57 protein-coding genes and 1 pseudogene are annotated in these 55,219 nt (G+C 61.8%); 32 read left to right on the forward strand and 26 right to left on the reverse strand.

The window, feature by feature from the left end; translation table 11 throughout:
* The first annotated feature begins 79 nt into the window (after window positions 1-79).
* Genes WFP78_RS08815 through WFP78_RS08830 form a run of 4 tightly spaced genes read left to right on the forward strand, consistent with a single transcriptional unit; the run spans window position 80 to window position 4,590 of the window.
* Entirely contained in the window at window positions 80-2,023 is a 1,944-nt protein-coding gene (locus WFP78_RS08815; RefSeq protein ID WP_336961304.1) for an FUSC family protein, read from the forward strand.
* Window positions 2,020-2,232 (forward strand): DUF1656 domain-containing protein, encoded by a 213-nt coding sequence (locus WFP78_RS08820; RefSeq protein WP_024018728.1) that lies wholly within the window; start codon window positions 2,020-2,022, stop codon window positions 2,230-2,232. Before WFP78_RS08815 ends, WFP78_RS08820 begins: the two co-directional genes overlap by 4 nt.
* A gap of 10 nt (window positions 2,233-2,242) precedes the next feature.
* Entirely contained in the window at window positions 2,243-3,151 is a 909-nt protein-coding gene (locus WFP78_RS08825) for an HlyD family secretion protein (protein WP_336960741.1), read from the forward strand.
* Window positions 3,148-4,590, forward strand: coding sequence for an efflux transporter outer membrane subunit (locus tag WFP78_RS08830; protein ID WP_336960744.1), 1,443 nt, complete (start codon window positions 3,148-3,150; stop codon window positions 4,588-4,590). The genes WFP78_RS08825 and WFP78_RS08830 overlap by 4 nt, the downstream gene beginning before the upstream one ends.
* A 790-nt stretch (window positions 4,591-5,380) precedes the next feature.
* Here the strand turns inward: WFP78_RS08830 and WFP78_RS08835 are convergent.
* The 9 genes from WFP78_RS08835 to WFP78_RS08875 all read right to left on the reverse strand — a co-directional run bounded on the left by WFP78_RS08835 (window position 5,381) and on the right by WFP78_RS08875 (window position 15,273).
* Window positions 5,381-6,868: an efflux transporter outer membrane subunit gene (locus WFP78_RS08835; RefSeq protein ID WP_086486326.1), complete on the reverse strand. Its 1,488-nt coding sequence runs from the start codon at window positions 6,866-6,868 to the stop codon at window positions 5,381-5,383.
* A 7-nt stretch (window positions 6,869-6,875) separates the two neighbouring features.
* Window positions 6,876-8,381 (reverse strand): MDR family MFS transporter, encoded by a 1,506-nt coding sequence (locus WFP78_RS08840; RefSeq protein WP_024020661.1) that lies wholly within the window; start codon window positions 8,379-8,381, stop codon window positions 6,876-6,878.
* Between the two features lie 53 nt (window positions 8,382-8,434).
* Window positions 8,435-9,583 carry an HlyD family secretion protein gene (locus WFP78_RS08845; RefSeq protein WP_336960753.1) on the reverse strand — a complete coding sequence of 383 codons (1,149 nt, stop codon included), beginning with the start codon at window positions 9,581-9,583 and terminating at the stop codon, window positions 8,435-8,437.
* A 568-nt stretch (window positions 9,584-10,151) separates the two neighbouring features.
* The gene (locus WFP78_RS08850) at window positions 10,152-10,625 is read right to left on the reverse strand and encodes a hypothetical protein (RefSeq protein ID WP_405053679.1); all 474 of its coding nucleotides are present in this window, start codon (window positions 10,623-10,625) and stop codon (window positions 10,152-10,154) included.
* Window positions 10,626-10,774: 149 nt separating this feature from the next.
* Window positions 10,775-11,353 (reverse strand): DUF4142 domain-containing protein, encoded by a 579-nt coding sequence (locus WFP78_RS08855; protein WP_235955309.1) that lies wholly within the window; start codon window positions 11,351-11,353, stop codon window positions 10,775-10,777.
* Between the two features lie 401 nt (window positions 11,354-11,754).
* The gene (locus WFP78_RS08860; RefSeq protein ID WP_235955281.1) at window positions 11,755-12,312 is read right to left on the reverse strand and encodes an ABC-type transport auxiliary lipoprotein family protein; all 558 of its coding nucleotides are present in this window, start codon (window positions 12,310-12,312) and stop codon (window positions 11,755-11,757) included.
* Window positions 12,313-12,449: 137 nt separating this feature from the next.
* The gene (locus WFP78_RS08865) at window positions 12,450-13,379 is read right to left on the reverse strand and encodes an MlaD family protein (protein WP_024020666.1); all 930 of its coding nucleotides are present in this window, start codon (window positions 13,377-13,379) and stop codon (window positions 12,450-12,452) included.
* Window positions 13,379-14,155 (reverse strand): ABC transporter ATP-binding protein, encoded by a 777-nt coding sequence (locus tag WFP78_RS08870; protein WP_031309820.1) that lies wholly within the window; start codon window positions 14,153-14,155, stop codon window positions 13,379-13,381. Before WFP78_RS08870 ends, WFP78_RS08865 begins: the two co-directional genes overlap by 1 nt.
* Window positions 14,156-14,163: 8 nt before the next feature.
* Window positions 14,164-15,273: an ABC transporter permease gene (locus WFP78_RS08875; protein ID WP_235955279.1), complete on the reverse strand. Its 1,110-nt coding sequence runs from the start codon at window positions 15,271-15,273 to the stop codon at window positions 14,164-14,166.
* 222 nt (window positions 15,274-15,495) lie between these two features.
* On the opposite strand from WFP78_RS08875, the gene WFP78_RS08880 reads away from it, so the two are divergent.
* The 5 genes from WFP78_RS08880 (at window position 15,496) to WFP78_RS08900 (ending at window position 20,620) form a co-directional block, all read left to right on the forward strand.
* Window positions 15,496-15,990 (forward strand): MarR family winged helix-turn-helix transcriptional regulator, encoded by a 495-nt coding sequence (locus WFP78_RS08880; protein ID WP_024020669.1) that lies wholly within the window; start codon window positions 15,496-15,498, stop codon window positions 15,988-15,990.
* A complete protein-coding gene (locus tag WFP78_RS08885) occupies window positions 15,983-17,596 on the forward strand; it encodes an ABC1 kinase family protein (protein ID WP_086486395.1) in 1,614 nt (537 codons plus the stop codon). The genes WFP78_RS08880 and WFP78_RS08885 overlap by 8 nt, the downstream gene beginning before the upstream one ends.
* A gap of 70 nt (window positions 17,597-17,666) precedes the next feature.
* Entirely contained in the window at window positions 17,667-18,608 is a 942-nt protein-coding gene (locus WFP78_RS08890) for an MlaD family protein (RefSeq protein ID WP_336960764.1), read from the forward strand.
* Between the two features lie 215 nt (window positions 18,609-18,823).
* Window positions 18,824-19,696, forward strand: a complete 873-nt coding sequence (locus WFP78_RS08895; protein WP_024020672.1) for an alpha/beta fold hydrolase — start codon at window positions 18,824-18,826, stop codon at window positions 19,694-19,696.
* Window positions 19,697-19,855: 159 nt separating this feature from the next.
* Window positions 19,856-20,620 (forward strand): class I SAM-dependent methyltransferase, encoded by a 765-nt coding sequence (locus WFP78_RS08900; protein WP_336960765.1) that lies wholly within the window; start codon window positions 19,856-19,858, stop codon window positions 20,618-20,620.
* A 358-nt stretch (window positions 20,621-20,978) separates the two neighbouring features.
* Here the strand turns inward: WFP78_RS08900 and WFP78_RS23390 are convergent, their stop codons facing one another.
* Window positions 20,979-21,122, reverse strand: a complete 144-nt coding sequence (locus tag WFP78_RS23390; RefSeq protein WP_419722941.1) for a DUF4010 domain-containing protein — start codon at window positions 21,120-21,122, stop codon at window positions 20,979-20,981.
* Window positions 21,123-21,238: 116 nt separating this feature from the next.
* Window positions 21,239-21,679 (reverse strand): MgtC/SapB family protein, encoded by a 441-nt coding sequence (locus WFP78_RS08905; protein ID WP_336960766.1) that lies wholly within the window; start codon window positions 21,677-21,679, stop codon window positions 21,239-21,241.
* 278 nt (window positions 21,680-21,957) lie between these two features.
* On the opposite strand from WFP78_RS08905, the gene WFP78_RS08910 reads away from it, so the two are divergent.
* Window positions 21,958-24,546 carry a cation-translocating P-type ATPase gene (locus WFP78_RS08910; protein WP_043153848.1) on the forward strand — a complete coding sequence of 863 codons (2,589 nt, stop codon included), beginning with the start codon at window positions 21,958-21,960 and terminating at the stop codon, window positions 24,544-24,546.
* A gap of 7 nt (window positions 24,547-24,553) precedes the next feature.
* Here the strand turns inward: WFP78_RS08910 and WFP78_RS08915 are convergent, their stop codons facing one another.
* The 7 genes from WFP78_RS08915 to WFP78_RS08940 all read right to left on the reverse strand — a co-directional run bounded on the left by WFP78_RS08915 (window position 24,554) and on the right by WFP78_RS08940 (window position 27,879).
* Window positions 24,554-25,615 (reverse strand): AI-2E family transporter, encoded by a 1,062-nt coding sequence (locus WFP78_RS08915; RefSeq protein WP_336960769.1) that lies wholly within the window; start codon window positions 25,613-25,615, stop codon window positions 24,554-24,556.
* Between the two features lie 10 nt (window positions 25,616-25,625).
* Window positions 25,626-25,793 carry a TraR/DksA family transcriptional regulator gene (locus WFP78_RS23395; RefSeq protein WP_419722942.1) on the reverse strand — a complete coding sequence of 56 codons (168 nt, stop codon included), beginning with the start codon at window positions 25,791-25,793 and terminating at the stop codon, window positions 25,626-25,628.
* 36 nt (window positions 25,794-25,829) lie between these two features.
* The gene (locus WFP78_RS08920; RefSeq protein ID WP_336960771.1) at window positions 25,830-25,961 is read right to left on the reverse strand and encodes a hypothetical protein; all 132 of its coding nucleotides are present in this window, start codon (window positions 25,959-25,961) and stop codon (window positions 25,830-25,832) included.
* Window positions 25,961-26,209: an HP1242/YdcH family protein gene (locus WFP78_RS08925; RefSeq protein WP_336960773.1), complete on the reverse strand. Its 249-nt coding sequence runs from the start codon at window positions 26,207-26,209 to the stop codon at window positions 25,961-25,963. The genes WFP78_RS08920 and WFP78_RS08925 overlap by 1 nt, the downstream gene beginning before the upstream one ends.
* An 87-nt stretch (window positions 26,210-26,296) precedes the next feature.
* A complete protein-coding gene (locus WFP78_RS08930) occupies window positions 26,297-26,488 on the reverse strand; it encodes a hypothetical protein (RefSeq protein WP_336960775.1) in 192 nt (63 codons plus the stop codon).
* Window positions 26,458-27,129 (reverse strand): response regulator transcription factor, encoded by a 672-nt coding sequence (locus WFP78_RS08935; RefSeq protein ID WP_336960777.1) that lies wholly within the window; start codon window positions 27,127-27,129, stop codon window positions 26,458-26,460. The genes WFP78_RS08930 and WFP78_RS08935 overlap by 31 nt, the downstream gene beginning before the upstream one ends.
* 387 nt (window positions 27,130-27,516) lie before the next feature.
* On the reverse strand, window positions 27,517-27,879 hold the full coding sequence (locus tag WFP78_RS08940) for a hypothetical protein (protein ID WP_336960779.1): 363 nt from the start codon (window positions 27,877-27,879) through the stop codon (window positions 27,517-27,519).
* A 509-nt stretch (window positions 27,880-28,388) separates the two neighbouring features.
* On the opposite strand from WFP78_RS08940, the gene WFP78_RS08945 reads away from it, so the two are divergent.
* From WFP78_RS08945 to WFP78_RS08960, 4 genes are all read left to right on the forward strand, one after another.
* Window positions 28,389-28,862, forward strand: coding sequence for a hypothetical protein (locus tag WFP78_RS08945; protein ID WP_336960781.1), 474 nt, complete (start codon window positions 28,389-28,391; stop codon window positions 28,860-28,862).
* A 138-nt stretch (window positions 28,863-29,000) separates the two neighbouring features.
* Window positions 29,001-30,548, forward strand: coding sequence for an IS21 family transposase (gene istA / locus WFP78_RS08950; RefSeq protein WP_336960783.1), 1,548 nt, complete (start codon window positions 29,001-29,003; stop codon window positions 30,546-30,548).
* Window positions 30,549-30,582: 34 nt separating this feature from the next.
* Window positions 30,583-31,326, forward strand: a complete 744-nt coding sequence (gene istB / locus WFP78_RS08955; protein WP_336960785.1) for an IS21-like element helper ATPase IstB — start codon at window positions 30,583-30,585, stop codon at window positions 31,324-31,326.
* 177 nt (window positions 31,327-31,503) lie between these two features.
* Entirely contained in the window at window positions 31,504-31,671 is a 168-nt protein-coding gene (locus tag WFP78_RS08960) for a hypothetical protein (RefSeq protein WP_200866976.1), read from the forward strand.
* Window positions 31,672-31,821: 150 nt separating this feature from the next.
* On the opposite strand, the gene WFP78_RS08965 is transcribed toward WFP78_RS08960, so the two are convergent.
* Window positions 31,822-32,238, reverse strand: a complete 417-nt coding sequence (locus WFP78_RS08965) for a CBS domain-containing protein (RefSeq protein ID WP_336960790.1) — start codon at window positions 32,236-32,238, stop codon at window positions 31,822-31,824.
* A 61-nt stretch (window positions 32,239-32,299) separates the two neighbouring features.
* On the reverse strand, window positions 32,300-33,298 hold the full coding sequence (locus tag WFP78_RS08970; RefSeq protein ID WP_336960792.1) for a 1-phosphofructokinase family hexose kinase: 999 nt from the start codon (window positions 33,296-33,298) through the stop codon (window positions 32,300-32,302).
* Window positions 33,299-33,505: 207 nt separating this feature from the next.
* Between WFP78_RS08970 and WFP78_RS08975 the strand changes: the two genes are divergently transcribed.
* The 4 genes from WFP78_RS08975 to WFP78_RS08990 all read left to right on the forward strand — a co-directional run bounded on the left by WFP78_RS08975 (window position 33,506) and on the right by WFP78_RS08990 (window position 37,255).
* The gene (locus tag WFP78_RS08975; RefSeq protein WP_336960794.1) at window positions 33,506-34,648 is read left to right on the forward strand and encodes a L,D-transpeptidase family protein; all 1,143 of its coding nucleotides are present in this window, start codon (window positions 33,506-33,508) and stop codon (window positions 34,646-34,648) included.
* Window positions 34,649-34,770: 122 nt separating this feature from the next.
* Window positions 34,771-36,228 carry a CYTH and CHAD domain-containing protein gene (locus WFP78_RS08980; protein ID WP_336960796.1) on the forward strand — a complete coding sequence of 486 codons (1,458 nt, stop codon included), beginning with the start codon at window positions 34,771-34,773 and terminating at the stop codon, window positions 36,226-36,228.
* Window positions 36,229-36,358: 130 nt separating this feature from the next.
* On the forward strand, window positions 36,359-36,811 hold the full coding sequence (locus WFP78_RS08985; protein WP_048577527.1) for a potassium channel family protein: 453 nt from the start codon (window positions 36,359-36,361) through the stop codon (window positions 36,809-36,811).
* A 168-nt stretch (window positions 36,812-36,979) separates the two neighbouring features.
* The gene (locus tag WFP78_RS08990) at window positions 36,980-37,255 is read left to right on the forward strand and encodes a hypothetical protein (protein ID WP_336960801.1); all 276 of its coding nucleotides are present in this window, start codon (window positions 36,980-36,982) and stop codon (window positions 37,253-37,255) included.
* 156 nt (window positions 37,256-37,411) lie between these two features.
* Here WFP78_RS08990 and WFP78_RS08995 read toward each other — a convergent pair whose 3' ends face one another.
* A complete protein-coding gene (locus WFP78_RS08995; protein WP_336960804.1) occupies window positions 37,412-38,170 on the reverse strand; it encodes a Crp/Fnr family transcriptional regulator in 759 nt (252 codons plus the stop codon).
* Window positions 38,127-38,585: a response regulator gene (locus WFP78_RS09000; RefSeq protein WP_333972256.1), complete on the reverse strand. Its 459-nt coding sequence runs from the start codon at window positions 38,583-38,585 to the stop codon at window positions 38,127-38,129. The genes WFP78_RS08995 and WFP78_RS09000 overlap by 44 nt, the downstream gene beginning before the upstream one ends.
* A gap of 536 nt (window positions 38,586-39,121) precedes the next feature.
* Here WFP78_RS09000 and WFP78_RS09005 point away from each other — a divergent pair.
* Window positions 39,122-41,890, forward strand: coding sequence for a cation-translocating P-type ATPase (locus WFP78_RS09005; protein ID WP_336960815.1), 2,769 nt, complete (start codon window positions 39,122-39,124; stop codon window positions 41,888-41,890).
* On the opposite strand, the gene WFP78_RS09010 is transcribed toward WFP78_RS09005, so the two are convergent.
* The gene (locus WFP78_RS09010; protein ID WP_336960818.1) at window positions 41,839-42,339 is read right to left on the reverse strand and encodes a hypothetical protein; all 501 of its coding nucleotides are present in this window, start codon (window positions 42,337-42,339) and stop codon (window positions 41,839-41,841) included. The two genes, WFP78_RS09005 and WFP78_RS09010, sit on opposite strands and share 52 nt — an antisense overlap.
* The gene (locus WFP78_RS09015; RefSeq protein ID WP_082166232.1) at window positions 42,317-42,697 is read right to left on the reverse strand and encodes a DUF5132 domain-containing protein; all 381 of its coding nucleotides are present in this window, start codon (window positions 42,695-42,697) and stop codon (window positions 42,317-42,319) included. Before WFP78_RS09015 ends, WFP78_RS09010 begins: the two co-directional genes overlap by 23 nt.
* 489 nt (window positions 42,698-43,186) lie before the next feature.
* On the opposite strand from WFP78_RS09015, the gene WFP78_RS09020 reads away from it, so the two are divergent.
* The 13 genes and pseudogenes from WFP78_RS09020 to WFP78_RS09080 all read left to right on the forward strand — a co-directional run bounded on the left by WFP78_RS09020 (window position 43,187) and on the right by WFP78_RS09080 (window position 54,294).
* Window positions 43,187-43,756, forward strand: coding sequence for a hypothetical protein (locus WFP78_RS09020; RefSeq protein ID WP_336960825.1), 570 nt, complete (start codon window positions 43,187-43,189; stop codon window positions 43,754-43,756).
* Window positions 43,757-43,928: 172 nt separating this feature from the next.
* Entirely contained in the window at window positions 43,929-44,261 is a 333-nt protein-coding gene (locus tag WFP78_RS09025; RefSeq protein ID WP_336960828.1) for an ArsR/SmtB family transcription factor, read from the forward strand.
* An 11-nt stretch (window positions 44,262-44,272) separates the two neighbouring features.
* A complete protein-coding gene (locus tag WFP78_RS09030; protein WP_043152291.1) occupies window positions 44,273-44,800 on the forward strand; it encodes an arsenate reductase ArsC in 528 nt (175 codons plus the stop codon).
* Entirely contained in the window at window positions 44,800-45,231 is a 432-nt protein-coding gene (arsC, locus tag WFP78_RS09035) for an arsenate reductase (glutaredoxin) (protein WP_048577519.1), read from the forward strand. Before WFP78_RS09030 ends, arsC begins: the two co-directional genes overlap by 1 nt.
* Window positions 45,228-46,301: an ACR3 family arsenite efflux transporter gene (gene arsB, locus WFP78_RS09040; protein WP_048577518.1), complete on the forward strand. Its 1,074-nt coding sequence runs from the start codon at window positions 45,228-45,230 to the stop codon at window positions 46,299-46,301. Before arsC ends, arsB begins: the two co-directional genes overlap by 4 nt.
* The gene (arsH, locus tag WFP78_RS09045; RefSeq protein ID WP_043152244.1) at window positions 46,301-47,041 is read left to right on the forward strand and encodes an arsenical resistance protein ArsH; all 741 of its coding nucleotides are present in this window, start codon (window positions 46,301-46,303) and stop codon (window positions 47,039-47,041) included. The genes arsB and arsH overlap by 1 nt, the downstream gene beginning before the upstream one ends.
* Window positions 47,042-47,623: 582 nt before the next feature.
* Window positions 47,624-50,203: pseudogene (gene clpB, locus WFP78_RS09050) on the forward strand (ATP-dependent chaperone ClpB).
* 93 nt (window positions 50,204-50,296) lie between these two features.
* Window positions 50,297-50,863: an HdeD family acid-resistance protein gene (locus WFP78_RS09055; RefSeq protein ID WP_043152247.1), complete on the forward strand. Its 567-nt coding sequence runs from the start codon at window positions 50,297-50,299 to the stop codon at window positions 50,861-50,863.
* 97 nt (window positions 50,864-50,960) lie between these two features.
* The gene (locus WFP78_RS09060; protein WP_336960839.1) at window positions 50,961-51,860 is read left to right on the forward strand and encodes a DnaJ C-terminal domain-containing protein; all 900 of its coding nucleotides are present in this window, start codon (window positions 50,961-50,963) and stop codon (window positions 51,858-51,860) included.
* Window positions 51,857-52,198 (forward strand): chaperone modulator CbpM, encoded by a 342-nt coding sequence (locus WFP78_RS09065; protein WP_336960842.1) that lies wholly within the window; start codon window positions 51,857-51,859, stop codon window positions 52,196-52,198. The genes WFP78_RS09060 and WFP78_RS09065 overlap by 4 nt, the downstream gene beginning before the upstream one ends.
* 151 nt (window positions 52,199-52,349) lie before the next feature.
* Window positions 52,350-52,931: an RNA polymerase sigma factor gene (locus WFP78_RS09070; RefSeq protein ID WP_336960845.1), complete on the forward strand. Its 582-nt coding sequence runs from the start codon at window positions 52,350-52,352 to the stop codon at window positions 52,929-52,931.
* 173 nt (window positions 52,932-53,104) lie between these two features.
* Entirely contained in the window at window positions 53,105-53,440 is a 336-nt protein-coding gene (locus WFP78_RS09075; protein WP_222887993.1) for a GFA family protein, read from the forward strand.
* 521 nt (window positions 53,441-53,961) lie between these two features.
* A complete protein-coding gene (locus WFP78_RS09080; RefSeq protein WP_336960851.1) occupies window positions 53,962-54,294 on the forward strand; it encodes a helix-turn-helix domain-containing protein in 333 nt (110 codons plus the stop codon).
* On the opposite strand, the gene WFP78_RS09085 is transcribed toward WFP78_RS09080, so the two are convergent.
* A complete protein-coding gene (locus tag WFP78_RS09085; RefSeq protein WP_336960853.1) occupies window positions 54,276-54,707 on the reverse strand; it encodes a hypothetical protein in 432 nt (143 codons plus the stop codon). The two genes, WFP78_RS09080 and WFP78_RS09085, sit on opposite strands and share 19 nt — an antisense overlap.
* A gap of 197 nt (window positions 54,708-54,904) precedes the next feature.
* Window positions 54,905-55,180 carry an HU family DNA-binding protein gene (locus WFP78_RS09090; RefSeq protein ID WP_048577511.1) on the reverse strand — a complete coding sequence of 92 codons (276 nt, stop codon included), beginning with the start codon at window positions 55,178-55,180 and terminating at the stop codon, window positions 54,905-54,907.
* Window positions 55,181-55,219 lie beyond the last annotated feature (39 nt).

The following is a 55,219-nucleotide window of genomic DNA, read 5'->3' on the forward strand; positions in this document are numbered from 1 at the left end:
GGAACCGACTTGGCAGTCAAAACCCCCTATCAGCCCCCTTCCCGCGCCGGAATAACCGCCTAATCAGAGGCTCCTTAAGCTGTTCGTCGCGGGCATGATCGCATTCGCGATAGCGGTGCGGATCGGCCTGCCCAATCCTTACTGGGCACTTGTCACCTGCTGCGTCTGCATGAACCCCATGAGCGGGGCGATCCGGTCGAAGGCCGTCTATCGGTTCACCGGAACTTCCTGCGCCGGCTTCGTCACGCTTGCCATGGTCGCGCTATTTGCGAGCGCGCCGCTGCTGCTGATCGCGGCGTCGGGAATCGTGGCAACCCTGGCGTTCGGTATTTCTTTCCTCGACCGCACGCCGCGCAGCTACGGCTTCCAGCTTTTCGCGATCACGCTCATGCTGGTGGCGGTCGCCGGCGTGGATCATCCGGAGATCATGTTCGATACCGTTGTGGCGCGGGTCAGCGAAATCACCCTCGGCATCCTCGCGACGACCCTCGTTGACGGCGTGATCGCTCCGCGTTCTCTTGAAGGTGCGCTACGCGCGCGCTTGCATCGCTGGCTGCCCAGCATCGAGACCTGGGCGACGGATGTCCTTGATGGCCATGAGGCGGACGCCCAAGGAGAGCATGACCGGCTAAAGACGCTGGCCGACATCACATCCCTGTCACAGCTGACCGGAGCGCTGCGCTACGATCCGACGATCCATCGCGATGACCTGCGGCACGCGCTCGCGATCCAGCAACGCCTGCTGCGCATGGTCCCGCTCCTTTCCGCAATCGGCAGCCGCATCGCGGGCCTTGGCGAAGCGGAGCGCTTGGCCCTCCGACCCTCTCTCGCCACGGCCAGGGCCCATCTTGATGCCGGTACGGAACCGCCACCCGATCTGGCCGATGCCGTGCGCGCGCTTCCGCTCGATGCCAGTGACGCGCGCGCGTGGCAGCAGCTCATTCATGATGCGCTGGCCGACATGCTGGCCGAAATGCTGACGCTCTGGAGCGAAGTTTCGCGGATCGAGGCGGCGTTGAGCGGAAAGGCGAAGCTTGCGCCCGCGCTCGCGCGAACAGTCAGCGAGACGCGGGCGTTTCCGCTCAACCCCGACATTGATCACGCTGCCCGGATCGCGGCGGGAATCCTCGTAACCTACGCCCTCCTCTGCGGGCTCTGGTATGCGACGGGCTGGCATCAGGGCGCGAACGCGGTTCTGCTGGGCACCGTAACGCTGGCCTTTTTCGGTGGCGGCGACGAGCCGGGCCGAGCGATCGGAATGTTCGCGCGTTTCGCCCTGCTAGCGACCCTGCTGGCGGGGATCCTGTGCTATGGCCTGCTCCCGCTCGCCGCCGATTTCTCGACCTTTGCGTTGATGATGGGCCTGTTCATGCTGCCGCTGGGCGTCTGGGCGGCCGTCAATCCGATGGCGACGCTAATCCTCGCCTTCGGGCTCAGCAACATCAATCTCCAGGGCCATTATTCGCCGCCCGATTTCGGAACCTTCGTCGAGGCGAGCGTCGCCAGCATGCTGGGCATATTCACCGCCATTCTCGGCGCCGGCCTGTTCCGTACCTGGGGCGTACAGCATCAGCTTCAGCGCGTCCTCCGCATCGAAGCGCGCGAGATCGCGCGGCTGAGCCGGTCGCCCAGCCGACGGTTGCGGGACAGCTATGTCCAGCGGGCGCTCGACCGCATTTCGGTGGTGACGGCGCGCCTTGCCGCAGCCGGGCAAATCGAGCGGAGCGCCGGCCTGCTCATCCGGCTGCGGGTCGGCGCGAACGTCGCCGACCTGCGCTCGATGGGCAACGCGCTTCCCGCCGATGGGCGGCAGGCGACGGATCGGGTTCTCGATCAACTCCGCAGCGAGTTCGACAAGCCGCAGCCGTCGTCCCGTCTGCTCGCGCTCATCGACGAAGCACTTGATGCGCTCTGGCCGGGAGATGGTTCGCCCGGCGCTCGCCCCGACCGCGCCATTCATGCCTTAGCGGGTCTGCGCATCGCCCTGTTCGAGCGCGCGCCGGCCTGGGTACCGGCGACATGATCGGCGAAATCGACATCGCGGGCGTGTTCGTTTCGCCGCTGCTCCTCTGCGCGATCCTCGGCTTCGCGATGCGCCTGCTGCTGTCGCGGGTGCTCGAGTCCATCAGCTTCTACCGCCTCGTCTGGCAGCGCCCGCTGTTCGACACCGCCCTGTTCCTCATCCTGACCGGCACCGCCTTTCTGGCTCTACGCCTTGTCACCGCATCCTGAAGTGCCCGCCATGACCCTAGATCGCGATACCCTCCTCCGCCTGCTCAAGCCCCTGCTCACCCTGCTGGTGGTGGGTGCGGGCGTGTTCGTCTTCTGGCGCCTCTATAATTACTACACCTACGCGCCACAGACGCGCGACGGGAAGATCAGGGCGGATGTGGTCCCTCTCGCGGCAGACGTGTCGGGCCGGGTCGAGCAGGTCCACGTTCGCGACAACCAGGTGGTCAGGCGCGGCGACATCCTGTTTACCATCGACCATGTTCGGCTGCGCAATGCCGTTGAGCAGGCCGAGGCCGCTGTCGCCACGGCACGGGCAACGTTGAACGCCGCCGAACGGGAGAACCGCCGCTATCAGGCCCTCTCTGATATCGTCTCGGGACAGCAACGTGACGACCGCCGCTCCACCGCCGAGGAGGCCCGCGCACGCTATGCCCAGGCGATCGCTGATCGCGATCTCGCCCGCATCAATCTGGCGCGCGCCGAGGTGCGTGCGCCGGTCAACGGCATCGTCACCAATTTCTCGCTCCGTCCCGGCGCCTATGCGGCCACCGGGCAGCCCGTGATGACGCTGGTCGATTCCGACAGCTACTATGTTGCCGGCTATTTCGAGGAGACGAAGCTTTCGCACATCCGCCCCGGCGTCCGCGTCACGATCCGGGTAATGGGCGAGGATAGGCCGCTTTCTGGCCATGTTGAAGGCCGATCGGCGGGCATTGACGATCGCGAACGGACGACCGCGTCCGGAACGCTACTCGCGAATGTCAATCCCACCTTCAGCTGGGTCCGTCTTGCCCAGCGCATCCCCGTGCGGATCGCCATCGACAAGGTGCCGCCCGGCATCGATCTGATCGCGGGCCGGACGGTCACCGTGACGCTCAATGGCGCGGAAAATGCGCTCGGCCCCGGCCGGAGCGAATGACGATGGGGCGCGTCGGAACGAAAAGGCTGCTCGGACTGATGGGCGCGCTGATGCTCGCTGGCTGTGGCACGGTCGGCCCCAGCTATCGGGCGCCGCCCTTGCCCGCAGGCATCTCGGATCGGCCCGCAAGCTTTGCCGAAGGAAAATCGCCCGCCTATTCGGCTGAACCCTTGCCCCAGCGCTGGTGGCGCCTCTACGCTATTCCCCAGTTCGATGCGCTCGTCCAGGAAGCGATCGAGGCCAACACCGACCTCAGGGTCGCGGCGGCCAATCTCGAACGCGCGCGCGCGATTGTCCAGGAGGTCGAGGCCGGCGCGGGCGTCCAGACTTCCACGGCGGGCGGCGTATCGGTGGGCGAGCCGTCCAATCTCGGTCTCGGCTCGCCCAACGGGACCCATGCGACATTCGACGCCGGCGTCGGCATATCCTATGAACTCGACGTCGTGGGCCGGATTCGGCGCACGATCGAAGCCGCGCAGGCCGATGCGGAAGCGCAGGCCGCCGCCTATGACCTTGCGCGCACGACGGTCGTGGCCGGAGTGGTCGGCGCCTATGGAGATGCCTGCGCGGCCGGCGCGCGGATGACCGTTGCCCGCCATTCGGTCGAACTGCAGCGGCAAAGCCTCGCCCTCACCGAAAGAGGCGTGCGCGCCGGCCTCTACACGTCGCTCGACGCTACCCGCTCGCGCGCGCTTCTGGCTCAGCTCGAGGCAGCGCTGCCGCCGATCGAGGCAGGCCGCAAAGCTGCACTATTCAGTCTTGCCGTGCTGCTCGGCCGGACGCCCGAAGATTATCCGCCCAATCTCGCGACCTGCCGGATCATCCCTTCCGTCGACCGCCCCCTGCCGATTGGCGACGGTATGGCGCTGATCCGGCGCCGGCCTGACATCCGCGAAGCTGAACGCCGGCTCGCGGCTGCGACGGCGCGCATCGGAGTGGCGACGGCGGACCTCTATCCGAGCGTCAGCCTCGGCGCATCGCTCGGCACGACCTCGCGGAGCGTGGGCGGGCTGGTCGACGATTCGGCGTTGCGGTTCAGCTTCGGCCCGCTCATCTCGTGGTCCTTCCCGAACCGACGCGTCGCCAGGGCGCGGATCGCGGAAAGCGATGCAGCGGCGCGCGCGACGCTGGCGGCATTTGACGGCAGCGTCCTCGCAGCTCTCCGCGAAACCGAGACGGTCCTCAGCACCTATGCCCGTGATCTGGACCAGAATGCAAAGCTCAGGCGCGCGCGCGATGAGAGCCGGAGGGCTTCCGGGCTCCAGGCCCGGATAACCGGGGGCGGTCTTGGAACAGGCCTTGAACTGCTCGACGCGCAGCGAAGCCTTGCCACGGCCGAAGCAGCGCTGGCGGCCTCGGATGCGTCCATCGCCTCGGATCGCGTTCGGCTGTTCCTTGCGCTCGGCGGCGGCTGGGAAGGAGCGATGGCGGGGCCATGATGACCGAGCCTTCGCGAGGCGTACGCTCCGCGGATGTTTGATGGGGCCGAATTACAGAGGAGCAGCCCCGCCTCGATCGGTATCCTTTGTGCTGACGGATCAGGTCCCGGTGCCCCTCCACGCCGCAACTGACGCCATGGTGGCGGGAATTGAACGATCCGCTGCTCGATCAACTGATTTGACGGGCGCCGTTCTCCAACCCGTCGAATGATATCGCCGAAGCGCGTGTTCGGCACCCGGCAGCCTGATCATGTGGTGGGGTTGGTCTCGCCTCATGGATATCCAATTCGGCACGATGCTCGCCAATGATGCACTTGTGGGTTGTTTAATCGCATCACGGTCAAGGCAATTTCGATCTTCGTCGATCTATGGTTGTGAGGTCGTAAGCTTGGCTGGTTTTACAAGCGGCCCCATCTTCTGCCTGCGGGTGATGCCGTCTGTCGGGTACAAGGTCGTATACGCGGTCAGGACAACTCCCCGCGGGATAGATCTTCGTCGGACAGAAATTCTATCCAATCACACGTCGAGGCCGATAAACTGCTCTATGGTTGTCTCCGGTCCGATGTTGCGTCCGGCTATGCGGTCGTGAATCCGTATTTCATCCTATCTGGGGCAACCCCCGTCAAAGACATCGCAATCGCCCCGGGGCGCGTTACCCCGCGAAACTCTGTATAATCGCAAGGGCCGCAGGATGGATGCCGAACAGGCGGGTTGCCCTGTGCCAAAAGTCATCATTGCGGTGGGCAGGGCCGCCGATTCTTGTATTGGCAAGTCCGGACAGATACCATCATTATTTGCTCATAAGGGCTGAAGCTTGACTCCCCGCTTCTGTCCATCCCAGTCCAAGCGACTTCTGTATGGCAACATAGCTGGCGGTGAGGGCCGCAACCGCACTGTGCAGGTTTGCCTCTGCAAGCCGCTGCTGGCGGTCAGCCTCAAGAGTGTCGCCTCTCGAAATGACCTGCCGCGCATAGCGCTGCCGCATCAGCGTTGCCGCTTCATCTGCGGACCGCTTGATTTCGGCAAATGCGGCGACGTTTCGCCTTTGCTGTGCAAAGCGCGCAAGCGACGTCTCCGCGTCCTCAAGCGCGCCGAGCACTACCTGCCTATATTGTGCCTCGGCTTCATCGCGACCAGAGCGTGCCTGCGCTATCGCCGCTGACGTTCGTCCAAAATCGAGCAAGCCCCATTGCAGCTGAGGGACGGCGATGTTGGAAATATTGCCCAGATCTACCAGGTCTCCGATGGACGTGCCGCCAATCCCGAGAATCCCCATGAAGCTGATTTTCGGAAAACGAGCTGCTTCCGCGACCCCTATCCGGGAGGTTGTGGCGGCGAGATTGCGCTCCGCAGCGCGGATGTCGGGACGACGGCGCAGGAGCGCCGAAGGGTCTCCGATCGACACCCGCGCAGGGGGGATCGGGATATCGCGCCGTGGCGTCAATAGCGGATCGAGAGATCCCGGCGCTTCACCGGCGAGAACCGCTAGCGCATTCATATATATTTCGATCTCAGCATCGGCCGCGGCGAGATCGCTGATCGTGGCCTGAACCGCGCGGTTCGCTTGGCCGACAGTGAAGGCCGGGATTGTGCCTTGCCCGAAACGCTGCCGGGCTAGGGCGAGTTGCTGGCGCTGAAGGTCGAGACCTCCCCGAAAAGCAGCGGCGCGCTGCTGCCGGTCACGAAGATTGGTATAGGTCTGCGCGACTTCAGCGCTGAGCTGAACCTTTGCGTCTGCAACATTATACGCCGCTGCCGCCGCCAGCGCGTTTGCCGCTTCGATTTTTCGCACCTGCCCGCCCGCGAGATCTATTTCCCAGTTTGCGTTCAGACCAAGGTTGTAGAAACGCAGAGACGTGTCCGCATCCTGGGCGGATGAAGGTGCCGGAACAGGTGTGGGTAGAGTACTTCCTTGACTGGCCTGGAGATCGATCCCGGGAAGATCAGCAAATATGGCCGCGCCCTGAGCACCAGCCGTCGGCAGGCGGTTTGCTCGCTCCTGGCGTACAGACCCACGGGCTTGGCGAAGTCGGGCCTGCACAACATCAATCGAGGGATTTGCGACAAGAGTGCGCCGCTCGAGCTCATCGAGAACCGGATCTTGCAGCGTCGTCCACCATTCGGCGAGTTCGGGCTCGCTGGTCGACGCATCCGCTGGTTGACGAACGAATGTCGGCCGCGGCGCGGCTTGGCCGAGCTCTGGTGGTCCGGAATAGTCCGGGCCGACCACACATCCACCAAGGAGCAGCGGAAGGATGAGACCACTTAACTTTGCCATTACCACCTCAATGCATCGTCAGCGACATCCCCTTGGGGAGCGGGCGAAGGAAAAACACGAACGGAAGCGTCACAAAAGTCGCTACCGCCATCGTCAAGAATATGTCGTTATAGGTCATGACGAACGCCTGCTGCTGAATTGTGCCAGCGAGCGACTGAAGGCCCGCGTCCATATTTCCCAGAGTATGAGACATCCCCGCGATATACTCCTGCACGCTTGGATCGTTTGCCCACAGCGTTTCCTCCATCCGTCGGCTGTGGAGTGACATACGCTGGTCCTGGAACGACGTCAGGGCCGCCAGAGCGAATGAGCCACCGAGGTTTCGCGCAGCATTGAAGATGCCTGAGGCATCTCCAGCATCCTCCTTGCTGACTGAGGTAATGGCGGCCTGGTTCAGAAAGAGCATGACAAAGATCATCCCCACCCCGCGCAGCAGCTGACCGGTAGTAAAGGCTTCGCCTGCGGATTCCACTGTGAGACTGGTGTTCACAAAGCAGCTAGCAGCCATAAGCGCGAGGCCAGCGCCAACGGCCAGCCTGATGTCGACAACCCGCATCAGAAACGGCACGAACGGCATCACAAAGAAGGCAGGAACGCCCATGAGAAAGATGACCTGTCCGGTCTCGAGGGCATTATAGTCGGCGATAAGCGACAGGAACTGCGGGATGACGAAGGTCGATCCGTACATCACCATGCCCAGCGCTAGCGCCATGATAACGACGCTGCCGAACTGTCTGCTCATGACGATTCGCAGCTTAAGGACGGGCTTTGCTGCCCAGATCTGTCCGATCGCCAACATCACAAACCCTGCTACGGTTATAAACGTCAGCCGGATGATAAGCGTCGATTCGAACCAGTCTTCACGGTGCCCCTCCTCGAGCACGATCGTTAGTCCTCCAAGGCCAAGGATCAGGCCTATAATACCCAACCAGTCGGCCTCGCGAAGATAGACCCAATTCGTACGTTCGTGCGGCAGTCCGAGCAACAGGAGCAAGAGGAGTATCCCGCAGACCGGAACATTGACGAAGAAGGCATAGTGCCAGCTCAAATTTTCCGTCAGCCAGCCACCGAGCAAGGGGCCAAGAACGGGTCCCAAGATTACGGTCATTCCGAAAAGGGCCATCCCGATGGGCTGCTGGGGTGGCGGGAGTCGCTTTGCGACAATCGTCATGGCGGTGGGTATCAGCAGCCCTCCCATAAGGCCCTGCCCGGTTCGTCCGATGATCATCGTCATAAGGTCGGTGGCGATGCCGCATAGGATGGAGAACCCGGTAAAGGCAGTCACGGAAATGAGAAGGAGGGTTCTCAGTCCCAAAAGCCGTTCAAGCCAGGCGCTCAGCGGAATGACGACGATCTCGGCAACGAGAAAGGCGGTGGCGATCCACGTTCCCTCAGTGCCGGTTGCTCCGATTTCGCCTTGGATCGTTGGCAGTGCCGAGTTGACGATCGAGATGTCGAGGGTCGCCAGCAGTGCGCCGAGCGAGCCGGCAGCAACAGCGATCCAAGCGGTCAAGTCCGCACGCGCGGAACGAGCTGCGTCTGGAGATGCTGTGACCGTGACCACTGTCAACGCTTCCGGCTTACGGCCTGACGGAGTCGATCCATCTCTCCTCTGGCTGAACGCGTATCGACCGTTACTCCAACCGACATTCCCGGCACAAGGAGCGTGCGCACTTCGAGAGGAGCATCGATTGCAATGCGTACAGGCACGCGCTGTACGATCTTTGTGAAGTTTCCGGTCGCATTCTGGGGGGGGAGCACCGAGAATTGGGCGCCCGTGCCAGGGGCGACACTGGCAATACGCCCGGTCAGTTCGACGCCAGGGAGCGCATCGATTTCGATGCCAACAGGCTGGCCGACGCGCATAAGCCCCAGTTGAGTTTCCTTGAAGTTCGCCTCAATGAACAATCGATCGACAGGAACCAGTGTCATCATGCGTGTGCCGGGCTGCACGAATTGCCCCACACGGACAGCCAGATCGCCCACACGGCCATTGATTGCAGCCTTGAGCACTGTCGATTCGACGTTGACGCGCGCCACCTTGAGTTGGGCACGCGCGGCCTCTGCTTGCGACTGGGCCTGACGCACCTGCGCGCCCAGTGTACCGACTCGCCGTTGCGAGGCGATCAGCGCCGCCTGCGCAGCATTGGTTCGCTCGCGAGCTTGTCGTGCCTGCGTCTGAAGCTGCGCGAAACGCTCCCCTGGCTCAGCGCCTGATGCGGCAAGCGGCTGATATCGCGTAACCTGCTGTGCGGCGAAAGCAGCCTCGGCGCTCGCCGCGTTGAGCTGGGCTTGCGCTTGCGCTATGGCTGCCTGCTGTTCGGAAATCTGAGAGCGCGTCGTATCCCCCGCAGCCGTTGCCGTTTCGATCTGGCTGGTAATCTGTTCGGTCTGCGCCCGATATTCGCGGGGATCGAGTTCAGCCAGAGACTGCCCCTGCCGAACCGTCTGATTCTCGATAACGAACACCCGTTCAACATATCCGGCGATCTTGGGCGCTGTGATGACGGAATCTGCCGCAACATAGGCGTTGTCGGTCACCTGCATGTATCGGCCCCGGTTCTGATGATCCAAGTACCAGACAAAGCCACCGATGAGCAGCAGGATCGCGCCAATGAGCATCGCGAGGCGAACGCGCGGCGATTTAAGCGGCGACACCGCAGATTCGCCGAGGCCCTCAGGATCCGCCGAAACAGTGGCCGACTTGTCCGCCATATAAATTACAATCCCAATGTTGCGCGGTGTGGTTCTGTCTTGCAGCATTAAGGAGTGATCGGCAATTGCATATTATATGGAACCTCAGCATTACGCAGAGATAACCCGCTCCTTGCCCGCCGCCGCTGGACCGGTCCTACACCTAAGCCGCATATCAGGCTGTAGCTCCCCCAATCTTCAAGCAAGAATCAAAAGATACCGAGGAGCGGTTTGCCAGGCTGGTGCACAACACAGAAACTGATGGCGCGTGATGCCGAGCACTCCGACGCGAAAAATTACTTTCCCGATCGGGCGGTCGTTAAGAAGTGAGCCTCGAATTGGTGTCCCGTTTCAATCCCCACAATTGTGGCCTATGGTGATATCAGCCAGGGTCACACGAAAGGTGACCCGGCACTTTGATCGGTTGGGCCGCCGTCACCTTGCCTGGAAGCAATAATATAGATTGTTTCTGGCCCGAGTAGCTTTTCGTTATTCCCGCCCCGGCCCATTACCCTGCAATGCCATAGTTCAAGAGATAATGCGCAGCGTCACACAGAGGCGTCGAATTCAATAGCGTCAGCTTTCGTCGCTAATTTTTGCTCCCCGGACAGCGCCGCGCGAGCGCTGTTCCACGAAGAAAGCCGCGGCGTGCGAAGCCGGCGTCAATCGCTGCCGCCAGGCGTCTTTCGGCCGGAGCTGCGCCCGAAATCTCCCGAACTAAGCCCCGAAACGGTATGATTGTGTTAACAATAGTTTTCCCTCCAGCCTCGGCCAGCCGACCAGCCCTGTTCTCTTTTTTGTTGTTGCCGACCGCAAAATCAGGTCCGAGGACGCTATCGAGCTCCGTAGTTGCGGCCTTGATCTGCGCACAGGATTTCAAGCCGGCGAGACCATATGGATTTTCTTGCGCTCTTTCCAGAATAGCTGGAATTTCGGTTTTGGCCGCGCCAATATCTTTCGCCGGCTGCGTGACGATTTCCCGACCGCGGTCAACTGTCTCATCTTTTCTGGCGGGTTGCTCGGGGGTTTGTGCAAGAGCCGCCATGGCAAAAACAAGTATCATCATCCGCCCAATATCCTGAAGACAAGGTTGAAAGCATAAACACGACCGCTGTGGGGTTCGCTGTTACCTCGCTTGAAATAACAGCGGCTGCCCGCCAGGGCATGACGATCACATTGAGTGGCGCCCGTGAAGAACGGGCGCCACTATGATCATTGACCGCCGGTCAATGCTGAAGGAAGAAGTGCCTTCCCATTGGTGAGTTCTTGCTCAAGTGTGGGAACGGCGGTTCCCGCGACTTGCTTCAAGGCTGGGTCGGTGCCGTCTTGCGCATAGCCTTTGTTGATGGCCCATGCCGCCTGTAGTACCTGGGCGGACTGGGATAGATAAAGATTATCGAAGCTGCCGCGCGGCGTCTTCTGGAGCAGCTTCACGAGTGCGGCTCTGTCGGAGGAAAGCGATGACGATGGCGCTTTTATTGTCCGCTGATCGTTGCGCAGCGCGGCCATGAGTGCTTTCTGCGCGATTTGCGCTTCGGTCTGAACACGTTTGGCAAAAGCCTTCACATCGTCACGCTGAGCCTTGGTCACGGCGAACTGCGCTGCTTTTATTTGATAGAGGTTCGCATCCGATGCAGCCATCACAAAGGCTGGCTCATTCTGTCCAGCTATCGGTGTTGTGCCGGTATCCATGCTCGACATTGAACCTGTGTTTGTTGGTGAAACAGCTTGGGCGAGAGCCCCTGAACCTGAAAGCGCTAGCGCGCCCGCGGCCATAATGACTTTCAGCATAATACCTTCTCCGTAGAATAGATTTCGAGCGGTCAAGTGGCCGCATCACGTTAAGCGTGACGACGTCGTAACGATGCTGTTGGATAATCGTTCCACCATCGCCCGCATTGCATAAATTAAATTGTCAAATGAGTGTCACTTAAATCGACAGCGGACTGCATTTCATAATCCGATAGCAATATTAATCATTGCGAGATTTGACTTATCACATGGTCGATATGCTATCGCTTATTAAGACGTAGAATCCGGGATTATACTATCTTGCTTACTCTGGCTCCGATCGGGTCAGCCCTTCAGATAAAAACAAAAACTCGTAGATACCTACGAAGCTATCTGGCGCATGGCGATTTTGTACATGCTTTCGCGCCCTAAGATTGTAGAGATCGGCGACAAGTTCATGATCAATTTATCCCCTGCTTGCGTTCCATTCGATCCTTCGATGTATCAAGCGCGCGCTCCGTGGAATGCTTCCGCGCTGCTTGCGCGGACCAATCCGTCAATTCTGTGGTTGAGCGAGCTACTGCACGATCGAAAGCGGCGACTATCCCGCTCGTGGTATTTGCGGACGCTGGCTCCTGCACCAAGAAGCGCTTGGCCTCAACGGGACGACGATCAGTAAGGTCAAACAGGGTTGCATCGCCTTCGATAATGACAGTGGGCGGTGCTTTTTCACCCCCATCTAGGGCATACCGTGCTTCGAATCGCTCGATATCAATCTGCAGCGCATGCGATGCCCCGGTGGCATTTCTGACGCCCGTCAGGCGCACGTCAGGTGCCCGCGCCGCATATTGACGCATCAGCGCCTGGGTGAAAAGATCGGGGACCGGCGCCACCCAACGAACCCCCTTAAGGTAGAGCGCACGTTCCCCCCGCGTGGTGAGCATGCGATCGCCCTCTACCTCCTGCGAGAACCGGGGGCGAAGCAGAGATACAGAGCGAGTCGGGAGCGCACCCTGCATCCCGGTGACGGACGTGGGCTCAACCACGCCAAACCTGAAAAGGTCAGCGCGCTCGCCGCCGCCTAGCAGGTTTCCACAGCTACCCAGCAGCAAGGCGCTCGACAGAAGTGCAAAAGTCCGATTCCTGGTTGATAATGTCACTTAGGCAACTCCAGTTCAGCACCCCGGCTTTTGGCCAGAGCTTCGCGGGGACTTTGTCGGATCCCGCGAATTAGCCCGTCCAGCGATTCAGCTGTTTCTTGCAAGGTCAGCATGGTCGCATTGATATTAGGGATCGTGGTCGTACCGATATCGGCGCTTTGCGTGTCGAGTTTGGCGATCACGCCGCGAGCCTCATGAACTGCCGATTTGAGTTCGTTTGCCGCCTGGGAGATATCGGCGAAGGCGCGCTTGCCATCGCCATCGGCAATCTGCCGAACGGCCGAGGCCGCGCCCTGAATATCGTCAGCCGCCCGATCCAGTTTGGCGAGCGCGGAACCGGCATGGGCGAACATGGTCCGATTGGCCGCCAGTTCCGCCGTAGTCATTCGGACATCGCGAATGGCACCGCCGATGTTGGCGATATTACGATCAGAAAGGACCTTGTTCACACGGCTCAGTGCCTCGGTCGCGCTTGCCACCACCTGTCCTCCGCCTTGCAGCAATGAAGACATAGCGTTGGGCTTGCTGGCGATGACAGGCCGCTTACCGTGATCATTGGTCTTGAGCAGCGGCTTGCTCGGCGTGCCCGCGCTGATTTGCACGATGCTGACCCCTGAGATGCCCTGACTTTCAGAGGATGCGACCGAATCTTCGCGCACCGGTGTCCCGCGCGTCAGTTCGATATCCGTGATCACACGGTTGGGGTCGCGCTGGTCGAGGCGGATTCCGCCGATTTCCCCGACCTTGATGCCGTTGAACTGCACTTCGCCTCCAACGCTTAAACCTCTGACTGGCCCATGAAACACGATCTGGTAAGAATCACTTCCTTTGGCCGAACCGCCGAGCCAGACCACAAAAACAAGCGTGGCGATAAGCAACGCGATGGAGGCGGCGCCTACCAGAGCATAGTTGGCATGGCGTTCCATCAGCTTTCTTTCTCTTTTTTCGCGGCACGGCCGCGCGGTCCCAGAAGATAGCTCCGGATCCACGGGTGATCTGACCGTTCAAGTTCTTTGATCGTTGCAACAGCGGCGATTTTCTTGTCAGCGACAACCGCAACGCGGTCGCAAATCGCGTACAGAGTATCGAGGTCGTGGGTTATTATGAACACGGTGAAGCCAAGAGCATCCCGCAATGTTCTGATAAGATCATCGAATTCGGCTGCAGCAATTGGATCGAGGCCGGCAGTCGGCTCGTCGAGAAAGAGGATATCAGGATCCAGCGCGATTGCGCGGGCTACCCCCGCGCGCTTGCGCATTCCGCCAGATAGCTCGGCAGGCTTCAAGCAGCCTGCATCTTCCGGCAAACCAGCAAGCTTGATCTTCAGCCTTGCAAGATCGTGCACATACTCACGTGTAAGTTTCGTATGTTCCAGAAGTGGCGCCTCGACATTTTCTTGTACGGTGAGAAAGGAGAATAATGCGCCTTGCTGGAACATCACCCCAATCCGACGCTCGACTTCACTGTGCGCTTGCGGATCGCGGATGTCCTGCCCGAATATCTCGACGGATCCGCCATCGGGCTGCTTGAGGCCCAGGATGGTGTTGAGCAGCACCGACTTACCGGAACCCGATCCGCCAACCACACCCAATATCTCACCGCGCTTGACCTCAAGGCCGAGATCCTCATGGATGACCTTGTCGCCAAAAGCCGTGCGCAGGCCTTTGACGCGAATGGGCACGTCTTCGGCATCGGTTTCCACAAGCGCCCTCACAGATCGAGCGCCATGAAGATAACCGCGAAAATCGCATCGAACATAATGACCATGAAGATTGACTGGACGACCGCGGACGTCACATTTTGACCAAGGCTTTGGACGTCGCCGCCGACCATAAGGCCATGCCGACAGCCCGCAGCAGCGATGATCAGAGCCAGAAACGGCGCTTTGCACATGCCTATCCAGAAATGCTTAATGTCCACCGTTTCGAGCGTACGCTGGATGAAGAAGACCGGGCTGATATCAATCGTCACCCAACTGACCAAGAGTCCGCCAGCAAGACCGCCGATATCCGCGCAGAAGGTCATAAGAGGCATCATGAGAAGCGCGGCTAAGATGCGCGGGATTACCAGCGCATCGAAGCGGTCCACGCCCATAACCTGCATCGCATCGGTTTCCTGGTTCATCCGCATCGAACCGATCTGAGCGGCAAAGGAAGATGCGGAACGTCCAGACAGAAGGATGGCAGTGATCACCACGCCGAACTCGCGCAGGATGGCCACGCCCACCAACTGGATCGTGAACACCTCAACGCCAAGCGTTGTCAAAAGGTTGGTGCCAACGAGCGCAATGACCGCGCCGATGAAGAAGGTCATGATAAAAACTATCGGAAGCCCATTAATGCCCGCGTCCTGCATGAACGCGACAAGCGGCGTCATGCGCAGTCGGCGAGGATCGCCAAGGGTACGGCCGAGCGCCACAATAAGCTGCCCAGTGAACACCAGCATCTGGTAGGCGTCATCGGCGATCCCGACTACCTGACGGCCGAAGCGCTCGAAAAATCCCAGAACACCAGTGACGCCAGCCTTACCGGCCGTATCTTGTTCAAGGGCAGGTCGAACAAGGTCGATCAGCCTTTGCAAATCCTCTCTTTCGCCAAAGTCTATATCGGCGTCTGGAGCCATGGACCGCAAAAGCAGGAGGGCACCGGCAGTGTCGATCCGCCCCAGAGCAGAAAGATCGAGACGCTGCACGTCTAGACTCCCGGCCGACTGGGCACCCAGGCGCCCTGCCGCATCGCCCAAAGCAAGCGAAGTCCAGTCACCGCTCACATGCAGAGTCGGGCCGCCACCCTCGTCAATATGCCAATCTGCCGCGATCATCGCACTAGCAGCATGGGAATTGAGCAGCGGACGATTTCGGCTCCTGCTGGCATCAACGCCACGCAGCGCATATCTTGAACCTTGGCATGGTCAAGCATTGGGGTCTCACGATGATGATCGAGCAATGGCACGCCATGGGCCAAGAGGTGCCAGCTTCGTCGCAGTCATAACTTTATCCTCTCCCCTTGCCATGCCATCGAAGATTGAGCAAGGACATAACATATGGAACCTCAGGAAGTTCATTTGCGCGCACTCGCGACGGCCTTTGGCTGGACCTGGTACAGAATGCGGCGGCTGATCGACACGCACCTTGCGTCCCAAGGAGCATCGATGGCCCGTCTTAAGCTGCTGGTATATCTCGCCGAGCAACCCAGCCGCTCAACCGATATTGCAAGCTTCTTCGATCAGGCCCCGCGCACGGTAACCCAGGCGATTGACTGGTTGGAGCAGAATGATCTGGTCACGCGCTCGCCCGTTGAAGAGGACCGTCGTGTAAAGCTCGTGGAAATCACGGACGCAGGCAGGGCGATGCTGGAGCAGGCCCTGCCACTCTACGATGGCATTGTGGCGAAGACCTTCGGCAGCTTGACCGCGGAAGAACTGGAAGCATTGGATAGGGCGATCCTTCACCTCGACAAGGTCGTGGATCAACTCGAAACGCAAGCTGGCTTCCGCCGAGGTCGCGTCCCCACGCTCAAGGCACATAATGATGGCTGATCCTCATTTGATGGACGGGCCTGAAGCGGTCGCATTGAAGGAGCGGGAGCGGTTCGCACAAATCCTGCTTCTGTTCGGGCGACACGGCCTCAAGGGAATGGCCTCCCGGCTAGGTCTCAGACTGGGTGGTGAGGAACCATTTGATAGCGCTCGACCAGAAGCAGTCGTTGCGCTGCTGCAAGATATCGGTCCTGCAGCGGTCAAGTTCGGGCAGATTCTTGCAATGCGAAGTGATCTGCTGGAGCCCGATTGGATCGATGCGCTTTCGAAACTTCAGGACCGGGTTCCGCCGCTGCCGTTCGCCACCGTGCGACCACTTATCGAAGAGGCGATCGGCGGAACTGTGGAAAGCTATTTCGCCTCCTTTGAAGACGAAGCGATTGCGGCCGGCTCGATCGCTCAGGTCCATGCAGCAACGCTGCTCGACGGCAGGGACGTTATCGTCAAGGTCCGTCGTCCCGGGATCGAGCGGATTGTCGACGCCGACCTTCGGCTGCTGCGCCGCGTCGCCCGGATCGCAGAGCGCCGCATCCCCGAGATCGCGCGACTAAAGCCGGACGAACTGCTGCGCCACTTCGCTGAAAGTATCGATCGGGAAATGGACCTTGGCGCGGAAGCTCGCGCCAGCGATACGATCGGAGAGTATCTCAAAGCTTTCGGCGTGCGAACGGCTCGCTTTGACTGGGAGTTGTCCGGCAGGCGTGTCAACATACAGGAGCGGTTTCGAGGCGTTCCGGCAAGCAATCTGGAGGCGGCGCGGCAAAGCGACCTTGATCTCATTAGCCTCGCCAGCACCTATGCGCAGGCGATCCTCCACATGATCGTCATCAATGGTCATTTCCACGCCGATCCCCACCCAGGCAACGTCTTTTTCCTGGAGGACGGAACGCTGGGGCTTATCGACTTCGGAGCGGTGGGGACGCTTCTGCCGCGACGCCGGGAAGAATTGGTACGGCTTGGCCTGGCGATCGCGGCGGAGGACACAGGCGGGGTCGTCGATATTCTGCTGCTTTGGGCGGGCGACCCTGATGTTGACCGTGTCAGGCTGGAAGAGGCCCTGGCCGAACTGATCAACCGTTTCAGCAATGTTCTGCTCGAGCAAATTGACCTTACCGACATTTTCCAAATCGTCTTTGCGATACTGCGCGACTTTCATCTCGCGCTCCCGCCCGATCTGGCACTGGTGCTCCGGACGCTGCTCACGGCAGAGGGATTTGTCCGGCGCATCGATCCGACATTCGACATCACTCGAGAACTGGCTCCGCTGGCAAAGGAACTGATGCGCGAGCGAACGAGTCCGGCGCGATTGCGTGGCGAAGCGGGCAAGCTGTTTGCAGCGCTTGGAAGAGCCGCCTTGTCAACGCCGAGCCTGGTGGGACAGATCGAGAGAGTTGCGCGTACCGGATCGATCACCGTCAGTATCGCACCCAGGGATCTTGAACGATTGCGCGGCGATGAGCGCAACAGCAGAGCCACTCCCCAGCTCTACCCCGCAGCATTGGGAATATGTGCTGCAATCCTTTTCGCCTCGGAACCGATCATCGCCGGGCTGCTGTCGGTGCTTTCCATTGCCCTGGCAATTGGCGAACGAGTGAAGCGGCGGTGATCACGTTCCAAATCTCGCGAAAATTAAAAGCTCATTTGTCGCGCTACCGGCTCCAGGATTTCTAGGTCACATGGAAACGCGTTCGAACTGGTTGAAGGTGAGCCTTGTTGTCGGCCTGCTCATAACCGCCGTCATTGGGTTCACCCTGTGGCTCATCCAGTCACGTGAGGCTGACGGGGCCACGTATGAGGTGCAGTTTAAACAATCGGTCGACGGCGTTCAAATCGGATCGGGCGTCAACCTTCTTGGTGTTCCCGTTGGGAAAGTAACCCAGGTCCGGCTCCAACCTTCAAATCCGGATACGGTCGTGGTCCGGTTCGTCCTTACCAAGGACATCTTACTCCATCGCGGCGTGACAGCGTCGGTCGATAAATCATTCTTCGATGGATCGGCAGAGATAAGCCTGGCGGGAAGCAACAAGCGTGAACCGGCACTTACAGTTCAAGCGGGACAGCCATTCCCGCTTGTACCAGTGAAGACCGGCGGCCTCCTCAGCGGCGACCTCAATCCAGGCGAGATGATCGCCAAGATATCGTCAGGTGCCGAGAGCATCGCAAAGAAGCTGGACCCTGCCGGTCAGCGATCCATCGAGGAACGTCTTGGCCAACTCGCGCTGCGCTCGCGGAACTGGAAAAGCGATGTCAGTCAAATCGCGGGGGAGGCCCTGCAGGAAGACAGGATCCATTCTCTAGGGAATGTAATGGCTCGGGCGGGAGACGACGCGGAGAGGCTTCGCCTGAGGCTCGAGGCATCGCGGGGCGGTCTTCGCGACAGCCTCGGCCGGCCCTTGCATGATGCCGAAGGCAAGGCCCGGTCTCTGGGCCTATCCATTGCACACGCACGGCCCCGGATCAGGCAATTGGAAGGGGATGCGCAACAAATCGCCGAAACCGCCCGCTCCGTTCGCGAACCAGTTCGACGCGTGGGCGATGCGGCCAAGAAGATTGACCGGGAAGGCTTGGGATCTCCCAAACTACCTGACTACCGGCCCACGACTGAGGAACGGAAATAGATGATCGCGATCGACCGCTCAGGAACGGACCAACCCTCGTCTTCATGCACAGGCGCGCAATCAGCTTCTGTGAAGCACGAACTCAGGACGATAGAACAACCCTCTCAATTCTTCGCGCGTGTGTGGATGCAACGTCCTGAAGTGGCGCAAAGGCAAAGCCAAAAATGGACTAAGGGGTTTATCTTCAATCGGGCCTGCAGGATCGAGACTGGTGGATGACCGGGAAGAATTGCAAAATCGATGGAGCCGCTGGTATCAGCCTGGCTGCTGAAGTGAAGGGCGAATGCAGGGCGATGCCCGTCTTGCTTGCCCACGGGGCGGGTCAGACTCGCCGCGCCTGGAAGCGGGTAGTGCAAGATCTGGTCGAGGCGGGGTTTCGCGCTATCGCTATAGACATGCGTGGGCATGGCGATAGCGACTGGTCGAGCGCAGGTGCGTATGACGTGCGCGACTTTGCGGCCGATCTCGTCGCGGTAGCATCAGGAATGGATCGCAAACCGGCTCTGGTAGGCGCCTCCCTCGGCGGCCTTGCCGGAATGATAGCCGAAGGAGACCTCGCCCCAGGCAGCTTCGCATCGCTCACTCTTGTAGATATAGCCCCGCGTATCGAGCCGGGCGGCGTGATGCGGGTGGTCAGCTTCATGCAAGAACATGTCGAGACTGGCTTTTCGTCTCCGGAAGAAGCTGCACAAGTCATTGCGCGCTACATGCCACATCGTCGCAAGCGCAGAGCGGGTGGTGGCCTACGGCACTATCTCCGGCAGAAAGAGGATGGCCGCTATTACTGGCACTGGGATCCAGCATTTATTCGCAATATGGTGGCTGCACATTGCAGCGACACCGCGCATCAGGAGCAGCAAGTCAATATATTATACAAGGCTGCCGCTAATTTGACGCTACCGCTGCATCTGATCAGGGGCGGATCCAGTGATCTTGTCTCGGAAGGCGCTGTCGAACATCTGCGCGAACTGGCACCGCATGCTGAATATACCGACATTATCGATGCCACGCATATGGTCGCAGGCGATGCAAACGACGCCTTTTCTGCCGCAATTCTCGGCTTTTTAGGGCGCCAGTCCAGCTTCTAGAGGGACGAGCATGGGAGAAGAGATTTGCTCCTGATCATCGAGGGTCGGACGACTTGCTGTGGAGAGCGCCATACATTGGTGGGTTTGCCTAAGATGACACTCGGTAACTGGCTGCTGCCTCGCTCACTGGACTGCTATCCATAACGAAGGTGACGAAAGTTGACGACCAAAAATCTGACCGGCATGCTGGCCAAAAAGATGCCGCAGGAAACAGGCACCGCGCGCACAAAGGGCGAAACCCTGTTCCAGCTATTCTTTGCGCTCATCCAATGGCCTTGGCTGTTGAAAAGCCTTTATGGGGGAAACAAAGCTGAAAAAAATGCTGTTCTTGAGCGTATAAACCTTGAACAGGACGCCTTGCCTCATCTTGGCAGCTGGAAAGCAGACACTTACCTTCTTCACAGGATTGTTGATGAGATTGAAGTCCGACAACCGAAAAATGTTGTGGAATTAGGTTCCGGAGTAACTTCGCTGGTTATCGCCAAAGCATTGTCGCTTCACGGTGGCGGGCATTTATACAGCTACGATCAGTATGAACCGTTCGTTGAGCAGATGGGCATTTGGCTCGCTGAGCACCACCTGTCGGCAAGTTTCAGCCATGCTCCGCTGAACTTTCGGGACCAGGCCTGGCCTGGATTATGGTATGCCTTGCACGACCTTCCACAGACAATTGATCTGCTTGTCATAGATGGACCGCCTTGGTCAATTCATCCCTTTACCCGAGGAATGGCGGAACGCCTTTTCGAACGTATCGCACCGGGAGGCCTCATCATGCTCGATGATGCAGCAAGACCAGGAGAAAGATACGTGGCGCGACGCTGGAGGAAAACCTGGAGAGACTTCGAGTTCAAGTTCGAAGGCAAGGGCACCAAAGGCCTGCTGATTGGGGAGAGGATGATAGATGGCAATAATCGCTACGGGTGATGATCGTGAAGTATCAGTAGGCCCTTTATTGGGGCTGTTTTTCAAGTGCAAGAATGGCGATTCTTCAGCGTCATGGTCCTTTTCGAGGTCAGCACCCCATGATGTTTTCCAGGGCGAGGGCCTCTGGGTGGTATGGATTCTAAGGATTGAACAAACCCGCTGACGCGGGAGAGGCGAATCCGATTGGCGCGTCGATTTCCTCCGCATATGCCGCCAATGTGGCATCACTGTCACCAGCATGGTGGCATTGGATCATCCAGGGCCGCCCGCTAGTAATCCGCGGCGCGGCACTAATCCCAGAGGTCGCGCACATCAGCGGGCTCCTTTGGCGTGACCCCCTGGTTTCCACCAGCGCGGATTAGAGCCCGGCAGTGGGGATAACCACCGTGGATGAAACCACGGCGCCGCAAGCTGCCGTCGCGAGTTTCCAGCGCGATGCGCCGAGGCGCTTGCTGGCCCTATAGCCGGCGAAGGAAAAGCCCGAAACAAGGACGACCACCATCCACAGTTGCCGCGGATTCTAGGCATCGTAGGGACCGTAAGGGCGATCGGGATGGATTGGCAAGATGGCGAGCGAGATCAGTGCGAATCGGACGATTGCGCTTACCTCAACCTCGTTCAACCGTCCGATCCAGCCGTGAAGCTGCGAGCGGAGCGCAAGTACCAGCGTACCAGCGTCATCAAAACTGCGATGATCGTGGCGAGACGTTCCTGCTGTGTGGTAGCGAGGAACCCGCAGCCGAGTGTCAGCAGCCCGGCAAGGCTCGCTGTTCCGCTGACCGGTCCGCCACGCCATGCCGCCTGCGCATATCCCATCAGGACCAGCATGGCCGCAGATGCGATCAGGATGATCGCCACGCCGGACTCGATCGACCGAAGGGCGCCCGCGACGCCGCCGGCGAGCCCCAGAAGTCCAAAGGTCCGGATGCCCGCGAAGCGGGAGCCGGCCGGTTCATGGCGCAAGGTCCAGCCACGCTGGACGCCGATGAGAAGGCCAAGGGCCAGCGCCAGCGCGATGCCGGCTATGGTAGCAACGCCTCCGGCTATCGCAAAATCCATCTCAAACGCCGTCACTTATGTCCTCGGTTCTGAATGCAAGGTTGTCCAATGGCCTTGATGCGACCGTATGACCCAACCCAAATGCGAATATCTATTGGCTGCGGGTAGCGGCCAAGGCTCACGGCGCCAATCTTGGCTAGCGTAATAGGGACAACAGGAATGACGATCAGAGGAATCCGTAAGTACCCGTAATGTGCCGGTAGTCGGCTTGCACCAGAATGATCTTGAAGCAGGCCGGCGACGCAGCACGTCGCTCACTTCGAACAGGAAGAGAATGGATGCCGATCGCCACTGACCAGCGACCTACCGCGCCATCCCGGTCCGGGCTGACCGCAGCGGAGGCCCGGCGACGCCTTGATGCCCAGGGACCGAACGAACTGCCTAGAGCAGGGCGGCGCACGGTGCCGCACATTCTCGCTGAAGTGGTCCGGGAGCCGATGCTGGCGCTGCTGCTTGCGGGCGGCGTCGCCTATATGCTGCTGGGTGACCTTGGCGAAGCGCTCATCCTCCTTGGCTTCGCGACCTTTTCGATCGGCATCACGGTCATCCAGGAAAGCCGCACCGAGCATGTCCTAGAGGCGCTGCGCGACCTGTCGGCGCCGCGTGCGCTGGTGATCCGCGACGGGACCCGCATCCGCATTGCCGGGCGCGAGGTGGTCGATGGCGACCTGCTCGTCCTGGAGCAGGGGGACAGGGTCGCCGCCGACGCGATGCTGATCGCGGCGGACGATCTTCAGGCCGACGAATCGCTGCTTACCGGTGAGTCCGTACCTGTCCGCAAGCAGGCGGTGCTTCAGGGCGAGGAATCGTTGCGGCGACGGCCGGGCGGGGAGGACCAGCCGCTTGTCTATTCGGGCTCGCTCATCACCCGCGGCTCGGGGCTGGCGCTGGCGATCGCGACCGGCCCGCGCAGCGAGATCGGCAAGATCGGCCAGTCGCTCTCGACGCTCGATGCCGAGCCGCCGCGCCTACGCCGGGAAACCGCCCGGATCGTCCGGCTCTGCGCGATCGGAGGCGGCTTCGTCGCCCTCCTTGTCGTCCTGCTCTTCGGGCTCCTGCGCGGAGGATGGATCGACGCTATGCTCGCGGGAATCGCGATCGGCATGTCCATGCTGCCGGAGGAGTTCCCGGTGGTCCTCACGATTTTCCTCGCGATGGGGGCATGGCGCATTGCCCAAGCCGGCGTCCTCACGCGCCGGGCGGCCGCCATTGAGACGCTCGGTTCCGCGACAATATTATGCACCGACAAAACCGGAACTCTCACCGAGAACCGGATGGCCGTGACGGAGCTGTGGCTGGCGTCGGGCGAGACGGCGACGGTCGACGGCGTGACCGAGCCTTCGACCCGGTTTCACGAACTCCTGGATACCAGTATCCTGGCCAGCGCCCCGGTGCCGGTCGATCCGATGGAGGTCGCCTTTCACCAGGCAGGCGCGGGCATCCCGGACCTTGCAGAACGCCGTGCCAAGCTCAGTTTGGCCCACAGCTATGGACTGCGGCCTGAATTGCTGGCGATGTCGAACGTCTGGCAAGCGCCCGACCCCGAGGCGGCCTGCACGGTGGCGGCCAAGGGCGCGCCGGAGGCCATCGCTGCGCTCTGTCATCTGTCGCCGGATGAGCGCGCGCGCCTGAAGGCTGCCGTCGATACCATGGCTCTAAGGGGCATGCGCGTGCTGGGTGTCGCAACGGCATCGACTGGCCCGGGCGACAGCTTGCCGGAATCCCAGCAGGAGCATGATTTTGCCCTGATCGGTCTGATCGGCCTTGCCGATCCCCTGCGCGCCAGTGTGCCGGCCGCCGTGGCCGAATGCCGTAGCGCCGGGATCAGGGTCGTGATGATCACGGGCGACTACGCTGCCACCGCGCGAGCGATAGCGACGCAGGCCGGAATCATGGACGGCGATGTGCTGACCGGGACCGAGCTCGCTGCCCTGGACGACGCGGCGCTTGCAGAACGGCTGAAGACGGTGACAGTCTTCGCGCGGATCATGCCGGAGCAGAAGCTGCGGATCGTGGCGGCATACAAAGCGGATGGCGAAATCGTCGCCATGACCGGAGACGGGGTGAATGACGCACCGTCGCTCAAGGCCGCGCATATCGGCATCGCCATGGGTAAGCGCGGCACCGATGTCGCCCGGGAAGCCTCGGCGATCGTCCTGCTCGACGATGATTTCGGGTCGATCGTGAAGGCGGTGCGGCTCGGGAGGCGCATCTACGACAATATCCGCAAGGCGATGGCCTTCATCTTTGCCGTCCATGTTCCGATCGCAGGCCTCGCGCTGCTGCCGCTTGCCTTCGGCCTGCCCATCCTGTTCGGGCCGATCCATATCGCGTTGCTCGAGATGATCATCGATCCTGTCTGCGCGCTCGTCTTCGAAGCCGAGCGCGAGGAGCAGGATCTGATGAACCGTAAGCCGCGCCACCCCGAGGAACGGCTCTTCTCGCTGCGCATGATCGGCTGGAGCGTGTTCCAGGGCGGGCTGGGCTTTGTGCTGCTCGCCGGGATATTTCTGGCATCGAGCTATTCCGGCATGCCGGAAGCCGATGCGCGCGCGTTGACCTTCTTTTCGCTCATCGGCGTGATCCTGGTGCTGATCCTAGTCAATCGCTCGTTCGACACATCGCTCCTTCACGCGCTGGTCCGGGGCAATGCGGCCCTGCGCTACGTCCTGGGCGCGGTGGTTGCGGTCGCGGCCATCATCATGACCGTTCCCGCACTTCGTAGCCTGCTTAAATTCGGTCCGCTCCATGGCCCCGACCTCGCGATCACCATGGGGTCAGCAGCGCTGCTCCTGATCCTGCTTGAGGCGAGCAAGATGGTCGAGTTGCGGTGGGCGTCAAGCTTTGCACGGCAGCCGCGAACGTGACACGTGCCTATGATGCATCCGATTGAGGCTGGAATCGCGAGCGTGCAAATATATCCCATGCAGCGATGAACAAAGCCGCCGCCACCGGACCGATCACGAGCCCGTTGAAGCCGAGTACTTGCAGACCGCCGAGGGTGGAGATCAGGACGACATAATCGGGCATGCGCGCGTCCCGACCCACCAGGATCGGGCGCAGGAGATTGTCCACGAGGCCGATCACGAACAGGCCGCACAGGATCAGAATGACGCCTTCCCAGACCGCGCCGGTTACGAGCAGATAGACAGCGACCGGCGCCCAGACGATGCCTGTCCCGATCGCTGGCAGAAGCGACAGAAACGCCATCAGCACGCCCCAGAGCAACGCGCTATGGATGCCCAGCGCCCAGAAGACGATCCCGCCGATGGCGCCCTGGATGACCGCAACCACGAGGCTGCCCTTGATCGTCGCCCGAATAACGGCGGCGAATTTCACCAGCAGGGCGGCGCGCTGGTCCGGATCCAGCGGAATGGCCGTTTCCACCCGGGCAGCCACCTGCTTGCCGTCGCGCAAAAGAAAGAAAGTCAGGTAGAGCATGACGCCCAGGGCGACGACGAAGCCGAAGGCGCTCTGGCCGATGCTGAATGCTCGCGCCGTCAGGGTCTGGAAGCTAGCGGCAATCTCGGCGGTCAATTTGGTCCGGACGGAATCGAAATCGCTCAGGCCCAACCCTGTCAGCAGCGACTTCAGCCATTGCGGCAGATGTGCCTGGAACCGGAGGAAGTAGGTGCCGGGATCAGCCTCGCCGCTTTGCATTCGCGCGTAGACGCCCGCCAACTCCTGAAGCAGGAACGCAGAAAGCAGGATGGCGGGGAGGATTACCATCGCCATGATCACGAGCAGCGTCAGCAGAGCGGCAAGGTTGTTCCGCGTCGGCATCGCACGCAGCAGGCGATCGTTGAGAGGCGCGAAGAGGATCGATGCGATGACGCCCCAGAGAATGGCGCCGAACAGCGGTTGCACGATCCACGCGAAGGCCATCGACACGGCCAGGATGAGTACAGCAAAGCTCGTGTCCTCGATGCGGCGCATACGCGGTCCATCAGGCCCTGTCGTGCTCCGCCGCGCTTGCACATCGGATGCAATGTGCGGCGGCGGGCAGCGCCTCGAGCCGTGCCGGCGCTATCGGCTCCCCGCACGTGGTGCACAGGCCATAGGTGTCCGAATCCAGTCTTGCGAGCGCCTGTCGCGTGAGGGCGATTTCGGCCAACGTCGAGCGCTCGACAGCATCCAGTGCTTCATCATCCTAGCGGGCTATCGCCTGTTCTTCGAAATCGGCGTCGAGAGGTTGGCCCTGCTCCTCCTCGATGCGCTCGACTTGGGCGTTCAGTTCGGAGAGGCGATCGGTGAGACGCTGGCGCATAAGGTCGAAATCCATCACGCATCCTGCCTTTCCGCAATCATCGCTGCGTCCTCATCGAGCAGGCTCAGGCGCTGCTTTTTCAGGTCTTCGAGTCGGTCATCGGAAGCGGCATCAAGTCCCGCCTCGATCCGGTATATCTGCTGGGCCAACTTATGATGGCGGTCGGCCAGGTCGCGGTAATGCGCGCTCTCCAGCTTCAGCGCGTGAAGGATCTCGCGCTGCGCGGGAAACAGCGCGTGCAGATCGTGGCCAAGTTCACTCATCTTTTCTCCGATCGAAGTTTGTCGTTGGGGACAGGTGTGTAGTTACCGCTCGTACACGGCGGCGCCAGCGCATCGAGCGGGCGGGCATCATGCGGCCAGCCGCTCCTGATACATCGGAGTTGCCGATGCGCGCGTGCGTCGCAGGGCAAGCAACCGCCGTTGGTAACTGCTGACGAACTGCTGATGAATGCAACGGGCTTCAGCACAGCTGGTGATACGGGCCAATGTCCGGTGTGAACGGCAGCGGCCTAGCAGGTAGGAAATGTCGGGATCATCCATGATGGCAGGCCTCCTTCCATGAGAAGGTGCCGCCTGACGGGGTAGATGTCGCTACGTGAATCTCCGCACCAGTTGGATCGATTGGTGCGTCTGCGGGAGGAAGGCTTCAGCCTCGCGCGATGGATTTCCACTGTCCTGTGGCTGATTCCCAGCTCCCGACCGATTTCCTTGTTGGTAAGCCCGTGCAGGAGCCAGGCCACGACTTCGCGCTCACGTGCCGTCAGCCGATCGATGTCCCTGGCATCGGGCGGCCGGTGAAGGTGTCCGCATTTGCTGGTCGCCAGCTGGATGGCATCCAGAAGACGCTGCTCGGACAGCGGCTTTTCAAGGATGTCGACAGCGCCGGCCCGAATAGCGGCAACGCCAAATGCGAAGTCCGGCGCTGCCTTCGCGAGCAACACAGCTTGCACCGATCCACGCTTGCGAAGGGTGGCGATGGCATCCGACACGTCATCCTGAACACTGTCGGCGTCGAACAGGACGATACCCGGCGCCAGCCGCGTCGAAGCCACAAGAAAGTCGTGAAGCGTCGCAAAGCAACGCGAAGCGACACCACTCAGCGCTGACATCAGTTCAGGGCGCAGCTCGTTGCCGATACAGTAGACTGCGGGAGTTCCCGCAGCCGCCGATAAATCCTTCACCGTCCCGCCTTTCCACTCGTGCAACCTACGAAGGGGGCGGTGGGCATGTCATACGCAATGCTACGGACTCTCCCCGGGAGATTGCGCGTGGGCTCGGCCAAGCGAGGCACGGTCCTGGCAGGGGAAATATAGAGCCGCAAGGCAATGGCAATGCTCGTTGCTGCCGGGTCCACGGCAACGCTGCCGGTTTCATTCTGCTTGAGGACATCATCGCAGAGCCTTCCGGATCGCTGCGTCGAGGCCTTCAGACCCTTGCAAAGTTGGCGCGAGACGGCGGTGGCTGATTTCCGGCGATGAAGCGCCCGAAACCCTCGGCGGAATCATGGGCAGGCGATCCCGCCGGCAGGTCCTTCGACCGCCCTCAGACCTTGGTATCCACCAACATGGTCAGGAATCGATGCGGGCGATGATAGTCTCGGTATAACGGTCATCACCTGCACCATAGCCATCGAACGGATTGAACGGCTCTGAGGTGATGACCGCACCGCGAAGACCCGAAAGCTTGAAGGTGCCCAGTTTCGTTTCGGTGGACCTGGCGCCATTGCGCTCGATAACCACAGCATCCGCGAACCGGTCGCCGTGCCGCGCGTAGAGGATGTGCGGCGCAAGGATCACCAGCCCACGATTGTAGCTTGCCCGCACACACAGCTGATGGGTGATCGCGTGGGCGAAGATGCTCTCTCCCTCATCTTCCGGCGCGTTTCCGCCGCCTGAATGGCGGAGCGTCAAGGTTTTGCGAATCTGCATCATGCCACTGGCTATTCACCGTCTCAGGTCGTTGCAAGAACGAACCTGAAGATATTGCGATGAGGAAATCCAATGCTGGACACATCCCGCATTTGGTGACCTCGCCATAGCATAACGATCGCGCGATAGTCTCGACCAATAGACGTTCGCGCGCGCGTGAGAGGGCAGAGCGGGCGCGAACGGCGTTGTCGGAATGGCCGGTAGCGCCTGGAATCGTATCATGCACGCATGAGAAATATCCACCCGCATCGCCGCCGAACGGACACGCGACATTCGAGGTCGTCTCGATTTCCGCCGCGGCGCGAGAGCCTGTTGCCGGTGGCGTCGAGCGGGACCGTAAGGCCCGTCCGGGTGCCAAACCTACTGAGCGATCCACGCGACGAGAGCGCTCATCGTCGCGCCTGTAAGTAGATGACCCGATAGGGAAGCAATGTCGCATAGCCTACGGATATCTTCTGTCGATACCTTGGGAATTCGTCCCGGCAACGCGACACATCGTAGGAGGCCCGCCAGTGAGTTACGCAACTTTGATGGTGCATCTGGAGCTCGGCCGGTCCAATGCCGCGCTGCTCAATGTTGCTGCCGACCTCGCCGAACGATCGCAGGCTGGCGTCATCGGAATTGCCGCGTGCCAGCCGTTGATGGCGACGGCATTTGCTGGCGCTTATGTTTCCGGTGAAGCGATCGAACTGGATCGTGCCGAAATTGAAAGCGAAGCCAAGGAGGCCCAGGCAGAGTTTCGAGCTCTGCTGGACGGCCGAGTCGCGGATATTGAATGGCGCTGCGTGGAGATGGCCACGCCGCTTGCGGACTATTTCGCACGCGAGGCACGCGGCGTCGATGTCATCCTGACCGCACCGGATCGTGGCGGCTCGCTGCTTCCCGATACACGACGCGCAAATATCGGCGATCTGGTGATGCAGTGCGAATTCCGATCGAAGCCGGCCAGGGATTCCGACGTGAAGCCGGCCACCATTCCGGACTGAAGTCGGCCACCTCTCCGATGTGAAACCGGCCACCGTTCCGACATGAAGCCGGCCAGCCGGCAGGGACGATTGAGGGTACCCGTGCGGGTCAGCAACTGAGGCAAGAGCCTGGTCCTTTGACGAGGACAGGAGGGCTCGATGCCGGCCAGGAGAATGCTGACCATGCGACATTTACGGCGCATCATGCGCTTGCATCACGAAGGGGCATCGGCGCGCGAGATCGTGCGCGCGGTGGGCGTGGCGCGCAGCACGGTGCAGGACGCCCTGAAGCGCGCGGCGGCAGCGAAGCTGTCGTGGCCGCTGCCTGATGATCTCACCGACGAGGTGCTGGAAGCGCGGCTGTTTGCGCGGTTCGGTGGCGGGGCCCGCTTTGGTGTGCGCAAGCGCCCGGAGCCGGATTGGGGCCAGCTCGTTCGCGAGCTCAGGCGGCCGGCGGTCACGATGGTGATCTTGTGGGACGAGTATCGGCAGACCTGTCCCGACGGCTACGGCTACTCGCGGTTTTGCGAGCTTTTGCGGGCTTTCCAGCAACGTCTGTCGCCGGTGATGCGGCAACATCATGTCGCCGGCGACAAGCTGTTCGTCGATTATTCCGGCAAGCGGCTGGGGATCAGCGATCCGGCGACTGGCGAGATCCGGATGGCGGAGATCTTTGTCGCGGTGCTGGGGGCGTCGAACTACACCTTCGCCGAGGTGACCTGGTCGCAAACGCTGCCGGACTGGATCGGCTCGCACGTTCGGCTGTTCCGGCACATCGGCGGTGTTCCGCGCCTCCTGGTCCCGGATAATCTCAAAAGCGGGGTGAACAAGGCGTCGTTTTACGATCCTGAGATCAACCGCAGCTACGGCCGGATGGCCGCGCATTACGACGTCGGAGTGCTGCCGACGCGCCCAAGAAAGCCCCGGGACAAAGCATCCGTGGAGGCTGGAGTGCGCTTCGCGCAAAGCTATATTATCGGCCGGCTTCGCAACCAGATCTTCTTCTCGCTGGATGAAGCCAACGCGGCGATCGCCGAGGTGATGACGTGGATGAACACCCGCCCGATGCGCAAGCTCGGTGTCAGCCGGACGGATCTGCTCGAGAGCCTGGAACGGCCGGCGCTGCGGGCATTGCCGTCAGCCGAATATGAATATGCCGAATGGCGGCTGGTCCGCACTGGGCTTGATTACCACGTCGAGATCGAGAGCTTCTACTACTCGGTTCCCCACGCGCTGATCCGCGAGCAGGTTGATGCCCGCATTACAACGCGCACGATCGAACTCTTCCACCGCGGCAAGCGCGTTGCCGCTCATCAGCGCCGCTATGGCAGTGCCACGCGTCACGGCACGCACACCGAGCATATGCCGCGCGCCCACCGCCACTATGCCGAGTGGTCGCCCGAGCGCTTTTGCCGTTGGGGCGCCGATATCGGCCCCGACACCGAAGGCCTGATTATCGCCATCCTGTCGCGCCGCCCCCATCCCGAGCAGGGCTTTCGCACATGCCTGGGCGTGCTGCGCCTTTACAAGACATTGGCCAGCAGCCGCGCGGAGAGCGTGTCGGCCTACGCCCTGGCGACCGGCGCGCTGAACTCCAAAAGCGTCGCCTCCATCATTGCGCACAACCTCGATCTCGCTGCGCCCGCTCAGGAGGGCGGCAGCGTGGATAGCCACGCCAATGTGCGCGGTGCCCGCTACTTCCATTGAAAGCCCGTTACTTGTCTTGAAAGGACATCCAGAAATGCTGCTTCACCCAACGCTCGATCTTCTCAACGAACTCGGCCTGACCGGCATGGCCAAAGGCTTCCAGAGTCTCGATGCCCAGCCCGAAGCCCGCGGGCTCGACCATGCCGAATGGCTGGGCCTGCTACTTGACCAGGAGGTCACCGTGCGGCGTCAAAAGCGGTTCGAAAGCCGAGCCAGGACCGCGCGGCTGCGCCAGGACGCCAGCCTCGAGGATGTCGATTACCAAGCAGCTCGCGGTCTCGACCGCAGCTTGTTCCTCAAGCTCGGCTCGTGCGACTGGATCCGTTCGAAGCGCAACTTGCTGCTCACCGGCCCGTGCGGTGTCGGCAAGAGCTTCCTGGCCTGCGCGCTCGGCCAGAAAGCCTGCCGTGAAGACTTCTCGGTCGTCTACCACCGCGCCTCCAGGCTGTTCGCCATGCTGACGCTGGGCAGAAGTGACGGCCGCTATGCCCGGATGCTGCGGGCGCTGTCGCGCGCTTCGCTGCTCATCATCGACGACTGGGGGCCAGAAGCGCTCAACGCCGATCGTCGCCGCGACGTGCTCGAGATCGTCGAGGACCGATACGATCGTGGCTCGATCCTCATCACCAGCCAGGTTCCCGTGGATCGCTGGTACGAAATCATAGGAAATCCCACGCTCGCCGATGCCATCCTGGACCGCGTCGTACACAATGCTTACCGCATCGAACTGAGCGGTGAGAGCCTCCGGAAAAGAGGCTCACCGCTTCAAGATGCTTGACCTCGATACCAAATCAGGAAATCAACCCAAATGACCCGCACGGGCCACCCTCAAATGGCCGGCTTCGCGCCGGAATGGTGGTCGGCTTCGCGCCGGAATGGTGGCCGGCTTCGTGTCGGAATAAGTGGCCGGCTTCGTCGGAATACGCAGGCAAAGATCGAAATGAGGAGAAACAGCATGGCGACCCAGCCCGAATTCCCGCCGCCAGACACCATCGAACCCCAGTCGCCACCGGAGGCTCCGCCTGGGCCGGGTCCGGCGGAAAATCCTTTTTCCGAGCCGCCGGAGATCATTCCAGACGTTCCCGACCAGGATTATCCGGGCCGAGAGAACGACCCGGCGTAAAGGCATTTCGCGCCGGGCGGTAGCCGGCCGCGAGAGGTAACGGCATGATCTGCCGTTCAGCGTGTCAGCCCGAGGCCTGAGCACTGCGCCAAGAGGATTAAGGTTGGCACGGATGTACGCGGCAGGAATTTGCGAGCTGGAGGGCTTTGCTTATGCGACCAAGGCATGCAGCAAGTCGGCACGGCTGATCAGGCCTACAACCCGACCGTCCGTCACTACAGGAAGCCGTTTGACAGCATGGCATTCCATGAGCTCGATCGCTTCCTCCATGGATGCATCGGATCCGATCGTGATCGGGTCGCGCGACATAATCTCGCCGACGGTCCGGGATTCTAGCGCGTTGATGCGCGCGTTGGCATCTGCGCCGAAGAGCGCGGTCAGCCGAGCCGGCCGCTCTTCACGCCGGAAGAAATCCCCCTCGGAGATAATGCCCTGGAGTTGCCCGCCCCGATCGACCACGGGCAGGGCGCTGATGTGGTGGTTGGCCATGGTTCGTATCGCCTGCGCAAGCGAAGCATCATGCGTGATCGTCGCCGCCCCGAGGCTCATAACATCGCTTGCTTTCATCTTCTCTCTCCGTCCGCTCGATCATTTGCCTGCCGTTGCAGCAAGGCAGGGCGCTTGTCTCTCACGCGCGCTGTGCCTCCGCTGCCCGGCTGCTATGCGCTGCCATATTGGTCGAAGCTTCCCCCGGCGTTTCGCCCGGATCGACAAGGACGTACAGCCGTTCCACCTCATCCCGATGGCAAAGATCAGTACCCGGCGTCAGGACGGCGGCGGCGCCTGCCGCGATTCCATATCGAAAGGCGTCCATCGGATCCCGGCCGCAAGCCAGCGCGAATGTCATTGCCGCCAGAAAGCTATCGCCGGCGCCGACTGCGCTCTTCGCTTCAACGGGCACTGCGGGCAGCCAGAGGACACCGGAGCGCTGCGCGAGGAGGCCGCCTTCATGGCCCATGGTCACAGCCACATATTGGGCCTGGTCCTTGTGGACGATGTCCGACGCTGCCGTCGCGATGTCGCTGCGATCTGCCAGTGAACGGCCTACAAGCTGCTGAAGCTCGCCAAGACTGGGCTTGACCAGCAATATGCCGCCGGCGGCGAGGCCCTGCTGGAGTGCGGCCCCCGAACTGTCTAGAATGAACTCGATCCCGCGAGCCCGCGTCTTCGTCTGCAGGCGGCTGTAGAAATCGTCGGGCACGCCCGGCGGCAGCGATCCGCTCGCGACGAGATAATCACATTCGATACCGTCGAGATGGTCAAGGCATGCTTGCCATTCCTGCTCGGTGACGACGGGGCCGCGCGGCACGAACCGGAATTCCTTGCCTGTTTCCCGCTCATAGACCGCCGTGCTTATGCGGGTGTTGCCTTGGATCGGGATGCGGGAGCGAACCATCTGGTGAAGATCGAGAAGACTATCGAGCGTAGCGCCGGTGGCGCCGCCCGCGAGATAGTGCGCGCGCGCGGTGCCACCCAGCCGGGCGATGACACGCGCCACATTGATGCCGCCGCCGCCCGGGTCATAATGTTCCTGGCGGGCCCGGATCTTGTGAGTGTGAAAGACGCGGTCCGCCTCATAGGCCACATCTATGGCCGGGTTCATCGTAAGGGTCGCAATTCTCTTCATGTCCGGGAGGTTATCATCGCGAGCCTTGACGTCGGAATAAGTATATGTCCCGAGATGCTCCGCAGTTCGGCTCGCTTGACTGCCATGGCCACCGCGACGGCTCTGTCACCGCCATACCCCTGTGCAGCTATCGAGTGGGCTTCGGTGCGGACACGGCTCCGTATTGTTCCCTATGTTGTCACGCCCCGGCTTTCGACAGGAAAAGCCATGAAGAAATTACTGCTTCTCGCCTTTGCCTGCTTCCTGCCCGCGGCATCCGTCCCCAACCCGCCGCATTGGCACAAGGCGCAGGCCGAACGCCTCGTCGAATGGCTCGACGCAGCTGCCGACGACGGCCTCGCGCCCGTCAGCAAGGAAGCGCACGTGGTCCGCGCGGCGATTGCGGCCGGTGAAGAGGTGCGCCTTGATACGGTGGCGACGGCGGCAGCGATCCGGCTGTTGCAGGCTCACCGGACGGGTTGCTGCAATGCGTCCCTGCGCACCGGTTGGCGCATCGCGGGGGAGCCGCTTGGGGCCGAACCGGCTGCTGCGGTGGCGTCGTCGTTGGCGCGAGACGACCTCGACCGGCTGTTCGGCACGGCGCGCCCCTCGCATCCCTTTTATTATTCGCTTCGCGAAGCCTATTCGCACGAGCAGGATCCTGCGCGGCGCGCGACAATCGCCGCCAATCTCGATCGTTGGCGCTGGATGCCGCGCATGCTTGGAGCCCGCTACCTGCTGGTTAACACCGCGGCCTTCGAAGCGACGCTGTGGGACGGCCGGAAGCAAATCGGCCGCTGGGAGGTAATCGTCGGCAAGACCGGCTCGCCGACACCGGTATTCGCCGCAACAGTGACAGGTGTGACGTTCAATCCCTGGTGGGAGATTCCGTCGAGCATCGTCGCGGAAAGCGTCGGCGCCCTGGTGCGCAACCGTCCTGCCGAGGCGGCGCGCAAGGGCTATGTCGTGCAGGGTGGCCGGTATCGACAGCGCCCGGGCGCAACCAATGCACTCGGGCGGATGAAACTCGTCATGCCCAATCCTTACAGCGTCTATCTTCACGACACACCGAGCAAGGGTCTGTTCGAGCAGGACGTACGCGCCTTCAGCCATGGCTGCGTCCGGGTCGGGGACGCGCTCGGCCTCGCCACGGCGCTTCTTGCGACCGAGCCGGGCTGGGACCGGGCACGCACGGATGCCATGGTCGCGGCAGGGCGGACGGCTACCGTACCGATGGCTGCTCCGGTTCCCGTCTATGTCGCCTATTTCACGGCCGAACCGGACGGCGAAGGCGGTATCCGCTATTTTCCCGACGTTTACCATCGGGACCGCGGCATGCCGGTGCCGGGCGAGGAGAATTGTCCCCGATGACCTTTGCAAATTGCGGTGCCCAGCGGGAACATCGACCACGCCCATCGGCCGAATCTGCGCGAGGCGGCTTAGCGTTCAGACGGCTCCTAGATGACATCACGAAACGGTGAGAGAAGGCAGGCATGGCGGACGAAATCGAACTGAAGCTCGAACTGACGCCGGACGCCGCCGATGCGTTCGAAGCTTCCGCTTTGCTGCCGGCCAATCCTGAAAAGATCGAGCAAGGGTCGGTCTATTTCGACACTCCGGATCATGCTCTGGCGAAGAAGGGGTTTTCGCTTCGCATCCGCCGTTCGGGCAGGAAGCGCACGCAGACCGTGAAGGCGGATGGCGCCAGTGCCGCGGGCCTGTTCGTGCGCTCCGAATGGGAACGCGCCGTCAAGGACGACAAGCCAATCCTCGATGATACGACGCCGGTCCGGGCCATGATCGGGGGCGCGGTCGATAGCGTCGGTTCGGTCTTCGAGGTGCGGATCGCGCGGCGCACGTGGATACTGAGGCAGGAGGGCGCGACGATCGAAGTGGTTCTGGACCGCGGCGAGGCGGCGGCGGGGGACCGAACATCGCCGATCTGCGAGATCGAGCTGGAGTTGAAGGCCGGCGATCCGGCCGCATTGTTCACGCTTGCCCGGCGCATCGATGCGGTCGCGCCCGTCCGGCTCAGTGTACAGACCAAGGCCGAGCGGGGCTACCGGCTCACCGGACCGGTCACGACGATGGTCAAGGCCGAGCCGATAGCGCTAACCAGCGACATGACGGCGGCCCAGGCGTTCCAGCATATTGTCCAGAGCTGCGTGCGGCAGTTCCGGCTGAACGAGACGCTGCTGCTGACGGGCGGGGACACCGAGGCGCTGCATCAGGCGCGCGTGGCGTTGCGCCGCCTGCGATCAAGCTTCGCGATCTTCAAGCCGCTGATCGGCGGAGACATGAAAGTGAAGCTGGGCGAGGAGCTGCGGTGGGTCGCTTCGAAGCTTGGCGACGCCCGCAACCTTGATGTGTTGCTCGAACGCGCCCGATCGGGTCCACTATACGATCGCATCGAGGCGGCGCGCCAAGCGGCCTATGGCGAGGTCGCGGATGTATTGGCGTCATCGCGCGCGCGGAAGCTGATGCTCGATCTTGCGGAGTGGACTGTGAACGGCGACTGGCTACATGTGTCCGCCACCGAGGCGGATCGCCATCAGCCGGCGCGAGAATTCGCGGTCGCCGCGCTCGGCCGCTTTCGCCGCAAAGTGAAGAAGGGGGGAGGTGATCTCGCTCATGCGGCTGATGCCGCCCGGCACCGGGTCCGCAAGAACGTCAAGAAATTGCGCTATGGGGCCGAGTTCTTCGCCACCTTGTTCGAGCGCAAGCACGAGAGGCGGCGGTACGAGCGATTCCTCGTGGCGCTGGAAGAACTTCAGGACCAGCTCGGTCTGCTCAACGACCTGGCGACGGCGCCGCGCCTGCTGGAAACGCTAGGAATCGCTGACGATCACGATGCGTCAATGTTGTTGGTCAACGCCCGGAAGAAGGCGCTGTTGAAGGCTGCGGCGGTCGCGCATGACGCGCTGATCGACACGAAGCGGTTCTGGCGATGACCGATAGTTCCGGCTCTCATCGCTGGCGTAGAAACGGATGCCGGAGCAAGCCCGGCTTACGCCGACCAACGTGCCTCCATCGAATGGATTGTCGTGGGCGGGACGGGCCGTCCATGCCAATCCGACTGCCATGACATTGTCCACGCAACTGGGTATCGCAACAGCGGTCGTCGCCCTGACGGTGCTGGTGCACCTCGTGGGGCTTGGGGCCTTGCTTGCAATTCTGCGCCGACACCGTCACGCATCGAGCCGAATGCTGGCGGCGATGTTCAACACAGCGGCGATCCTTTTAGCGGCGTTCGGCCTCTTTGCGCTGCATTCGGTCGAGATCTGGATCTGGGCGGGCGTATACCGGTGGCTCAACGCATTTCCTGATTTCGAGCAGGCGCTTTACTTCTCCACCTCGACCTATGTGACAATAGGCTACGGAGATCTGGTTCTTCCCCCGGGTAGTCGCATCTTGGGCGCGATCGAGGGCGCCAGCGGAATAATTCTGATCGGCTGGTCCACCGCCTTCTTCTTTTCCATCGTTGATCGTTTGAAGCTGCTTGAACGAGGGTTCGAGCATGATCGGGCAGAATAGCCTTGGACAGTCATTCGTGGTCGCGCCTGATCGAAAGGGACGCAAAGTCGGCGCTCATCATCATCATGGCGCCAGCGGGCCGTCATGCTTCCCGCCCGATCCGCATCCAGAACGTCGCCCAGACTGGATCGCGACCACCGGTTCCGGAAAATCTTCATTGACGCCGAAATGGACCGCGTCGAAGCGATGAACATCGTCAGGCTCGGCGCTGCTATCTCCCAGACGTTAGGCATTGCGCGTTGCCCCTTTTTGCAGTCACCCATCTTTCTCAAGCGACCGCAGCTTCTCTTCCTCATCGCGAAGGAGTTTGCGGATCTCATCATGCCTGTCGAGATGGGTGGCATTAAGGAGAAGGGACTGGAAGCGCAGGATATTCTGGTTGTGCGCCCAGGATTGCTTCTCGAAGTCGCTCCGACCGTTCCCGCCCTCACGCGCCATTTGTAACGCTCCCGCTAGCGACCTGCCTACGGGTGAGCGGAGCGCCGCTGGCGGCTATCCTATCGACTCAGCGTGTCGGAGTGCACAGAGTGATGACCGTTCGCGCACGCGTCTGTTCGATGTCGAACATAGCATGAGCGTTTCCGAACCTTTCCCGAAAAATCAGCCGCTCGGCTGCGTTTCCGGACCGAACAATCGATTCATCTCTGCGGTGGTCTCGGCGTAGCATTCGCATGAGGTCTCCTCGAGACCCGCCCGGTCGACGATCGTAATGATCCCACGCACATAGTCGATGTATCCCGCCCTATGGAGCACCTTGGCGGTCAGCGAGACGCTGGAGCGGGTTGTTCCAAGCATCGTCGCGAGGAACTCGTGCGTGAGCGGAAAGCTGTCGGCAAGCGCGCTGTCATGGCTCGTCAGCAGCCAACGACAGCAGCGCTCCTCGAGCGTATGCAGTCGGTTACAAGCCGCAGTCTGTGCGAGCTGGCCAAAGGCGAAGCGCCAGTACCGCTCCATCATCCGCCTCAGGTCGCGATCCCGCTCGAGCTCGCGCGAAAGGAAAGTTCGGCTGATCTTGAGCGCGCTGCCCGGCACCTGCACCATCGTCTCGGTGATCGCCACATCGACGCCGAACAGCGCATTGGAATCGGTGATGCCCTCGAGGCCGATCGCGCCAACTTCGACGGAGCGGCCGTCGCGCATCACTTTGACCATCGAGACGATGCCCCGGTTTACGAAATAGAGATGCTGGATCAACCCATTAACATGATCGATGACGGCCCCCGACTCCGTCCGAATAAGCTCCATCTCGGGCGTCAGCCGGGCGAGCGTTGCCGGAGGCAGCGAGAGCAAAAGGCGGTTGGTGATTGGCTCCCTTTCACTGACCATCGTGACGCGCTCCGCCTGACTGACGGTGCGCATGCAAGAGACGGTCGATAGTGTCACCGACGGCTCCTTCGCGGAACGGCTTCTCGATCACCGCCCCAAAGCCGAGGCTGGCAGCTCGCTCCTGAAGGCCTGGGGCGGCGTAGGCGGTAATCAGTATGGCGGGTCCATTCCAATCCCGCGAACGCAGGCGCGACAAAATCTCGAAGCCGTCGAGTTCGTCGAGCCGATAGTCTGCCACCAGGCAGGCAGCGCTTGTGCAAAACGGATCGTCGAGCAGCGTCTTTCCGGTCGCGTGCGCCCTGACGTCATAGCCCCGCGCCTGCAAGGCCAGCTGAAGCGATCGCCTGACCGCGGGATCGTCCTCTGCAAGCAGGATCTTCGGCTGTCCTGAATCCGAAACAGTGTTTCGGTATGTCATGTCGTTCCGTTCGGAGAGGAGATATTGCATCGCTCCCGATACCGGGCACTACTGCGCGGTGCGTTACGTAAAGCCCCGGATGGGGCGTCATCAGTCCCGCGCACCACTTCGGAGAGGCGCCAGACGCTCAGTTCGTGATGGCCCGCGACCACCTCGCTTGTGTCGGAATTTGTGCCGCGGTCACGTCCCCGGGGATGTGACCGCGGCGATCTGCTCACGCCACTCTGCCGCGCGGTGCCGGGGGCTGCGGACCAGTGAACTCTGGCTCGCAAAGCGACGACGTTGAGGGAACATACCAATCTGCTGCGGTCTCTCGATGATGTAACGCCTGCGGACATATGATTGGTCATGCTTCCCGGGCAGCGTCCGGAAAAATGAAAGGATCGCGAATACCAGTGGCGATTTCGATACATCATCACATTCCGGGTCGGACGCGATTGCGGTTTTCTCCATGGCCTGCCGATGACGCGTTACGGCGTTTCCGAAGCAGATTGGTGGCTCGCGGTTGCCGTGTAGGGGAGGGCAATGCCTTCTTGGGCAGCATGCTTGTCGAACATGATCCCGCAGTGACCATTGCCGCCATCGTCTCCTGGTTGGAGGAATCGGCGCCGATCGAGGCGGCCGCCGAGCCAGATGACCGGCTTTCCCGCTCCGGTCCGCGGCGACCGAGGCTTTTGGACGAACCGCCACTGGAGAGTGACGCCATTTTCCGTTCGCGGGGTGAGGATATCCTCGAGCTGTTGCGTAGCGGGGCGGACGGTCTTTCTGCGAACGAGGCGCGCCGCCGGCTCGCCGTCTACGGGCCGAACCAGACTCCGCCGCCGCTCGGCCGCTCGCAGCGGGATATGGTCGCGGCGCAGTTCACGGGCTTGCCGGTGGCGCTGCTGTTCGGATCGGCGGTTCTTTCCTTCGCCACCGGTGGCCTGCTGGACGCCGCTTTGACGATCGGCGTCGTACTCGCCAACGCCGCCATCGGCTTCTCTTCGGAAAATGCCACGGAGCGCCTTATCCGCCGCCTGTCGCGGCCGACGGAGCATATGGCGGAGGTCCAGCGTGACGGCAATCGCCTTGAGGTGCTCGCCGCGACGATCGTGCCCGGCGATATCCTCGTCCTCGCGCCGGGCCAGTTCGTGCCCGCCGATGCCCGAATTCTCGAATGCCGGGATCTGACGGTGGATGAATCGACGCTGACGGGCGAGAGCCTGCCAGTTCGAAAGCACGCCAAGGTGCTGGACCAGGTGCCGGCCGGAGTCGCCGACCGGCACAATATCGTCCACGATGGAACGATCGTCAGCGGTGGAGACGGGCGCGCCGTCGTCTTTCAGACGGGCAGCGGCACGGAGGCCGCACGAACCCGCGCCTTGATCGATCTGGCGCGTCCGCCCCGACCCGTCATCGAGGAGGAGCTCACTTCCCTCAGCGGCCGTCTCGCATTGCTCTGCGTCGGCGCGTCGAGCGTCGTATTCCTGGTCGGGCTGCTGCGCGGCGAGCCGCTGCTCGCCATGGCGCGAAGCGCGGTCGCACTGGCGGTCGCTGCCATTCCCGAGGGTCTTCCAGCCATCGCGACCACGACGCTGGCGCTGGGCGCAAGGGCGATGGAGCGCGAGCAGGCTTTTGTTCGGGCGCTGCCCGCGGTCGAGGCCCTGGGCACCATCGATACCATCTGCCTCGACAAGACGGGAACCCTGACCGAGAACAGGATGGCGGTCGTGGCGGTCGCCATCGGAGAAGAGGTTCGGCGGACTTCGGCGGACGGACATGGCCATGGCTCGGACACAGATTTGCTGCGGGCCATCGCCGAGGCCGTGGCGCTGTGCAATGAGGCAAATCTGGCTATGCAGACGGGATCCTCCACCGAGCTGGCGCTTCTTCGCTTTTGCAGCGACGTCGGCATCGACCCCGATGCCGTCCAACAACAGTCGCCGATAGTGCGCCTCCAGAGCCGGGATCAGGCGCATCGATGGATGGCGACGGCGCATCGCCGCAACGGCGCGGATTATGTCGCGGTCAAGGGCGCGCCGGACGAATTGCTCGCGCTTGCCGCCCACGAACTGACGGAGGACGGGCTTCGGCCGCTCGACGAGGAACGGCGTCGCCGGATCCTTGCCACCAATGAGACGCTCGCCCGGGAAGGCTTGCGGGTGCTCGGCGTTGCGAGGAAGGAAGGTGATCTTCGCGACGGATTGCCGGACGACCTCGTCTGGCTGGGCCTCGTGGCGCTCGCTGACCCTGTCCGCGCGGAGGCGCAGGAAGCGGTCGAGATCTTTCACCGCGCCGGCATTCGAACGATCATTATCACCGGAGACCAGCCGGCCACCGCGCTTTCGGTCGCCGAAGCGGTCGCCGTTTCACGGACCGGCATCATCCCCGTCGTGGACGGCGCGAACCTTGCGGATCTCGACGATCAGGCGCTTGGCGCTTTGGCGCTCCGGACGTCGGTCTTCGCCCGTATCAGCCCTGGTGACAAGCTGCGCATCGTCCGCGCGCTTCAGGGCGCGGGCCGGCGCGTGGCGATGATCGGGGATGGCGTCAACGACGGTCCCGCGCTCAGGGCTGCTGCGGTAGGCGTCGCCATGGGAAGGCAGGGAACCGATGTCGCGCGCGAGGTGGCGGACATCGTGATCGCCGACGATGATTTACGGGCGTTGGCACGGGCGATCGCCCGCGGGCGCGCGACCGATGACAGCATCGGCGCGGCCACCCGCTATTTCCTGTCGACGAACCTGTCGGAGGTGCTCCTCATGCTCGGCGAAACCCTGCATGGCCGGGGCGGGCTCGAAACGCCGATGGAGTTGTTCTGGCTCAATCTGGTGACGGACATCATGCCAGGTCTGGGGCTGGCGATGGCCGAGCCGCGAGGCGACGTGATGACACGCCCCCCGCGCACTGCGGATGCGCCGCTGTTCGGCCACGACGAGCTTCGGGATCTTGGATTCGACGGCGCGCACCTCGCTGCGTCGGCGTTGACCGCCCATCTCATCCTGTTGGCGTACAAGGGCGCCGGACCACAGGCACGCGCGGCGACCTTCATAACATTGTCGCTGGCGCAGTTTGCCCACGCCTGGGGGCTGCGTGACCGGACGCCCGGATCGGTCGCAGGTCGAGTGGTATCGGAGACACGGCTTGGCGGCGCATTGGCAGCGGCTTGCGGACTGCTTGCCGCGCCTTTCCTGATCCGGCCACTGCGAACGCTGCTCGGGCTGGGTGTGCCCGGTCCGGGCGACTTGGCGCTCTCCGCCGGGCTGGCGGCGACCTCTTTCGGCATCGGCGAACTGCGACGGACTCAGCGAATGAACGTTCGCAGTGGCCGGGCCATCGTCAGGGTGGCGGCCTGACCGAGGAGGGTCAGCGCCGGTCCGGCAACGCTGCCTCTTGCGAGCTGGATCACACCCCCGGCCACAAGCCCCGCGAAAGCCAGGCTCCACAGATCCGCACGGCCGTCCGTCAGGCGCGCTATCGCTCCGTCGACCGTACCAAGCTGCCGTGCGGCGGCGCCCATCGGATCAATCGGCTGAAGATGCGTGATGGACGAAGCAAACTGGATGCCTTCTCTGGCGATCGACTCCCGCAACTCATCAAAATCGCCTCGGTGTCTGATAACGATGCTGCCGCTTGTCGGCCTGATCTCGGCGGAGTCTATGCCCGGAATCGCGGCCAATGCCGTAGCAAGCGACTCAAGCCGCTCGAGGTGGGGCAGGGGACGATCGAGCACGATCCGGACGCGTCCGGGCATACGGTGCTTGAGATGACCTCGCGTCGTTTCAGCTTTTGGACTGCGATCCATCGACGGCGTCCTTCTCCTGGCTGGCTGCTCCTTGCGTGGCCGCGGTTGCGGAAGCGGCCTCTGGCGCCGGTGTTTGCTTCATCTCATGGGCGACCTCGGCGACCAGATCCTCGACATCTTCAGCGAAACGCGCGGCCGCGCCGCGAACTGCTGCATAGCCGGCAAGACCGGCCCGCAGCGCCCGTTTGGCCGCAGGCCTCGTCGTTTCCCACGGGATCGACGCCACCAGGGCGCCACCCGCTCCGACCACCATTCCCCAGAAGAAGCTGCCGCGCATGATCGTTCCCGTATTTTCCTGCCGCCATGGCAAATCGAGCCGTGCCTTTCGCTCGGCTTGAGCCGACTCTGCACGAGCCATATGAAAATCTGTGGCTGATCCGAGCCTGCCTCATGCTCTTAACCGGACGAATTCGTATACATACGTAGGTCCCGGCGATCACCGTCCCTCATAGTCCTTCCACTGGAAGCGAAGCGACAATCTTGTCGCAGCGGTCGTCCTTCAGCCAGAAGCCCAGGTGCCGACGCGGAAGGTTCCTTGCCGCGGTGGAAGCGCTTGGGGACCGGCAGCATGCCCAACGATCTGGTCAACCGTACCGCACATATAGGAGGAACTCGGAATAGCCGATGATCCCGATGCAGCAAAGCCGGTGGCCAGCCGCGGCAGGAAGGCGCTGCCGAGGGCAGCGTCCAACGCCACATGATGTCCTGCACGAAGTGGTTCTGGCAAGGACCGATGGCCCGGTCCTCATCGTGGGCAGAAATCTCCCATTGCTTGGGACTTAGGGGAATTCCTTACAGAGGGACCTGCCTGACGCATCTAAAACCCTATCTTTCGGATATGAAAGTCTTGCCCACATACAGCCCACGCAAGTCGACGGCCGCCGCCGGGGTTCCGCTCTGCGCCCTGCTGATCGCTTCGCTTCTGCTGGCCGGCTGCATTCCCCATAGCCCGCCGCCCAAGACCGGCGCAGCCGCGCCACCCGTCGCGCAGCCGGAAAGCAAGGTAGACCAGACGGGCAGGAGGGCGGGCGAGATCGTGACCCAGCCGGTTCGCGACGTCGGTGTGGCCGCGACCAATATTCCGCCGGTGTTGGAAAGAGCGAGCGAGAACCCCTACAGCCTCGACGGCCTTAGAGCCTGCACCGAACTGGCCCGTGCGGTAACCGAACTGAGCGCGGTGCTTGGACCGGACTTCATTGTCGGTGCGAAACAGCAAGAGAACAGCGCCGGAAAATTTGCAGAGGCCGGCGGCCAGATGGTGGTGAACTCGCTCATTCCCTTCCGGGGACTGGTGCGGGAGGCGACCGGCGCGGCGCCGGCGCAGCGTCGCCTCAACACCGCGATCGATGCGGGTTTTGCGCGACGGGGCTTCCTGCGCGGCATCCACCAGGCAAGAGGCTGCCGTCCGCCGCTCTGAGGCGCCGGGAACGCGTCCTCAAAAGGCCGCTGCCGAAGAGATTCGCGCCGCTTGAGCGACCCGAGCGGCTCTCCCGGCGGGGCCGCGAGCCGGCTGGGGATGTTGGAAAAGCATGTAAATCGCTGTGAATGTCGTCGTTGATCATTATCCATATATCCGTTAATGTAGATATATGGATAATGATTCGGCCATCGCCACATTAGGCGCTCTCGCGCAGGGCACCCGCCTCGACGCCTTCCGGCTTCTGGTCCGGCATGAGCCCGACGGGCTCGCTGCCGGCGAGATCGCCAAGGCATTGGGTGTTCCCCAAAACACCATGTCGGTTCACCTGGCCACGCTCTCACGAGCCGGATTGATCCGTTCCGAGCGGCGCAGCCGGCTCATCAACTATCGCGCCGAGCTGGGCCAGTTGAAGACGCTGACCCTGTTTCTCGTGAAGGATTGCTGTGGCGGCAACGCGGCGCTGTGCGCGCCATTGATCGCCGAACTCGCCCCCTGCTGCTGATGGAGTCTGCCATGTCCGACCGCATCTTCAACGTCCTCTTCCTGTGCACCGGTAACTCGGCCCGCTCGATTCTTGCGGAGAGCGCCCTCACCAAGCTGGGCGGCGGTCGCTTCCGTGCCTTTTCGGCCGGGAGCTACCCCAAGGGCGCGATCAACCCTGACGCGCTCGCTCTGCTCGAGCGGATTGAATATCCTACAGAAGGTCTCCGTTCGAAGAGCTGGGACGAGTTCGCCGTGCCTGGCGCGCCCGTGATGGATTTCGTGTTCACCGTCTGCGACGACGCGGCGGGCGAGGTCTGCCCGATCTGGCCGGGTCATCCTGTCACCGCCCATTGGGGGATCGAGGATCCAAGCCACGTCCAGGGTTCGCAGATCGAGCGGGAGCGCGCGTTCGTGACAGCGCTGCGCTATCTTGAGAACCGCATCAAGCTCTTCGCGGCGTTGCCCTTCGATAGGCTCGACGCCATGGCTTTGCGGGCCCGTGTCCGTGAGATCGGGCATGGCGAAGGCGCGAGCAGCCGTCGCGGGGACGCAGCCTGATGCCGGTCGATATCATAATCTACCACAATCCCGATTGCGGCACCTCCCGCAACACGCTGGCGATGATCCGCAATGCTGGAATCGAACCGCGTGTGATCGACTATCTGAAGACTCCTCCGTCGCGGTCGATGCTTATGTGGCTGATCGAGCGCATGGGTATTACCACGCGCTCTTTGCTGCGCGAGAAGGGCACGCCTTTCGCTGAGTTGGGGCTCGATAACCCGTCGCTGAGTGATGGGCAGCTTGTCGATTCGATGATGGCGCATCCAATCTTGATCAACCGCCCGATCGTAGTGTCACCGCTCGGCGTCAAGCTCTGCCGCCCTTCCGAGGAGGTGCTCGATCTGCTGCCGAGCGATCAGCGTGGCGCCTTCGCGAAGGAAGATGGCGAACGCATTGTCGATGACCGCGGCCAGCGGGTCGCATCATGAACGCCACCACTGCTGGAACGTTGGCGCCGGCCAGGCCGGCGATCAGCACATTCGAACGCTATCTCAGCGTCTGGGTAGCGCTTTGCATCATCGTCGGCATCGCACTCGGCTATGCACTGCCCGGCCTGTTCGGCGTGATTGCGTCGACCGAGGTTGCGCGGGTCAACCTCATCGTTGCGGTTCTGATCTGGCTGATGATCGTCCCGATGCTGCTCAAGATCGATCTTGGCGCGCTCGGTTCGGTCAGGCAGCATTGGAAGGGTGTCGGCATAACGCTGTTCATCAACTGGGCGGTAAAGCCCTTCTCGATGGCGCTGCTCGGCACCCTGTTCCTGGGCTGGCTGTTTCGGCCGCTGTTGCCGGAGGCTGAGATCAGCTCCTATATCGCCGGACTGATCCTGCTTGCCGCAGCGCCCTGCACGGCGATGGTGTTCGTCTGGTCCAATCTCTGCGATGGTGACCCGACCTACACGCTGAGCCAGGTCGCGCTCAACGACACCATCATGGTGTTCGCGTTCGCCCCGCTGGTCGGCCTTCTCCTCGGCGTCGCATCGATCACCGTACCCTGGGACACGCTGCTGATCTCGGTCCTACTCTACATCGTCGTGCCGGTGATCGTCGCGCAGGTCATTCGGGGTGCCGTGCTCTCGTCGGGCGGACAGCCCGCGCTTGACCGGCTGCTCAGCCGTCTTGGCCCAGTATCTTTGGTCGCGTTGCTGACGACTCTGGTGCTGCTGTTCGGATTCCAGGGGCAGGCGATCATAGCCCATCCGCTGGTGATCGCGCTGATCGCCGTGCCGATTCTCATCCAGGTCTATTTCAACGCAGGGCTCGCCTATTGGCTGAGCCGTCGGTTCGGCGTGGCATGGTGCGTTGCCGCCCCCGCCGCATTGATCGGCGCGTCCAACTTCTTCGAGCTGGCGGTCGCTGCCGCGATCAGTCTGTTCGGTCTCAACTCCGGCGCAGCGCTTGCTACCGTCGTCGGCGTGCTGGTCGAAGTTCCGGTCATGCTGTCCGTGGTCAGAATCGTGAAGGCGACACGCCCTTGGTATGAGCGTCGGGTAGCCTGATGTCGCGCCTTCGTTCCCTTGCCGACCCTGATGACCTGCCGGCGCTCGATCGGTCGCTCGTTAGACCTAGTCCCGCCGTCGGCCTCGGTTCGCTCGAACATCCGCCCCGCATCTTGCTGCTTTACGGATCCCTGCGGGAGCGATCATTCAGTCGACTCGCGGTCGAGGAGGCGGCGCGCCTGTTGATCCTGTTCGGCGCCGAGGTGCGGATCTTCGATCCGAGCGACCTGCCGCTGCCGGATCAGATCAGGGGGGACGACCATCCGGCGGTCCATGAACTTCGTCAGCACGCGCTCTGGTCCGAGGGCATGGTGTGGTGCAGTCCCGAGCGTCATGGCCAGATCACTGGCATCATGAAGGCGCAGATCGACCATCTGCCGCTGGAGTTTGGCGGTATGCGCCCGACCCAGGGAAGGACGCTCGCGGTGATGCAGGTCTCAGGCGGCTCGCAGTCTTTCAACGCGGTCAACACGCTGCGTCTGCTCGGCCGCTGGATGAGGATGTTCACGATCCCGAACCAATCGAGCATCGCAATGGCATTCAAGGAGTTCGATGAGGCAGGCCGCTTGAGACCTTCCAGCTACTACGACCGCATTGTCGACGTGATGGAAGAGTTGATCCGGTTCACCATTCTGATCCGAGGCCATGCCGAGCAGCTTGTCGATCGATATTCTGAGCGCAAGTCCGAGACCGCCAAGCGCGATGCCGCGAACGACCTGACGTCACGATCGATAGCGTGAGGCCCGCAATTGGGCCAGAACGCCGGGTCTGGCGCCTTATGGCTGTTCTATTCCCGCCAGCCGGACGCTGGATTTGCCCCCCGTCCCCCGGGCGATGCTGCGAGTCGCCATAATCGGAACGACGATCAGATCGGGCCGGGCCGGGCCGGGCCGGTTTCACCTGCGGCGCGTCCGCATCAATGGGAAAGGAGCGACATAGAAAGGAGGCACGGCCATGTCGCAGCCATTTCGCCAGAGGTGGGCAGCACAAGCGCTCTTCTCTCCAGCCATGTCCGGCGGCAGCCGATCGGCAGATAGCCATGAACATCGCCGGTCCGGACTTGGCTGAATTCCGCGCCCATCGGAACATCCCGTATATTTCTGGGCTTCGGCTTGAAAGATAAGCGCCAAGAATTCTGAGCGAACGAGAGACGGGGAACACGCTATGCCAAGAAATCTCCGACTTTGCCGAACCAATCGATAGGGCCTTCATCGGCCGTGTTGGAATCGGTTCGATAACCCTTGGCCATCACGTGCGACGTCGAACCGACAATGGGGTGAGACGCGATCGGTACTCACGCCAAACGGAAAAACGAGGAATCAATGAATCTCGAAAAATTCACCGATCGCGCCAAGGGCTTCCTCCAGAGCGCGCAAACCGTCGCGATCCGCATGAGCCATCAGCGGATAAGCCCGGAACATCTTCTGAAAGCTTTGCTCGAGGATGAGCAGGGCATGGCAAGCGGCCTCATCCGCGCGGCAGGCGGCGATCCCGCCGTGGCGACGCGGCAGACCGACGCCGCGCTCGCCAAGGTGCCATCGGTTTCAGGCAGCGGCGCGCAATCGGCCCCGAGCCTCGATAATGATGCTGTGCGGGTGCTCGATCAGGCCGAGCAGGTCGCGCAGAAGGCGGGCGACAGCTATGTCACCGTCGAGCGGCTGCTTCTTGCGCTAGCGCTGGCCTCAAACACCGCGGCCGGCAAGTCCCTGGCCTCAGCGGGCTTGAAGGCAGAAGCGCTGAATGCGGCGATCAGCGCGCTGCGCAAGGGAAAGACCGCGGACACGGCCTCGGCCGAGGATCGCTACGACGCGCTCAAGAAGTTCGCACGCGACCTCACCGAAGCGGCCCGCGAAGGCAAGCTCGATCCGGTCATCGGCCGCGATGAGGAGATCCGTCGCACCATCCAGATCCTTGCCAGGCGCACGAAGAACAATCCCGTCCTCATCGGCGAACCCGGCGTCGGCAAGACCGCGATCGCCGAAGGGCTCGCCCTGCGCATCGCCAATGGCGACGTGCCCGATACGCTCAAGGACCGCGCGCTGATGGCGCTCGACATGGGCAGCCTGATCGCCGGGGCCAAATATCGCGGCGAGTTCGAGGAGCGGCTGAAGGGTGTGCTCGATGAGGTGAAGGCCGCCGAGGGCCATATCGTCCTGTTCATCGACGAGATGCATACGCTAATCGGCGCCGGCAAGGGCGAAGGCGCGATGGACGCATCCAACCTGCTCAAGCCCGCGCTCGCGCGCGGCGAACTCCATTGCATCGGCGCGACCACGCTCGATGAATATCGCAAGCATGTCGAGAAGGATCCAGCCCTCCAGCGGCGCTTCCAGCCCGTCTTCGTCGGTGAGCCCACGGTCGAAGATACCATCTCGATCCTGCGCGGCCTGAAGGAAAAATATGAGCTGCACCATGGCGTGCGCATCACCGATGGCGCGCTGGTCTCGGCGGCGACCTTGTCCCACCGCTACATCACCGACCGCTTCCTGCCGGACAAGGCGATCGACCTCATGGATGAGGCGGCCTCGCGCCTGCGTATGGAAGTCGAATCCAAGCCCGAGGAGATCGAGAATCTCGATCGGCGCATCATCCAGCTCAAGATCGAGCGGGAGGCGCTGAAAAAGGAGACCGACAAGGCGTCGAAGGACCGACTGGAGACGCTGGAGCAGGATCTCGCCAATCTCGAGCAGCAATCGGCTGAACTCACCTCGCGCTGGCAGGCCGAGAAGGAAAAGATCGCGGGTGAGAGCCGTATCAAGGAACAGCTCGACGCTGCACGCATCGAGCTCGACCAGGCGCAGCGCTCGGGCGACCTCGCCAAGGCAGGCGAACTGCAATACGGCACCATTCCCACGCTCGAAAAGCAGCTGGCCGATGCGGCGGGCGCAGCCGAAGGCGCAATGCTGCGCGAGGAGGTGACAGCGGAGGACATCGCCGGCGTCGTCGCGCGCTGGACCGGCATTCCGGTCGAGCGAATGATGACCGGCGAACGCGAGAAGCTGCTCGCCATGGAAGAGACGATCGGCAAGCGCGTCATCGGCTAGGCCGATGCGGTCCGCGCCGTGTCGACCGCCGTGCGCCGCGCGCGTGCCGGTCTGCAGGACCCCAATCGGCCCCTGGGCTCATTCCTGTTCCTAGGGCCCACAGGCGTCGGCAAGACCGAGCTCACCAAGGCGCTCGCCGGCTTCCTGTTCGACGACGACAACGCGATGGTTCGCATCGATATGAGCGAGTTCATGGAGAAACACTCGGTCGCCAGGCTGATCGGTGCCCCTCCGGGCTACGTCGGCTATGAAGAGGGCGGCGTGCTGACTGAAGCGGTTCGCCGCCGCCCCTATCAGGTCGTCCTCTTCGACGAGGTCGAGAAGGCGCATGGCGACGTGTTCAACATTCTCCTGCAGGTGCTCGACGACGGGCGGCTGACCGACGGCCAGGGCCGCACGGTCGACTTCACCAACACCATCATCGTGCTGACCAGCAATCTGGGCAGCCAGTATATTGCGGGCCTCGCCGACGACGAATCGGTCGAGAAGGTCGAGGACCAGGTGATGGAAATCGTCCGCGGCCATTTCCGACCGGAATTCCTCAACCGCCTCGACGAGATTATTCTGTTCCACAGGCTGGGCGCCGACCATATGGCGCCCATCGTCGATATTCAGGTCGCCCGCGTCGGCAAGCTGCTCCAGGACCGCAAGATCACGCTCGACCTCACCGATGCGGCCCGCGCCTGGCTCGGCCGCGCCGGCTATGATCCGGTCTACGGCGCGCGGCCATTGAAACGCGCGGTGCAACGCTTTCTCCAGGATCCGCTCGCCGACTTGATCCTCCAGGGCGAGATCCGCGACGGATCGACCGTCCATATCGATGAGGGTGACGGAGCACTCGTGCTGAATATAGGCTAAGAGTTACGATGGCCGCCTGGAATAGCGTGGGACTGAATTGGGCGACAGCAGCAGTTGACGAAGGATTGCCCGAACGAATTAGGGAGAAAGCTTATGAGCGCGCACGAAGCAAATAAGGGGGTCTGGGGTTCGCCGTTTCCGGCATCCACCGGTTGGGGATGGGTTCTGACCTATGGCGTGCTCCTGATCCTGGGCGGGATCCTGGCTTTCCTGAACCCGCTCGCGACGGGCTTTGCCGCCGGCGTGATCTTCGGAGCGATATTGCTTGCCTATGGCGTCATCGCGATAGTCGCTGGACTGTCAGCCTTTTCCACCCGATCGAAGGTGCTGGAGTTGCTCCTCGGCGTCGTGGCGGTACTCGCAGGCCTCTTCGTGCTGTTCGATCCATTCCAGGGTGCCGCATCGCTCGCTTGGGCGATCGGGCTGTGGCTGTTCGTCTCAGGATTTTCCCAGCTTTTCTATGGACTGAAAGGTACGCATGACAAGGGATGGAGGCTGTTGCTCGGCGTCGTCGATATCGGGCTGGGTACCTATCTGGTGATCAGCGGCCCGCTGGCAGGGCTTGCCTTCGTGGCGGCGATCATCGGCTTCAGCTTTCTCTTCCGCGGTGTTTTCCTTATCTCACTTGCCTTTGGCCTGAGGCGGCTGAAGTCCGCGTGACGAGGGGATGCGGCCAGGAGATGGATACACCGAGGCTGACGGCGAACGCTGCGGAAGGGTTCGCGCCGATCCTCAGCGCGACCAAGAGGCGTAGCAGGTGAGCAATCCATATGAAGTTCTCGGCGTCGCCGCGTCCGCGAGCGGGGACGATATCCAGAAAGCGTATCGCAAGCTCGCGAAGAAGCTCCATCCGGACCTCAACCCTGGCGACAAGTCGGCCGAGGACAAGTTCAAGCAAGTCGCAGGCGCCTACGATCTGCTGAGCAACCCGGAGAAACGCAGGCGTTACGACACGGGCGAGATCGACGAGACCGGCGCAGAGCGGCCCCAACAGCAATATTATCGTGACTATGCCGGGTCGGACCCCGGCCATTATTCGAGTAACGCTGGCTTTGCGGATTTTGCCGCAGGCGACGATCCGTTCGCCGAACTCTTCCGTCGCAGCGCACAGGCGCGCGCCAATCGCCGCGGGCAGGACCTGCACTATCGCCTTTCGGTCAGCTTCGTGGAGTCGATCACCGGCGGTTCACAGCGGATAACCCTGCCAGCGGGCGGCACGCTCGACGTGACGATCCCGGCGGGCGTCGTTGATGGTCAATCGCTGCGCCTCAAGGGCAAGGGCGCACCTGGCGCCGGCAAGGGCGGCCCAGGAGACGCATATATCGAGATCGAGGTTCGATCCGACCCACGCTTCCTCCGCAATGGCGACGACATCACGATCGACGTTCCGATCTCGCTGAGGGAAGCCGTCCTCGGCGGCAAGATCCGCGTTCCCACGCCAACCGGTGATGTGACGATGACCGTGCCGGCCAATTCGAACAGTGGCAGCACGCTGCGCCTCAAAGGCAAGGGTGCCCCTCGGCTGGGCGGCGGTCGTGGCGATCAATTCGTGAAGCTCAGGATCGTGCTGCCCAAGCCGGCCGATCCGGAACTCATACAATTCGTTTCGACCTGGGAAGCCGGCAAGAATTTCAATCCTCGTGAGGCCTCGCGATGATAGACCTGGACGAATTTCTATCCCACTCGGGGATCGAACTCCACTCGCTCGAGCAGTGGATCGATCGCGAATGGCTCCTTGGCGAGCGCAGATCCACGACCATCGTCCTGACCGACATGGACGCGGCCCGCGCGCGCCTCATACATGATCTGAAGCGAGACTTCGGCGTGAACGACGAAGGCGTCGACATCGTGCTCCACCTCGTGGATCAACTGGATGGCCTTCGCCAGGTGCTCGCACAGATGCGAACGGAAGCGCAGGCCGCGCGGCGCCGGGATATCCGGCGATCGCGAGGCCGCAAACCGGGTCCGATTCTGGCTCCGCGGCGCAGGTCGTAACCGGGCCATGAGTCTTGGTGAAAGGGCCTAGCTCCTCACAACATCTGCGCCACAGCTTCTATCCGCACCGAACTCGGTCAGCTGCGGTGAGAGCAAACAACGAGTTCACGTCGGAATTGGCGAACCGATCCCTGCTAAAGTCTGGAAGGCAATGATTGACGACTCGGAACCACTCCAGCCTGCGCAGGCGAGCGAATTCGACGCTTCGTTCCAAGCGACCAACCAGAGCCCGGTTGAGCAACTTCTTGCCCTTCTTGAGATTGAATATGGGGCGCTGCAAATGCGCCTCTCGGCGCATCTGCGTTCCTCCGAGGCTGCAGCTGAGGCGCTCCACGACGTCTATGTCAAGCTGAGGGCGCACCCGTCTATCGACGATCTCCATAACCCACGCTTCTACCTCTACCGGATGGCCATCAATCTCGCAAAGAACAGGAGGCGGAGCGACTGGCGCGCGATCAACATGGAGGATGCTGGGCTTCTCGATATTCCGGACAATGCGCCGAGTCAGGAAGCCGCCACCTTGGCCACGGACGAAATGACGCGAGCTTTGCAGGCGCTTCATACCCTCCCGCCTCGGCGGCAGGCAATATTCCTGGCCAAGTGGCGCGACGAGAAATCGCAAAGCGAGATTGCCGCCGAGTTCGGGTTGCACAAGCGCACGGTTCAAAAGGAGCTCACTCGAGCGGAGATATATCTGAGGAAGGTCTTACGTCGTCCCAAGCGGCCGGTCTGACTGGCGCTGATGCCGCTCGAAAGGCTAGTCGAGGCCCACGTCCGTGCCACCGAACGGTCCACGGGGACGACATTACCGTACCGGTTTAACCTGGTATGGCGTTCCCTTGGCATCGTATTTGTTGCAGATCTAACAAACCAAGGCTTGTCCGGTTGAGTGCAGGAGATGCTGGCATGAAGCATGAGGGAAGCTGCCACTGCGGGACAATCCGCGTTGCGATTGAGGATGATCCTGTCGATGCCGGTGAGTGCAATTGCTCGATCTGCCGGCGAACCGGAGCACTGTGGACCTACCGCTCGCCCAGCCAAGTGAAAGTCGCGGGCATGGGCGTAGGCTATGTACAGGGCGACGCCACCCTGACGTTGTGGCATTGCGCGACATGTGGGGTCACCACCCACTGGAGCCCTCACGATCCGACGTACGACCGGATGGGCATCAATCTCAGACTATTTGACCCGGCGTTGTGGAATGGGCTGCCCCGCCGGTTCATCGACGGCGCGAGTTGGTGAGGTATAGCGACTCTCAAAGCCGCAATAGTGATGATTTTGGCCATATCGTCATAAGGCTTATCTCTGGCCGTTAACCTGCCTTCCGCGCCAGAAAGCAGATTTTCCGGTCCCCACGACATCATTGCTCCTCTGGGCGTCCGCTGAAGCCGCCATTCGGTGGCGGCCTGCGGTCTTCACCGGATGGCTACGGGAGGCCCGGCGCTGAACTCGGACAAAAAAGTGGGGCGCATTTTGGATCGCCAATGTGTCCCCCCATTGGGAATAGTAGGGCTTCCTCCTTCGAATGCGCCTCGGCTTGCGCCCTAGCGTCTCCTGGTGGTGGCCGATGAGGCAGGGCGCTGAGGTTCCCCGGCGCAAGCAATCTGCCTCGCAACCCGTTGGGGGTCGCCATGGCGGCTTTTGGAAGTGTGGGCGCGAGCGCGACGCCGTGCGCGCGGTCGGCGAAAACTACAACACAATCTGTGTCGGTCGGACGGCAGAGGGGTTTCGGGGGGCCCAGAGGAGAGACGAGCAGTCGGCCGATGCTCGCCCCCTGGCAGGTCAGTCTGGCCATGCGCACGATGCGGTGTAATCTCAGCAACGCAATCTCGATCTCCGAAATCGCGTCTCTGTGCCGATTGTCGCTCTGCTATTTTGTGCGAGCTTTCACGAACACGGTGGGGATCGCACCCTATGCCTGGTTTGTTCAGCAGCGCATCGTGCGCGCAAAACGCCTCTTGGCCGATACCGCGCTACCCTTGGTGCAAGTCGCTCTCGAGTGCGGATTCTCCGACCAGGCCCACTTCACCAAAGCGTTTGCCAAGGCATCCGGCATAACGCCTGCAAAATGGCGCCGTCAGATTTGCGCGTGCTGAGCTTTCATAGCGCGGGCAAGGCTGATCTCTCGGTCCTTCCTTTCGCCTTCCGCTCCTCGAGAAGCCGCACGGCGATTGGCGAAGGCGAGCAGGGCAGGGTCATGCTCAGGCCGATTCCAGCGCGCGGAATCCCGCAGAACCAACAAATCCTCAAGGTGCGTGAGGAACGTGTAGACCTTGTTGACGATGTCGATCATCAACGCCTTCATTTCTGCATCGGAGATCCGAGAGACTTTCGCCCAAGGGATTTCGCCGTAAGGTGTAACCACCTTCACGTCGCTAAAGTCGCCGACCGCTGTTCCTGGGGTCGTGCCAGCATGGAGATCCTCCAGTTGAGAATTGCGCACACAATTCTCAACGAGGGCCAGCGCGAGCCGCCGCGCAGCGGCATCGGATATATCTTCAGCTGCCACAACTTTCTCCCGGATAGAAACCCTTTATGCCGTTTCGCTGGACATTGGCAGAGTGGGCGGCAATCGATAGACGCCTGCCATGCCGCTTCATGCTCACCATGATACGACGCGGAGAGGCGAATGCTGAAGGTTTGTGGAGACGATGAGGTCGTATGACGGCTTGACCGGCGATTCATCAATCGCCGGTCGTTAGGAATTCAGCCGTTCAGCTTATCCCTGATCGCCTTGGCTGGCGCGAAGGTGAGCTTTTTCGACGCGGCGATCTGGATGGTTGCGCCCGTAGCCGGATTGCGTCCGTCCCGCGCCGGCGTGTCTTTGACCTTGAACTTGCCAAAGCCGTTGAGCGAGATTTCCTCGCCGTTCGAGGCGGATTCCGCGATTGCGGCAAAGACCGTATCAACCGCCTTGCGGGCATCAGCCTTTGTGACGTCGATCACCGCTGCCAGCTTTTCGGCCAAGTCGCTGTTGTTCATTCATTTCCTCCTGCAATGCTCGTCTGAATATGGGATAAA

Origin of the sequence: Sphingobium aquiterrae, from assembly GCF_037154135.1 — a bacterium.
Lineage (GTDB): Bacteria > Pseudomonadota > Alphaproteobacteria > Sphingomonadales > Sphingomonadaceae > Sphingobium > Sphingobium aquiterrae.

Excerpts from the sequence above, each read along its gene's own strand:
- WFP78_RS08820 (WP_024018728.1), top strand. The coding sequence starts at position 2,020 with ATGATCGGCGAAATCGACATCGCGGGCGTGTTCGTTTCGCCGCTGCTC.
- WFP78_RS08825 (WP_336960741.1), top strand. The coding sequence starts at position 2,243 with ATGACCCTAGATCGCGATACCCTCCTCCGCCTGCTCAAGCCCCTGCTC.
- WFP78_RS08830 (WP_336960744.1), top strand. The coding sequence starts at position 3,148 with ATGACGATGGGGCGCGTCGGAACGAAAAGGCTGCTCGGACTGATGGGC.
- WFP78_RS08835 (WP_086486326.1), bottom strand. The coding sequence starts at position 6,868 with ATGGCAAAGTTAAGTGGTCTCATCCTTCCGCTGCTCCTTGGTGGATGT.
- WFP78_RS08845 (WP_336960753.1), bottom strand. The coding sequence starts at position 9,583 with ATGGCGGACAAGTCGGCCACTGTTTCGGCGGATCCTGAGGGCCTCGGC.
- WFP78_RS08850 (WP_405053679.1), bottom strand. The coding sequence starts at position 10,625 with ATGATACTTGTTTTTGCCATGGCGGCTCTTGCACAAACCCCCGAGCAA.
- WFP78_RS08855 (WP_235955309.1), bottom strand. The coding sequence starts at position 11,353 with ATGCTGAAAGTCATTATGGCCGCGGGCGCGCTAGCGCTTTCAGGTTCA.
- WFP78_RS08860 (WP_235955281.1), bottom strand. The coding sequence starts at position 12,312 with ATGCAGGGTGCGCTCCCGACTCGCTCTGTATCTCTGCTTCGCCCCCGG.
- WFP78_RS08865 (WP_024020666.1), bottom strand. The coding sequence starts at position 13,379 with ATGGAACGCCATGCCAACTATGCTCTGGTAGGCGCCGCCTCCATCGCG.
- WFP78_RS08875 (WP_235955279.1), bottom strand. The coding sequence starts at position 15,273 with ATGATCGCGGCAGATTGGCATATTGACGAGGGTGGCGGCCCGACTCTG.
- WFP78_RS08880 (WP_024020669.1), top strand. The coding sequence starts at position 15,496 with ATGGAACCTCAGGAAGTTCATTTGCGCGCACTCGCGACGGCCTTTGGC.
- WFP78_RS08885 (WP_086486395.1), top strand. The coding sequence starts at position 15,983 with ATGGCTGATCCTCATTTGATGGACGGGCCTGAAGCGGTCGCATTGAAG.
- WFP78_RS08890 (WP_336960764.1), top strand. The coding sequence starts at position 17,667 with ATGGAAACGCGTTCGAACTGGTTGAAGGTGAGCCTTGTTGTCGGCCTG.
- WFP78_RS08895 (WP_024020672.1), top strand. The coding sequence starts at position 18,824 with ATGACCGGGAAGAATTGCAAAATCGATGGAGCCGCTGGTATCAGCCTG.
- WFP78_RS23390 (WP_419722941.1), bottom strand. The coding sequence starts at position 21,122 with ATGGTGGTCGTCCTTGTTTCGGGCTTTTCCTTCGCCGGCTATAGGGCC.
- WFP78_RS08905 (WP_336960766.1), bottom strand. The coding sequence starts at position 21,679 with ATGGATTTTGCGATAGCCGGAGGCGTTGCTACCATAGCCGGCATCGCG.
- WFP78_RS08910 (WP_043153848.1), top strand. The coding sequence starts at position 21,958 with ATGCCGATCGCCACTGACCAGCGACCTACCGCGCCATCCCGGTCCGGG.
- WFP78_RS08915 (WP_336960769.1), bottom strand. The coding sequence starts at position 25,615 with ATGCGCCGCATCGAGGACACGAGCTTTGCTGTACTCATCCTGGCCGTG.
- WFP78_RS08920 (WP_336960771.1), bottom strand. The coding sequence starts at position 25,961 with ATGGATTTCGACCTTATGCGCCAGCGTCTCACCGATCGCCTCTCCGAA.
- WFP78_RS08925 (WP_336960773.1), bottom strand. The coding sequence starts at position 26,209 with ATGAGTGAACTTGGCCACGATCTGCACGCGCTGTTTCCCGCGCAGCGC.
- WFP78_RS08930 (WP_336960775.1), bottom strand. The coding sequence starts at position 26,488 with ATGGATGATCCCGACATTTCCTACCTGCTAGGCCGCTGCCGTTCACAC.
- WFP78_RS08940 (WP_336960779.1), bottom strand. The coding sequence starts at position 27,879 with ATGATGCAGATTCGCAAAACCTTGACGCTCCGCCATTCAGGCGGCGGA.
- istA (WP_336960783.1), top strand. The coding sequence starts at position 29,001 with ATGCCGGCCAGGAGAATGCTGACCATGCGACATTTACGGCGCATCATG.
- istB (WP_336960785.1), top strand. The coding sequence starts at position 30,583 with ATGCTGCTTCACCCAACGCTCGATCTTCTCAACGAACTCGGCCTGACC.
- WFP78_RS08960 (WP_200866976.1), top strand. The coding sequence starts at position 31,504 with ATGGCGACCCAGCCCGAATTCCCGCCGCCAGACACCATCGAACCCCAG.
- WFP78_RS08965 (WP_336960790.1), bottom strand. The coding sequence starts at position 32,238 with ATGAAAGCAAGCGATGTTATGAGCCTCGGGGCGGCGACGATCACGCAT.
- WFP78_RS08970 (WP_336960792.1), bottom strand. The coding sequence starts at position 33,298 with ATGAAGAGAATTGCGACCCTTACGATGAACCCGGCCATAGATGTGGCC.
- WFP78_RS08975 (WP_336960794.1), top strand. The coding sequence starts at position 33,506 with ATGAAGAAATTACTGCTTCTCGCCTTTGCCTGCTTCCTGCCCGCGGCA.
- WFP78_RS08980 (WP_336960796.1), top strand. The coding sequence starts at position 34,771 with ATGGCGGACGAAATCGAACTGAAGCTCGAACTGACGCCGGACGCCGCC.
- WFP78_RS08985 (WP_048577527.1), top strand. The coding sequence starts at position 36,359 with ATGACATTGTCCACGCAACTGGGTATCGCAACAGCGGTCGTCGCCCTG.
- WFP78_RS08990 (WP_336960801.1), top strand. The coding sequence starts at position 36,980 with ATGGACCGCGTCGAAGCGATGAACATCGTCAGGCTCGGCGCTGCTATC.
- WFP78_RS08995 (WP_336960804.1), bottom strand. The coding sequence starts at position 38,170 with ATGCGCACCGTCAGTCAGGCGGAGCGCGTCACGATGGTCAGTGAAAGG.
- WFP78_RS09000 (WP_333972256.1), bottom strand. The coding sequence starts at position 38,585 with ATGCAATATCTCCTCTCCGAACGGAACGACATGACATACCGAAACACT.
- WFP78_RS09010 (WP_336960818.1), bottom strand. The coding sequence starts at position 42,339 with ATGGATCGCAGTCCAAAAGCTGAAACGACGCGAGGTCATCTCAAGCAC.
- WFP78_RS09015 (WP_082166232.1), bottom strand. The coding sequence starts at position 42,697 with ATGGCTCGTGCAGAGTCGGCTCAAGCCGAGCGAAAGGCACGGCTCGAT.
- WFP78_RS09025 (WP_336960828.1), top strand. The coding sequence starts at position 43,929 with ATGGATAATGATTCGGCCATCGCCACATTAGGCGCTCTCGCGCAGGGC.
- WFP78_RS09030 (WP_043152291.1), top strand. The coding sequence starts at position 44,273 with ATGTCCGACCGCATCTTCAACGTCCTCTTCCTGTGCACCGGTAACTCG.
- arsC (WP_048577519.1), top strand. The coding sequence starts at position 44,800 with ATGCCGGTCGATATCATAATCTACCACAATCCCGATTGCGGCACCTCC.
- arsB (WP_048577518.1), top strand. The coding sequence starts at position 45,228 with ATGAACGCCACCACTGCTGGAACGTTGGCGCCGGCCAGGCCGGCGATC.
- arsH (WP_043152244.1), top strand. The coding sequence starts at position 46,301 with ATGTCGCGCCTTCGTTCCCTTGCCGACCCTGATGACCTGCCGGCGCTC.
- WFP78_RS09055 (WP_043152247.1), top strand. The coding sequence starts at position 50,297 with ATGAGCGCGCACGAAGCAAATAAGGGGGTCTGGGGTTCGCCGTTTCCG.
- WFP78_RS09065 (WP_336960842.1), top strand. The coding sequence starts at position 51,857 with ATGATAGACCTGGACGAATTTCTATCCCACTCGGGGATCGAACTCCAC.
- WFP78_RS09070 (WP_336960845.1), top strand. The coding sequence starts at position 52,350 with ATGATTGACGACTCGGAACCACTCCAGCCTGCGCAGGCGAGCGAATTC.
- WFP78_RS09075 (WP_222887993.1), top strand. The coding sequence starts at position 53,105 with ATGAAGCATGAGGGAAGCTGCCACTGCGGGACAATCCGCGTTGCGATT.
- WFP78_RS09080 (WP_336960851.1), top strand. The coding sequence starts at position 53,962 with ATGCTCGCCCCCTGGCAGGTCAGTCTGGCCATGCGCACGATGCGGTGT.
- WFP78_RS09090 (WP_048577511.1), bottom strand. The coding sequence starts at position 55,180 with ATGAACAACAGCGACTTGGCCGAAAAGCTGGCAGCGGTGATCGACGTC.